We start from the raw sequence: 57,671 nt of genomic DNA on the forward strand, positions 1-57,671 counted from the left end.
GCTCCCGTTTGATGGAGGGAATTAAGCCCAGCCCTTGCGTGAATACTCTTGCCGCCGCAGGCAGTGGCGGAATTTATTCTACCCCCGCAGATATGCAACGCTGGATGCAGCAGTTTTTATCTTCCCAGAATCAGTTGAGGAAACAGACCGCCAGCCGTGAACAGGGCATTTATTTTAAACGTGCGGATCTAACTTCAATCAGAGGAATGGATGTGGCCGGTAAAGCAGATGGCATCGGGCTTGGTTGGGTGTATATGGGTGCCAAAGACAATATCCCCGGTATTTATCAAAAAACCGGTGGCGGAGGTGGGTTCAATACTTATATGGCGATGATCCCTGAACAAAATATCGGGGTGTTTGTGGTGATGACCCGCAAGGAACAAAGTAAGTTTAGCCGTGTGACAAACGGAGTAAATGAATTAGTGGCTGCATTGGCGCGCAATCATAATCAGGTTTAGCGTAATTGACGCGATAGTAAAATAACAGACTGGGTTTCGTGTAATAGGAAACTCAGCCTGATTACCATTATTTTGTTGAAAACTGGCCTTGTGCTCAATACGAAGTAGTTTCTGCAATTATACGCGTCGTACTTCAAGGTGCATGTATTATCATCCCGCGACGCAGGATGATAATACGTTGTTTCCTGAAACTTGGAGTTAATAGAGTATATTTCAATTAATGGAATAGCACTGAATGTTCAGGATAAGAAGATCCATAAATGAAATTACCGTCTAATAATATAAAGGAGGTATTTCTAAAAAGTTGGCCGGAGTTTATTGGTTCTAGCCAATTCCCCATTTCATACATAGTTTCGTTTCATGTATGGTTTGAATAATACCGAAATTATCATTTTCAGCTTACTTCCAAAAATATGTGCCCCTATACGCCGAGTAACAAATACATCAGTATGAAATCTATAATTCATGAAAAATCATATGATATTTATCACTTACTTATTATGTAATAAATTTTATTCATTGAGTTACACTTTATATTAGATTCATTTTATTTCATTGAGAAATTAATAGAAAAATAATGCACGCTCTAGTTAATTACAGGTTTAAGATAATAATAAATCAGTGATTGATAGGCCGTTTGTCGCATAAAAAACCAAAAATAAATAATAAATAAGGCTAAAATATGGTTATAAATTATATTACTATAGTATTTGTATTGCGTTTGCTTTTATATCAAAGTGCTTGCTAATTTCTCTGGCGGTGCCCGAGATGAACATTTTTACCAAAATGTGGCAGAAATATAGCTATTACAAAACGGTGGATTTCATATTATCCCATCCATTTAATTAAATGCATTATTTTTCATCAAGTTAAAATAAATAACTCGCTTAAAAAGCGAATTAAAAAATGACAGTGAATATATTACAGGCTTTTAATTTCAGCTTTATATAACTTTATTTTTAACGGCTTTAATTAACAGGAATCTAAAAAATGAAAATGCACATTAGCAATACTCACAATGCACAAATGGAAGAATATATAATTAAAAAACTCTGGGAATATAATCATAAGCATGGCAATGTAGACCTCAATCCTCTATTTATCTCTTTCACTGATGAATACGGTCGAATAATTGCTGGGCTTGTATCCAGAACCTTCTGGGAAAGTCTTGAAATTCAATATTTATGGGTAAGTGAGGAATACCGTAAAAAAGGCCTGGGAAAACAGCTTATATTACAGGCTGAAAAAGAAGCCTTAAATCGATCTTGTCATATGGCTTATGTGGATACTTATGGTTTTCAAGCGAAAGGTTTTTATGAGAAGTTAGGTTACAAGGTCTACGGTGTGCTTGAAGGATACGCACATCATCACACTCGTTTCTACCTTACCAAGCAATTTAGCAAACCTGATTCTGGCCTTGTGATACAAGATGAAGTCACTTTACAACCACAATAATGTCTGTGTGATTATTTTCCACCGTAAACAGCACAGGTATCTACACATTTTCAAATTGGCTTATACCCTATTAACTCCAAGTTTCAGGAAGCAACGTATTATCATCCCGCGTCGCGGGATGATAATACATGCACCTTGAAGTACGACACGTATATAAGGATTATTTTCTATCATGGCTATTTATCTAGAAAGTCATTGATGTTTCGACTGGATTGCCCATTACAAAAGAATAATCGGCTACTTAACATATCTTTTATAGAGACCGGATCACAGGTCTCAAATTGTGCTTCCAAACGTTGAATACCAGTCACAAAACGTGTTCTTTCATCTACGTCAATGGAGTTAGTAGGGTACATTATTTTTGCTGTATATGATGGTTCAAAATCAGCCACCAAAGTTTGCTTTATTCCCTTACCAATATATTTACCTTGATAATCTTTTTGATAGTCAATGTGATAGTTCGCATTTGGTTGTGAATGTTTAGTACTGCTAGCGTATACATTCCTAATGATCTCGGAAGTCTCTACTTCCCCTAAATACGCTTCAATTATTACTTCAGGTAGTAATCTGGAAAATCTTTCTGCAAAAGAACCTGCGAACCATCCTTCCTTATCTGCTGAATGGCAAAATAACAAACGCATATGACGATATTTAAATATATCAGCATAATCGCATAAAATAGATTTCAAGCAGTCTGGTGATATGTTACCGATCGAAGTTGCCATATAACCAGGCAAGCCATGAGCGGATATCGTCAATCGTAGGTCATGAGGTGGCTCAGCACGCTTATCTTCAAAAATGTGAAATTCATTCGGAAAAAATTCAATCTATTTCATATGAATACCTCACAAAAACTGATAAGTGGTCTACAACTTAAATTCTTATCACTATAGTCTGAATAAGATCAAATAGTAATTTAATCTATTCATAATGATATAGAATTGGTATTTATTAAATAACATTAATATTCAATGAGTTAAATACATCAACATTATTTAGTTCAATATGATGCACTGATTTTATTGCATAAAATAAAAAATCGCCCTCACGTTTAAACGCAAGAGCGATAAGAAATATTAATGATAATTCGATTGATGACTGCTATTTTCTCTTCAAAAGCAAGTAAACACTTATCCCAAAGAATAACAGACTTGGCAAAAGCGCTCCCAGTATTGGAGGCATGCTATAAACCAGGCTGAGCGGGCCAAATATCTCATTCAGTACGTAGAAAACGAAACCCATACTGATGCCCACAACAACCCGGAATCCCATCGGCACACTGCGCAATGGCCCGAAGATAAAGGACAGCGCCATCAGCATCATCACCGCTACCGATAAAGGTGCGAAGATTTTTTTCCACATATTGAGTTGATAACGCCCGGCATCCTGCTGGCTTTGTTCCAGATAGGTGATGTATTGATGTAAACCACGGATGGAGAGTGCATCGGGATCAAGGGAAACCACACCCAGTTTTTCAGGGGTTAATTTGCTGTCCCAATCTGCGGAAATACGCTGTGAACCAGTGATTCGCCCGCCTTGATTCAAATCAGACTCTTCAACTTGAGATAATTTCCATCGATGGTTGTCTTTGTCATACACTGCCGAATCTGCATATCTTATTGATAATAATTTATTTTCATCGTTAAAGTGGTAGATTCTGACACCATTTAAGGCATTGTCTTTATTCACACTCGTAATATAAATAAAGTCATTACCATCTTTTGCCCACAAGCCTTTGGTAGTGGACATCAGCGAACCGCCATACATTTTTTGGGAACGGTAATTACGGGCAAGCTGCTCTCCCTGTGGAGCCACCCACTCGCCGATCACCATCGTCAGCAAAACCAGTGGAATTGCGGTTTTCATGACAGAACCCGCCACTTGCAAGCGGGTAAAGCCAGCAGCCTGCATCACCACCAGTTCACTTCGTGTTGCCAGCGCGCCCAAGCCCAATAACGCACCAAGCAAGGCAGCCATCGGGAAGAAGATTTGGATATCTTTAGGGACACTCAGCAAGGTATAAATACCGGCAGACAGTGCGGTGTACTCCCCCTGCCCGACTTTGCGCAGCTGATCGACAAACTTGATGATGCCGGAAAGCGATACCAACATAAACAAAGTCATCAGGATGGTATGCAGAATTGTCTTGCCGATATATCTATCCAATACCCCAAACATCATGACGCTCCTTGATTCTTAAAGCGTGAACGCAATTTGCGCATGGGTACGGTATCCCACAGGTTGAGTGCCAGGGCCAAGGCAAAATAGGCCCCGTTAACCAGCCACATCCAGAACACAGGATCGAGTTTTCCTTTGCTGCCATTGGAGCGCAGGGAGCTTTGCAGCAGGAAGAAAATCAGGTAGAGCAGCATTGCCGGCAGCATGCTGAGTATGCGTCCCTGACGTGGATTCACGACACTCAACGGCACTACCATCAACGCCATCGTCAGCACAGAGACAATTAACGTCAGGCGCCAGTGGAATTCGGCACGGGAATCATTGTCTGTGTCATGCCAGAGCTGCCCAATCGATTTTTGCTCGACTTTACTGTTATCGATGTCTGCTTTCTGGTGCCCGATAACGGCCTGATAGTTGGTGAATTCGGTAATGCGGAAGTCACGCAACATCGCGGTACCTTCATAACGCGTTCCCTGATGAAGTACCGCTATCTGATTCCCACTCGGGCTTTCTTCCATATGTCCGCCATCCGCAATTACAACGGACGGACGCTGCTCATCCGACGGATGAAGCTGGGCAAGGAATACATTCTCGAAACGATTGCCCTTCACGTTGCCGATATAAAGCACCATATTGCCGTCACGGGAAGGCTTGAACTGCCCCTCCATAATCGCCGCAAGGCTTGGATTGGCTTTTGCGTCAGCCAATACTTGTGACTGATATTTAGATGACCACGGAGTGAACCAGATAACGTTGGCAGCCGCCAGCGCGGATGTGATTAAAGCCAGAATAAGGGCTGATTTCACCAAGACACTTTTGCCCAATCCACAGGCATGCATGACGGTGATTTCGCTTTCGGTGTAAAGTTTACTGAACGTCATTAACACCCCAAGAAATAAACTCAGGGGTAAAATAAGCTGCGCCATCTCCGGCACGCCTAAACCTAACAACGATAGAACCAAATTTGCGGGAATATTTCCTTCTACTGCCGCCCCCAATACTTCAACTAATTTCTGACTGAAAAAGATCAGCAACAAGATGAAAAGTATTGCGATTTGGCTTTTTAGGGTTTCCCGTACTAGATATCTAATGATGATCACGCTTATTACGCCTGTGAAAACTTGTCTTTTTGCAGGAAAGTCGCTAACTTCGTCGTATATCTACCATTTATATGCATAAGTTTGGCTTCCTCATTGCTAAAATGATACCAAAGCATCCCATATATTGGTTCCCAATTAGAACATACTTATCGTTAGCCAAGTACCAAAAAATAATGTGTTTAGCTTAACATAACAGTTACTTTTCTTTGGGATGAATTAATGCGGAACGTGATATTTTAGCGATTGTATCCCTCTTTGTCTTTAAGATTCAGGAGAACGCATGGAGTTTAGTGTAAAAAGCGGTAGTCCGGAGAAACAGCGCAGTGCCTGTATTATTGTCGGCGTATTTGAACCACGCCGCCTTTCCCCTATCGCAGAACAGCTTGACAAAATAAGTAACGGCTATATCAGTGCCTTATTACGCCGCGGGGAACTTGAAGGCAAGGTGGGTCAAACCTTGTTGCTGCATCATGTTCCTAATGTGCTGTCTGAGCGTATTTTACTGGTTGGTTGTGGAAAAGAGCGTGAACTGGATGAGCGTCAATATAAGCAAATCATTCAGAAGACGATCAGCACCCTCAACGAAACCGGTTCAATGGAAGCTGTTTGCTTCTTGACTGAACTGCACGTGAAAGGGCGCAACAACTACTGGAAAGTACGTCAGGCGGTCGAAACAGCCAAAGAATCACTGTATGTCTTTGATCAGCTCAAGAGCAGTAAAAATGAGCTGCGTCGCCCTTTGCGCAAGATGGTGTTCAATGTACCGACCCGCCGCGAATTAACCAGCGGTGAGCGCGCCATTCAGCACGGCCTTGCCATTGCATCCGGTATCAAGGCGACAAAAGATCTGGCCAACATGCCACCCAATATCTGTAATGCTGCCTATCTGGCTTCACAGGCACGCCAGCTTGCTGACAATGCCGACAATCTGGCCACCAAGGTCATTGGCGAAGAGCAGATGAAAGAACTTGGCATGAATTCCTATCTGGCAGTGGGCCAGGGTTCACAAAATGAATCCCTGATGTCAGTCATGGAATATAAAGGCAGCAAAGATCCTAATGCGAAACCCATCGTGTTGGTAGGCAAGGGGCTGACTTTCGACTCCGGCGGTATTTCCATCAAGCCAGCAGAAGGCATGGAGGAAATGAAATATGACATGTGCGGCGCCGCTTCAGTTTATGGCGTCATGCGTGTTGTTGCCGAGCTGAAACTGCCAATCAATGTCATCGGTGTGCTGGCTGGCTGTGAAAACATGCCTGGCGGGCGTGCATATCGTCCGGGAGACATTTTGACCACCATGTCCGGTCAAACTGTCGAAGTCACCAATACCGATGCAGAAGGCCGTCTGGTGCTGTGTGATGCGCTGACTTATGTTGAGCGTTTTGACCCTGAGCTGGTCATTGATGTCGCCACATTGACCGGTGCTTGTGTTGTTGCACTGGGCAGTCACTATACCGGTTTGATGTCCAACCACAATCCACTGGCACATGAACTGATGAACGCTTCAGAACAAGCGGGAGATCGTGCATGGCGTCTGCCGTTGGGTGATGAATACACCGAGCAGTTGGAATCCAATTTTGCGGATATGGTGAATTCATGTGGGCGTTCGGGTGGTGCAATTACCGCTGGTGCGTTTTTGGCTCGCTTTACTAGCAAATACAATTGGGCACATCTGGATATTGCTGGTACAGCATGGCGTTCAGGCAAGGCAAAAGGAGCTACCGGTCGTCCGGTTGCGCTCTTGTCACAATTCCTGTTAAATCGTTCAGGTTTGAATTCTGATGATTAATGCCGCCGTTGCACATTTTGCTTCATAAAAATGTGCACAACCGCATTGAAGGAATGAGTGAAATTAAGGGTATTGCAGATGCAATACCCTTTTCCGTCACTGTTTCCCGCAATCTTGTAACCAAGAAAATATGAAAAACGCCACCTTTTATTTGCTGGAAAAACTTGAGTCAAAAAAACTTGAGTCGGAAAAGCCGTTATCGGAACAATCATCATTTTCTGATGACTTGCAGCCACATGAATGGCTGGCATGTCAGCTTGCTGCTGACCAATGGCGGGCAGGGAAGCGGGTTCTGATTGCTTGTGAAAACCAGCAACAGGCCGAAAAACTGGACGAAGCATTATGGCAACGGGAACCAAGCCAATTTGTACCGCACAACCTTGCCGGAGAAGGCCCGCGTTATGGCGCGCCGGTAGAATTGTGCTGGCCGCAAAAAAGGAGCAATGCCCCTCGCGATGTCTTGGTGACACTGCTTCCTCATTTTGCAGACTTTGCCACAGCTTTCCATGAAGTGATAGACTTCGTTCCTATTGATGAAAATCTAAAACAGTTAGCTCGCGAACGATATAAATGCTATCGTAGCGTTGGCTTTAATTTGACCATGGCAACCCCGCCAACCTATTGAATATCAAGATACAATGGAAAAGACACCCGCTAATCAAACGCAATCTGAGCCATCTCTCGATAAAACGTACAACCCGACAGAGATAGAGCAACCTCTTTATAAGCACTGGGAACAGAGCGGTTATTTCAAACCAAATGGCGATACCAACCGCGAAAGTTTCTGCATCGTCATTCCGCCGCCAAACGTCACCGGCAGCCTGCACATGGGTCACGCATTCCAGCAGACTATTATGGATACGATGGTGCGTTACCAGCGCATGCAGGGTAAAAATACACTGTGGCAATCAGGTACTGACCACGCAGGTATTGCGACACAAATGGTTGTTGAGCGTAAAATCGCGGCAGAAGAAGGTAAAACCCGCCACGATTATGGCCGCGACGCTTTTATCGACAAAATTTGGCAATGGAAAGCGGAATCGGGTGGCACTATCACCAATCAAATGCGTCGCTTGGGTAACTCCGTAGATTGGGAGCGTGAACGCTTCACTATGGATGAAGGGCTGTCTAAAGCCGTTAAAGAAGCCTTCGTTCGCCTCTATCAAGATGATCTGATTTACCGTGGCAAACGCCTTGTCAACTGGGATCCGAAGCTGCGCACTGCAATTTCCGATCTGGAAGTTGAAAACCGTGAAGTCAAAGGCTCTATGTGGCATCTGCGCTATCCGCTGGCTGACGGCGCGAAAACCACTGAAGGCAAGGATTACCTGATTGTCGCCACCACGCGTCCGGAAACCATGCTGGGCGATACCGGCGTTGCCGTTAACCCAGAAGATCCGCGTTACAAGGATTTGATTGGCAAAGAAATCCTGCTGCCACTGGTTAACCGTCGCATTCCTATCGTTGGCGATGAACATGCGGACATGGAAAAAGGCACTGGCTGCGTAAAAATCACGCCAGCCCACGATTTCAATGACTATGAAGTCGGTAAGCGCCACAACCTGCCAATGATCAACATTCTGACTTTCGATGGCGACATCCGCGAAGCCGCAGAAGTGTTCGATACCAACGGCGAAGTTTCTGAAATCTACTCAAGCGACATTCCTGCCGAATACCGTGGCATGGAACGCTTCGCTGCCCGTAAAGCGATCGTGGCTGAGTTCGAAAAACAAGGTTTGCTGGTTGAGATCAAACCCCATGACTTGACGGTTCCTTACGGCGACCGTGGCGGCGTGGTTATCGAGCCAATGCTGACTGACCAATGGTACGTTCGCACTGCACCGCTGGCTAAAGCAGCCATTGAAGCCGTTGAAAACGGTGACATTCAGTTCGTGCCGAAACAGTACGAAAACATGTACTACTCTTGGATGCGTGATATTCAGGATTGGTGTATCTCCCGTCAATTATGGTGGGGTCACCGTATTCCGGCATGGTATGACGCACAAGGCAACGTCTATGTTGGTCGCGATGAAGAAGAAGTCCGCCGCGAAAACAATCTGGGCGCAGACATTGTTCTGAACCAAGACGAAGACGTTCTGGATACATGGTTTTCCTCTGGCCTGTGGACATTCTCCACCCTCGGCTGGCCTGAGCAGACCGAAGCCCTGAAAACATTCCACCCAACCAATGTGCTGGTTAGTGGCTTCGACATCATCTTCTTCTGGATTGCCCGCATGATCATGATGACCATGCACTTCATCAAAGATGAAAACGGCAAGCCACAAGTTCCTTTCAAAACGGTCTACATGACGGGTCTTATCCGTGATGATGAAGGCCAGAAAATGTCAAAATCCAAAGGCAACGTTATCGATCCGCTGGATATGATTGACGGCATTTCTCTGGAAGACCTGCTGGAAAAACGTACCGGCAACATGATGCAGCCTCAGTTGGCTGAGAAAATCAGTAAACGCACTGAAAAACAGTTCCCGGAAGGCATTGAAGCCCACGGTACTGACGCCCTGCGTTTTACACTGGCTGCACTGGCTTCAACAGGCCGTGACATCAACTGGGACATGAAACGCCTGCAAGGTTATCGCAACTTCTGTAACAAGCTGTGGAATGCCAGCCGTTTTGTGCTGATGAACACCGAAGGGCAGGATTGTGGTCAGAACGGCGGTGAAATGTCGCTTTCTCTGGCAGATCGCTGGATCCTGGCAGAATTCAACCAGACCGTGAAAGCCTACCGTGAAGCGCTGGATACTTACCGTTTCGATATTGCTGCGAACATTCTCTACGAATTTACGTGGAACCAATTCTGTGACTGGTATCTGGAACTGTCCAAGCCTGCAATCAACAAAGGCTCAGAGGCAGAAGTCCGCGCGGCTCGCCATACCCTGATTGAAGTATTGGAAGGTTTGCTGCGTCTGGCACACCCAATTATTCCATTCATTACCGAAACCATCTGGCAGCGTGTAAAAGTGGTTAAAGGCATTGATGCCGATACCATCATGCTGCAATCGTTCCCTGAATTCTCTCAGGAGAAAGTGGATGAGCTGGCGTTGAACGATTTGGAATGGATCAAGGAAGCCATCATTGCAGTACGTAACATTCGTGCAGAAATGAATATCGCGCCAAGCAAGCCACTGGAAGTTCTGCTGCGTGATACAAACGAAGATGCACAACGCCGTGTGGCTGAAAACCTCAACTTCATTCAGGCGATGGGCCGTCTTTCTACTGTTACCGTTTTGGCGGCGGGTGAAGAAGCGCCGGTTTCTGTTACCAAGCTGATCAACGGGGCAGAAATCCTGATCCCAATGGCCGGTCTGGTCGATAAAGAAGCAGAGCTGGCACGTTTGGATAAAGAAATCGAGAAGCTGGATAAAGAAATTGGCGGCATTGAAGGCAAACTGGCTAACGAAGGCTTTGTCAGCCGTGCGCCGGAAGCGGTTGTAGCCAAAGAGCGCGAACGTCTGGCAACCAACAACGCGGCAAAAGAGAAATTACTGGCACAGAAAGAGACTATCGCTGCGCTGTAATTTAGCTTAATTGACGTTTATGCCTATAAACCACTGCAATTTTATTTGCAGTGGTTTTTTTTCATCTCATATCGCTTTTAGTTTAATAACCACTGCACCACCATAAAAAAGACCAATGAAAATCCCAGACTCTTTAAAATTGAATGCGTATATTTGCTGATAAAATAGGCCAGAACTACCGTTATCAACGCAACCACATATTTAATATCAAATTGATCAATTAATTCACTCAGGGATAAATTATTCAGGGAAATATTGACAATAATGGTTCCCAAAATAAAACAGATGGCATAATCCAATGCAGTAATCAGCACACTCTTCCCTTTAAACAAACGGTGATGATTAACCAGAAAAGGAGCCGCCCTTAACACAAAACTCACTAAGCCCATGACCACAATCAACAACATCATGATGCTTTATCCTTGCTCAGGTTCCGTTCAATCAACGCGATCACAACCCCGCACAAAATTGGCATCGCCAGATCCATTAACTTCATATCCATTTCATTCAATAACGGGGCACATACTCCTCCCATTACCGTTGCCAGCACCGACATATCCTTGCCTGAACGTTTGGCCGCCAAAGAGGCGAAATGAATGGGCACCAACATCACCAAAAACAGAGAAAGGGACTCATAATTCAGATGTTCTGCTGAGATATATCCCAGCAAAGTGGCACAAAAAGTAATCACAAAACAAGGAATGGCAACCCCCAGATAAAAATGAAACTGAGATTTCCCATCCGCCATATTTCCCGCAGACGCAGAGATATATGAATGTGTCACCGCATACGTGCTGGCGCTAAATCCCAACATCGACAGTAAAATATTCCGTTTGGGCACACCTTGAAAATATTGCGTCATCACCATTGCCATCAGGAAAAAACGAAAATTGACCAGCAAAGCCAGAATGATCACGGAAAACAAAGTGCCATCAGCCAAATAGCCAACCGCAGCCACCTGCAACGGGGCGGCATAGATTACTAATGATCCAGCTAACGTTTCCAATAATGGAACGCCATGACTTTGATAAAGCGCGCCAATCGACACAAAAATAAGAAAGAAAGAGATACAGACAGGCAGAGAGTGAACCATACCCTTTCGGAATAATGGGTTTAACACTTGGCACCTATATTTACAATTGGGTTTAGTGGTGTGGAGTAATCAATACATACCCAATGGGTTTTCTGTAAAAGAACAGCCATTTCATTGCCATGCATTATGAACAGAGAGACCCAAATATATCAGGCCATTATGTCATGACAATTTTTTCAGAAATATTTGTGACATACTTCCATTTAATTAAAATAAACCATCTGATAATAACCACTGCTTACGGTGCAAATTAACCAGAAATCATATGTCACTAACCCTCTATGATATAACATTATTTTATATATAAAGGATTTTATATTCCCGTTATAGTGAAAACTGTTATTGCAAAAATAGCCAAAAATAACTGTTTCCTTTCGGAGAGATAAAATGAAATTCGTATTCAATATATTATTGGCGGGTATCGTCCAAATTGGCTTCAGCCATATCGCTTATGCTCAATCGACCTCCAAGCAAGCTACTTCCACTCAGACCTCTCCTGAATCCACTCTTGATAATATTTATTCCACAGGAATATTCAGAATTGGGACAGAAGGTGCTTATGCTCCATTCAGCTACCATGATGCCTCTGGAAAACTGACTGGATTTGATGTGGAAATCGGCCGGGAAATCGCACAGCGCATGAACGTCACGCCTGAATTTATCGAAGGAAAATGGGATGGACTGATTGGTGGCCTTGATGCCGGACGTTCCGATGCGGTGATGAACCAAATTGCCATTACACCAGAGCGTGAGAAAAAATACAGTTTCTCTCAGCCCTATGTCATTTCAGAAGCGGTATTGATCACCCGAACGAACAATAACGATATTAAGACATTTAGCGATCTAAAAGGAAAACGATCATCCCATACCCTGACCAATAACTTTGCCCAGACAGCCAGACATTATGGTGCCGACATCATCAGTGCCAACGGTTTTAGTCAGGAAGTTGAACTGGTAAGCACAGGCCGCGCTGATGCCACAATTAACGATAAGCTCTCTTATCTCGATTATAAAAAACATCGTCCGGATGCGCCGGTAAAAATTGTTGCCGCAGATACTCAAGCAGCAAAAACGGCCGTACTGCTTCGTCAAAACGATACTGAATTAAAAACCGCCGTCGATAAAGCCATTATGGAAATAAAAGCAGATGGGACTTATCAGAAGATTTGGGATAAATATTTTTCTGAGTAACAGACTAACTAATTTGAATAAGAGCCTAATAGAGTAGGCTCTTAAATTACGTGATAACAAAATATCGCTCATATAGCGCATCTAAAAAACCCCAATATATCTACTTCAACTTACTTTAGAATAAACATCAATTATACAAATAATAAATTAAAATTTAATCAGAAAAACAAATGATTTAACTATACTCCAGTTGTCATTTTATTAATCAGTATGGTAAACACCCATAAACTATGTTAATAAGATGGCCTTCCGAGTAAACCGCAGCTACCAAATATAATCATAATGACATGAAATCATTGAGGTTATTTTTATTCTAGCGATATTAAAACGAATAAAAAAGCATATTTAGTAGACAAAAAAACACTCAGAGAAAAATTTTAAAAACTCACAATCTCAACATATTGAGATAACCAAATATTGAAATTATGAATAATTGGTATATTTATAAACTAGGAACCTTCATCAATGAAATTTAATTTAGTTACTTTAGGTATTATTGGTCTGGCTGCGGCGCAAGTCGCACAAGCAGCGGAAACAACACAAGCTGAAAATACCAGTACGGCTAGTTTCAATTCAAGCAGTGTATCAGCCAGTGCTTCATTAGGCATACTTTCAGCTAAGTCAAATGAATATGTATATAGCCCAAACTCAGGGCGTAAGCTCAGTGAATTGAATTGGAGAATTAAGAATACTGCGGTTATTAAAGGTGATCTGGCCTGGGATGCCCTGCCGTATTTAACCCTGAACGCTCGTGGCTGGTATGCATCATCATCCAAAAGTGGAAAAATGGACGATTATGATTGGGAGAACGGCAATCAATCTAAATGGACTCACTGGTCTCACCACGAAAATACTAAACTGAATAGTGCCAGCGAATTTGATATCAATGTAAAAGGCTGGATACTGAAACAACCAGAATACAAGCTCGGTGGGGTTCTTGGTTATCAGCAAACTGATTTCAGTTGGGAGGCAAGTGGAGGGCATGGAACTTATGACAATACTCCAATTGCATTCGAGAACAAAACCTTAATTACTTACAAACAAAAATTCAACACTCCTTATCTGGGGCTGGCCGGACAATATCGTTATCAGGATTTTGAGTTTAATACATTGCTGAAATTCAGCCCGTGGGTTAAAGCAAAAGACACTGATGAACATATTCTGGGCAATAAAACTTTCAAAACAAAAATCAATAACTCACGCTATTACTCAATTGCCGTTGATGCAGGATATTACATTACTCCAAATGTAAAAGTATTCAGTGAACTGAGCTGGAGTAAATTTGCCAATAATAAAAAAGGAACGTTGGATTATACTGATCATGGTAAATCTAATTCTTTCAGCGTTAATAATGCCGCTGGTATGAGTAATACCAACTACACTATTTCCGCAGGTGTTCAATATCGCTTTTAATCAATCGAGTCGGTGGCGGGATTATTTCCGCCGTCCTCTCACAACACCGTCCTATGCGGGTTGCTATATACCCTGTTTCCCTGAAACAGACGCGCCTAAACCCGCACAATTGCACTTTCCCTCTTATTCATCGCCAGTTTTAAATTTCCTTAAAAACTTACTGATGTCTCTGAGAAGATATTCCCTCGGCTTATAACCGCTTATGCCTTTTTTATTTCAAGTTGCCTCTTCGCTAGTAGCGCTACTTTATTCTTTTCTTTGCCAGTACGCTCACATTCTTTGCAAGCTCATCCCTGTTGCTATTTTTATATACATACGGTTAGCTGTGCTCTTGGTTTTTCGGCTTTTTATCCAACTCACCCAACAATATATTCGGCAATAACGGCAGAGAGTAGGCCATTTTATGGCATTCTCCGACACCATTTCTCTGCTCATTACGGTTATTCATCATCGCGCCAGTCAAGGTATCAGCATGTCAGCGTAAGCGTTAGGGGATAACTACCATTGCTGACAGAAAACACAGTTTTAGATGCTATGCGCCATGCTTAGTGCAAACAAAAAAATCAGGCGCCGATCGACGCCTGATAAATGGTTATTTTATGCATATATTACCAACCAACTGCAATCCCTGCTCCCATGACTGCACCTTCGTCATTATTCCAGCTGGTAGATGCCCTGAAATTCACATTTTCAGTCAGTTTAGCCTGTGCACCAACCGCAACCGCACTGCCATCATGATATTTACCCAATCCCACACCCACACTAAAACGATCAGAATTACTGTATGGAATATTGGTCATTGCCGCAACACCCGCAATACCGGCATTAGCACGCTTTCCTACCCGATTGATTTTGTTATCTAACTTGTTAAAGCCTTGGCGCATTTCAGTTTCTAATTCAGAGAAGCGCTTATTCGAGCTAGTATGAAACTCTCTAGCATTTGCTTCTAATTCCTTGGCGTATTTATATAATTCCTCGGATTTATCCTCGATTTTCTTTTCTATCTGCACTGTCTTTTCTTCGACTTTTTGGTCCAGCTGTTCCGTTTTTTCTTCCACCTCTTTAACTTTTTCTTTGCTGGCTTGCTCGGCCGCTGCCTTGATTTTGTTATCTATTTCTGTTGCGGTTTTTTCAGCCCGGCCTGCTGCTTTTTCCGCTGTGTTTGTATAATTTTTTGCTTCTTCGACTAAATTTGAAGCTGTCGTTGCTGACTCACTCGCAGCTGTCTCTGACGCTTTCGCGGCTGTTTCCGACGCTTTCGCTTCTGTCTCTGACATTTTCGCGGCTGTCTCCGATGCTTTCGCGGCTGTCTCTGACGTTTTTGCGGCGGTCTCTGATGCTTTCGCGGCTGTCTCTGACGTTTTTGCGGCGGTCTCTGATGCTTTCGCAGCTGTCTCTGACGTTTTTGCGGCGGTCTCTGATGCTTTCGCAGCTGTCTCTGATGCTTTCGCAGCTGTCTCTGACGCTTTCGCTTCTGTCTCTGAGTTTTTCGCCGAAGCGGCTGACGCTTTCGCCGCATCTTCTGACGCTTTCGCCTCTATTGCCGCTGTTTTCGCCCCTGCTGCCGATGTATTCGCCTCCGCTGCCGATGCTTTCGCCTCTATCGCTGACGTTTTCGCCTCTGTTGCCGATGCTTTCGCCTCTGTCGCCGATGTTTTCGCCTCTGTTGCCGACGTTTTCGCCTCTGTCGCCGAAGTTGCCGCTGCTGTCGCAGAATCCGCCGCATTTTTCTCAGCTTTTTTCACTTCATCCTTTAGCCCCGTCATAGAGCCATTCAATTTTGCTTCTACCTTCGTTAACTGCCCAACAGTCGCTGCATCTTGATCATTTTTACCCTCAGCAACATTGATTAACCGCAATTGCGTCTTGCCATCACCAAGTTTTCCATCCTCAAGTATCTCATCACCAAATGACACAACATTGCTCTCATTTGATTTAAAAGAAGGGCTTCCCACATAATATGACGATGTCAACGCTGGAGTTTCTGAATCAGTATGCGAAAAAAAGAATATGTTATTTTTCAACTGCCCATAAGTCGCCGCATCATTCATCTTTTCACCATCAGCAATATTCGTCAGATACTTATTGTTTGTTTCATCTTCACTATTCCCGAATGAAACGGAGTTCTCTCTATCCGTTTTAGAGCCTTTACCGATAGCAACTGAATTAGCATAATCAACAGCCGCCCCTTCCCCCAAAGCAATGCCATTTTCTTTAAGCGAAGACGCATTTTGTCCTATTACAATGCTATTTTTTGCAGGGGTATATTCCCTCTTTTTGTCATCGACATCGTCTTTCAAAACACCCACTTTCGCCCCAGCACCAATAGCCAAAGAATATGGACTATCCCGTCCAACAATCCCGTTGTTAGCGGCGAAAGAGTGGATACTATATTTATCAACTCTTGAGTTATTCAAAGCGGTAGAGTAGTCAGACTCCTGACCAATAGTCGACTTCCCCATCGCAATACTGTGTGTAGAATAATACTGAATGGTTGAATTCCCCGATGCAAAAGAGAATTGAGAACCACTCCAAATTGACGATTGGTTCAACGCAGTTGCATAGGGACTGTATAGATGAATGTGCGAATTGAGCAACGCCAATGCGCTGTGAGTAGTCTCGGTTACCCTCTCCTTTTCCGGGTAGGGAACCAGATATCCCGACCATGGGTCAACAATCGTTGATTTGTTATCTCTTATATTCTCCCTCGTTATCTCCTTCCCATCCTTATCAAGCTGCTTCACATTCCCTTTCCACACAGGAGTAACAATGTCTATAACAATGTTTGTTTTCTCTTCCTCTTCCGCAAAAGAATATGGCATTAAAACCGCATTAATTAAAAGTACCAGGCTCGTTTTTTTAAATAAAAACTTTCGCATTATTTCACCATAATATAAATACAGATAAATTCATTAATAAAACCGGAAATACACCGCACAGGTATTCATGAGAATGATTAAACCTGCTCAACCGGCCTATCTCTTTGTCATGTCAAATTAACATTCTTCAGGTCATATTCATGACGACCCACAATGAAGGGTTACCGCATTTATTTATGCAAACTGTAATATGGAAAAATTAACCAGTTAAATGCCTTGTTAAGATTAATAAAACAGTTATTATTCCTCACATCAATAATGCAACAACAATAAATAAATATGTTTTATATAGAGAAAAGTTCAAGCAACCACTTCATGAATTCATTAAAACAGGGGCGAATTAAACACCACAGATATATATAAATCAAGTTTTGCATTCATATGATTCATATAACATAACACATTATCAGGCGGTTACCTGATTATAATATTGGTAAAATCACAGTTAATTCAACCAATTAATTAATTGATAGCAATAAGCATCCAATAATAAAAAAAGCAAATCCAAAGTTAACAATTAGACAAATGAATTATCATTGATAAAACACAATTGTTTTATCTGGAGGAGGATATAAAAAGAAAAAAGCAGGCACAATAGCGCCTACTGAATATCCCCAAAATATTATATTACCAATCAATCGCAACACTCGCTCCCAATGCCACATTTTCGGCATTGTTCCAGCCTGTAGATGCCCTGATATTTATGTTCTCGGTCACTTTGGCCTGAGCACCTATCGCAATAGCACTACCATTATTATATTGTCCCAACCCAACTCCAAGACTAAAGCGGCCAGTATTACCGTATGGAATATTGCTCATTGCCAGAACACTGGCAATACCGGCATTAGCACGTTTCTCTACCCGCTTGATTTTGTCATCTAACTTACCAAAATTTTGGCGCATTTCGGTTTCCAGGTTATTGAACCTCTTTTCAGTATGAATGTGATATTCACTCATTTTGGTATTCAGATCCTGCGCATAGGTATAGATATCACCAGCTTTCGCATCCAGCTTATTCATTCTTTCGTCAGAATCCTTTCTGGCCGCCGTGATTTTTTCATCTAACTCTTTTTTCATTGCAATTGTAACATTTGCCGTCTTTGAATCATTGACTACCTCCACATTCTGCTCGTCTGTAGCAATTTTCCCTGAATTGGCGAGTGTCTGTTGGTCATTCACCTTCTCGGCATCCGTGGCTACCTGTTTGATTGTGTCTGTCTTGTTGGCCGCTTCACTGATTTTCCCGGCATTGGTCAGTGTCTGTTGGTCATTCACCTTTTCGGCATCCGTGGCTACCTGTTTGATTGTGTCTGTCTTGTTGGCCGCTTCACTGATTTTCCCGGCGTTGGTCAGTGTCTGTTGGTCATTCACCTTCTCGGCATCAGTGGCTGCCTGCTTGAGTTTAGGAGTATTGTCAACCGCATTATTGATTTCTTTGGTTATATCCCCTGCGTCCTTGAGCGCTCCCATATCCTTTTTCAGTTCATTGAGAATAGTATTTTTGACATTATCAAGTTGCCTTTTATTAACTGCATCGTGATCCTTTTCACCATCTGCAATATTCGTCAGAAGTTTATTTTTTGCTATATCTTCACTATTCCCGAATGAAACGGAGTTCTCTCTATCCGTTTTAGCGCCTTGACCTATAGCAACTGAATTAGCATAATCAACAATCGCCCCTTCCCCCAAAGCAATGCCATTTTCTTTAAGCGAAGACGCTTGTTGTCCTATTACAATACTATTTTTTGCAGGGAAACGTTCCTTCACCTTGCCTTTCTTATCCAGAATAGCACCAACTGTTGCCCTCCAACCAATAGCTAAAGAATATGGATTATCATTTGCAATAACCGAACCGTTAATAGCCAAAGAATATGGGCTTTTATTTTCAATAATCGAACCGTTAGCAGAAAAAGATTTTTCATTATCATTATGAATATCCCCATAGCCTAAAGAGACAGACATGCTAGATTTCATACCAATAGCCGAATTAGATAAGGCGACAGAGTCAAAAGAACTATCACCAATTTTACCGGCTACAATTGCTACAGAATGATATGAATTTTTTCCTATGGAACTTTCCAATAATGCTATGGTATTAAACGAAACTAGTTCTTCATCGGTTGTTGGTTCTGTCATATCTATCTTACTATCACTTGATTTAATAATATTAAACTTTGTTTCGTCTTTATTCTTGTTTATATAGAGACTAGTACGATAAGATTTTAAATAGTCTGTTAAAGTTATCAAATCCTTTTCATTGGACTGTTCCTTCAGTGATTCATTTGGGGATTTATTCGGGGATTCACTCGGTGTTTCACTAGGGGATTTATTCGGTGATTCATTCAGTGTTTCACTAGGGGATTTATTCGGTGATTCATTCAGTGTTTCACTCGGTGATTCACTGAGTGAATCATTATTTAGTTCGCTCGCTCGTCACTTCCGCATAAGCATACGACATGAAAACAGCCTTGATTAAAAACGCCAAGCATGTTTTTTTAAGAAAATTCCTTCGCATTATTTCACCATAATATAAAAAAGACAAACTCATTCACATGAGAAATGAAATATAAAGAACACTCTCACAATGGTGTTCAATTCTATTTCGTTTATTTACATTTTATCTATTGAAACTAATGCTTCCTGGCCATAACCATTATGACTCTACGATAAAAGGCTATTACATTTACTATGAAAGTAAAAGATACGGAAGCGTTAGCCATTGCAATTCTTATGAAGAGTAATCATTATTATTCATAAGAGTAATTCCTTACACTAAGCTAATTAGTTCCATAAAAATATAAATTCATATAACCACTTCATGCTTCATTTAAATAAGGAGGGGATTAAATGCTATAGAAATATAAAAATCAAGTTTTTACTCAAAAAATAATATCCAAGCGTTCAACGTCAAGTTAATAACCCACTTATCAAACTAAAAAACAAGCCATAAATTCACACAGAAAATAGTTTAATTTTAACTAATATTTATTAATGATGATTTAGACATCTAAAAAATCACTTAATACGCTATCTTCACTGCACATTAAAATAATAACATTATTATTTATAACTTATCCTGAAATTTACCATGGTTATCAATATATGCCTGTTACATTTCAAGTTGCTTCTTTGCTGGCCGTGCTTATCTCAAAGTTCTAAGCTATAACTTTATTGTATATAGCGTTACCCTTTTCTTGCCATATCATCATTAAAACAACTCTATAAAAAATAAACATATATTTGATATCAATCGATTAGGAAGGTTCTATGACCCCATCATGGCTCAGTTTAGCGCTGGATTCCCTATGGCCGATGCTTTACGCCGGCCTGACATTTACTATTCCCCTCACGCTGATTACATTCGCACTTGGGATATCGTTAGGGTTTATCGTTGCATTGATCAGGCTGTACGGGCCTAAACCGCTGGTTGCTGTCGTTCGGTTTTATGTCTGGCTGATCCGCGGTACGCCGCTGCTGGTACAGCTATTTTTGATTTTTTACGCCCTGCCCAGCGTGGGCATTACATTGGAAGCATTCACCTCCGCCGTTATCGGCTTTACACTGAATGTGGGCGCCTATACCTCAGAAGTGATCCGTGCCGCCTTGATTTCAGTCCCCAAAGGGCAATGGGAAGCCTCTCACTCCATCGGCATGAGCTGGTGGCAATCACTGCGCCGGATAGTACTACCACAAGCGGCGCGGGTTTCGATTCCGCCTTTGTCCAATACGTTTATTTCGTTGGTAAAAGACACGTCACTGGCTTCCGTCATTACTGTGCCAGAAATGTTTCTGGCGGCGCAGCGCATTGCAGCAGTCACTTATCAGCCGCTAATTCTGTATACCGAAGCCGCTATTCTCTATCTCCTCTTGAGTTCAGTATTGTCAGCCCTGCAAGTCCGGTTGGAGAAGAAATTCGCCCAACAAAGCAGTCATCAACAAAATAGCAATAAGGAAGCCAAAGATGATTCAGCTCACCAACATTGAAAAAAGTTTCGACGGGCAGAAGGTGCTGAAAAATATTAGCCTGACAATTAAGGAAGGCAGCCTGACGGCACTTATTGGCCCCTCCGGTAGCGGGAAAAGTACCTTGCTGCGTTGCATTAATCTGTTGGAAATTCCACAGGCCGGCAAGCTGGAGATAAGCAAAGAACAAATTACCTTTAATGGTAAGGAGCGGCTGCCACATCGGGAAATTCAGCGTTTCAGCCTGCAAACGGGCATGGTATTCCAGAACTTCCAGCTTTTCCCGCATCTGACAGTGATTGAAAACATTATGGAAGGGCTGATTTGGGTACAGAAGTGGTCACGCGAACGGGCCAGAAAACGTGCGCTTGAGCTGCTGGAAAAAGTCGGCATGTCCCATAAGGCCGATGCTTGGCCAGCCACGCTGTCCGGCGGGCAGCAGCAACGTGTCGCCATCGCCAGAGCAATGGCGCCGTCTCCCAAGGTATTGTTGTGCGATGAACCAACTTCAGCGCTCGATCCCGAATTATCCAAAGAAGTCGTTTCAGTTTTGAAACACTTGGCAGGAGAAGGCACCACCATGTTAATGGCGACACACGATTTACGATTGGCCGCCAATCTTGCCCATGATGTCGTTTTTTTGGAGTCTGGTGAAATTGTCGAGTCAGGCCCGGCAAAGACCCTTTTTACCCGCCCCGATAAAGAACGTACCGTTAAATTTATTTCAACCCTGACAGAAACTCTGCCGGATTGGGAGATATAGCAAGCAGTCACATTTATACCCCTATTGATGTCAGCAACTTTATTTATCTGGAGAAAAGCAATGAAAAAATTTTTGAGTCTGTTACTGGCGGGTGCGACTGCCCTTGCTATTTCTGCCCCAAGTTATGCGGGCAAAGATTTGGATGCCATCAAAGCCTCCGGTGTCTTTAAGGTTGGCACAGAAGGCACATATCCTCCTTTTACTTATCATGATACCAACAACAAACTGACGGGCTTTGATGTGGATATCGCACGGGAAATCGCACGCCGTTTGAACGTTAAGCCTGAATTTATGGAAGTAAAATGGGATGGCTTAATTGCCGGATTGGACGCAAAACGTTTTGATGCGGTTATCAACCAAGTGGGCGTGACCCCTGAGCGGGCAGCAAAATTCAGTTTTTCCATTCCTTACACAACATCTCAGGTGGTGTTGATCACCCGCGACAATAACAACACGATAAAAACGTTCGCGGATATGAAAGGAAAACGGGCAGCCCAATCTCTGACCAGCAATTACGGGCAATTGGCAACCTCTTACGGTGCGAACTTAGTCAGCACCGACGGATTTAACCAAGCCATTGATTTGGTCGCTACAGGGCGCGCAGATGCAACGTTGAATGATCGCCTGTCTTTCCTTGATTTCAAAAAACAACGCCCTAATGCACCGGTGAAAATTGTTGCCCAACAAGCAGATGCCAGTAAATCAGCCGTATTACTGCGTAAAGGCGATCCGGAATTGGCAGGCGCAATTAATAAGGCGCTGCAAGAAATAAAAGATGACGGTACTTATGCCCGCATTTCAGAGAAATATTTTGGCGTGGATATTTCTAAGTAAAGGCTCTTTACTATCGTCTATAGACAGTAGCATATGATCCTAAAATGAATCTTTGATTTAAATAATATGGGGGCTACGGCCCCATTATTATTTAAATCCATGTTCCTTCATACCATTAATTAATTCATCACTCGGGTTATAAATAAAAAATTCACCTTTCATCAGAATTTGCGCAGTTCGTTGAACACTTGCATATGCGATATGTTCTCCATTATGTGTAACGCTAAATTCAGATATTCCGGATAAATGTTCGATACGCACAACTGAGTTACCATTAACGGCACTGGCATAATATAAATGGCTGGCAACTGTGCCCATAAAGCAACAAGCAGCCGCTAAGCAACAACCTCCTGATACCGCGATAGAAGCGTGAATCGTTTTTGGGGTGAAGTACCTGACATTAATATTACCTCCCTGTCGAGGTGGAGCAATAATAGCAATTTTGGGCTGTGTGATAGACTCCCTTAGCTCCCTCTTATTCATAACCCCGCCACTTTTCTTACCAATTCCCATTGCAATCCCCATGCGCACCCTGATTTCCATCATTTTTTCTTGTAGTGCTTTATTATCTTTAATTTGATCAGCGCTTTCATAACCTGACAAACCTAGATCAACGGCATTGATAATAATCATTGGTACAGCAACATCGATGCAAGTCACCTGAATTCCATTAACCTTATCCACTAAATTACCGGTAGGAAAAAGAGCGCTCGTTTTTGAGCAAGCAGGCTCTTCGAGTGAAATTTGAACTTCCGGAAACACCCCCATGACACCGGGAATATGCACCAGTTGATATTCAGGGTATATATCAGACATAGTACACAAGATATTTTTCTTGGTATTAATATTATAAATCTTCAATTTTCCATCAGGCATAAGTAATTTTCTCTCTGGAAAATCACTTACCACCAAAGGTATTGATGATGTCATATTTCCGCAGTTAATATCCCATGATATTTTATTACTTTCATTTTCAAGCTGGGCAAAATGGCTGATGATTCTTTTAGCTTCATAATCCACATCAATGATAAGTACCTTATTGCTCGTTGTCGATTCCCTCCCCAATCCATGAGTTTGTTTATTATTCCCATTCCTCCCCTCTAAAGGAACCCCCATAATATGCCGAAGAATCTCCTCCTTTAGACTTTGTTTTTCTGGCAGATGTTTTTTTAATAAAACAATACCTGTTGAAGTGCCACCTCGAACATAATACAGAGGTATAGTAAAGGATAAACGTTTCATATCGTTGTTCTCATTAAGTCATTTCTTTTTTAATGATTCTGCTGTTTTTAATGGCACTAGTATGGATGTAAATATATTTACATTCCGGTGCTACCCTAAACAGGGACGATTCAGGAATAATTAATATTATTTATCATGATGTGGTTCATGAAATTTTGGCGTGGTTATAAAATCAAATGTTATTTGAAATAATTTATCGAACTGGCAATCAATGAAGTGTAAACAGGAATTAAATATCCCATCCAAGTGGAATATTTAACACAACTGCTCCAATCTGATGGCTTGCGATAGAAGCGGCAAGCCATCAGATTCAGGATAAAACTGTACTGCTTTCTGCAAACTTATACTGGCTTATCAAGCCCACCAGCTACCGCGTTTCTTTCGTCACAAATCCAGCACCAATCGGTTCCCTTTAGCCCGAGAACAACAAATCAGCATGGATGCCTGACCCTGCTTTTCTTCATCACTAAGATATTGATCACGGTGATCCGCTTCTCCTTCCAAGATAGTGGTTTCACAAGTCCCGCATACACCTTCACGACACAAACTTTCTACACAAGCGGCGTTATTTCTTTCGATAACTTGAAGAATTGTCGATTCACTGTCAACGTCCAGTTCAACGCCGGATTTCGCCAAAACAACCGTAAACGCATCACCAGTTTTATCTTCAACAGCAAATTGTTCGAAATGCAACTGATGAGCAGGAAATCCGGCATTTTGTGCCGCTTGTTTTACGCCATTATTCAATGAGCTTGAACCGCAGGTGTAAACGTGGCTTCCTTCCTGCAATCGGGAAATCAGCGTATCAAGTTCAAGGCGCGTCCCTTCAGATGAAATATAACAATAGATTTTACCCTTAAGCTCCGCAGCCATTAATTCATGCACAAATGCATTTTCATCGGAATAACGGTAGCAATAATGCAATTCATATTCACAATTTTGCTGTTCCAATTCATGCAAATGGGACATAAAAGGAGTTATTCCTATTCCACCCGCGATTAAGATATGTTTTTTAGCTTCAGGCACTAATGCAAATAAGTTATTTGGCTCAGAAATAATGAGATTGCTGCCAATAACCACTTTATCGTGCATAAATGCAGAACCACCACGGGAATTTTCTTCCCGCTTGACTGCTATTTGGTAGCTGTTTTTATCAAATGGCGAATTTAATAAAGAATACGCATTACTATAACGCTTATCTCCATCCTGCATTTGTACAAAAATATGGCTTCCACCGGTAAACACGGGCAATTGCGTATTTTCAGCCGGTATTAATGTAAATCGTTTAATCTTCGGTGTAATTGACTCAATATTACTGACAATCACATCCATTTTTTGATAATTAGACATACGCCATTCCTGATGATTATATTTTCATCTTTCAATTTGCTCTTTGTTGGCTGTATCTTGAAATCCATTGGATATATAACTAAATCCCCTGACAGAGATATTTAAGTTCTAAATAATCCTCAATACCGTGGGTAGAGCCTTCACGCCCCAGCCCCGACTGTTTTATTCCGCCAAACGGGGCGACTTCATTAGAAATGAGTCCCGTATTAATGCCCACCATGCCATAGTCTAATTTTTCTGAAACACGCCAAATACGTTGTGGATTTTCCGTGTAAAAATAAGCCGCAAGCCCATAAATGGTATTGTTGGCAGATTCAATGACGCTCTCTTCATCATCAAAAATAACTAGCGGAGCCACTGGCCCGAATATCTCTTCCTCTAATATCAGGCTATTTTTCGCGACATTACCGAGTACCGTAGGCATGAAGAAATTATCACCCAAAACATGACGCTTACCACCATGTAACAAGTCAGCGCCTTTATTGAGTGCATCATCTAAAAGGAGCTGAACTTTATCTGCGGATTTAATATTAATCAGCGGGCCTATTTGTACGCCTTGTTCAAAACCGTTACCAACTTGCAGTTTTTGAACTTCTTCAACCAAACGTTGGCTGAATGCCTGATAAATGTCTCTGTGGATATACAAACGATTTGCGCAAACGCAAGTCTGCCCAGCATTACGGAATTTCGCGGCAATCGCCCCTTCCACCGCTTTTTCAATGTCCGCATCTGCAAAAACAATAAAAGGCGCATTTCCTCCTAATTCTAAAGAGACTTTTTTTATGTTGTCCGAACATTGCCGCATTAATAAACGCCCAACCTCAGTGGAACCCGTAAAACTCAGTTTGCGTACACGTTCATCGCTCGTCAGTATTTCACCAATAATACGGGAATGGCCTGTAATGATATTGATCACCCCCACAGGGATCCCTGCCTGAATGGCTAATTCCACCAGTGCCAAGGCCGTAAAGGGTGTTTCATTCGCGGGTTTTATTATCATGGTACAGCCTGCCGCAAGTGCCGGTGCGGCTTTGCGGGTAATCATCGCCGCCGGAAAATTCCAGGGCGTAATGGCCGCACAAACTCCGACGCCCTGTTTAATCACCATCAACCGTTTATCTGCCGCTGGAGACGGGATAATTTCTCCGTTTGTCCGCTTTCCTTGCTCTGCAAACCACTCAACAAAAGAAGCGGCATAGGTGATTTCACCCTCTGCTTCCCTGAGCGGTTTACCCTGCTCCAGCGTCATGATTTCTGCCAGTCGCCCTTTATTTTCACTGATGAGGCGAAACCAGTTTTGTAATAGCTGGGCACGTTGATGGCCTGTCAGCGCTTGCCATTCCGGCAATGCATCGTGTGCGGCTTGAATGGCTTTTTTCGCTTCGGTGGCTGCCATATTGGGTACCTGCCCGATGGCTTTGCCGGTTGCCGGATCAGAGACGATTAATGTCTCTTTACTATCTGCATCACACCACTGGCCATTGATGTAAGCCTGCTGGCGAAAGAAAGGGTTTCCTGAAATATTCACCTGATAACCTCTTTGGCTAAACCTGTAATGTCGTTTTCTTACCCGATTCCGTCTTATTCTTCGTGGTACGTCTGGGCAATGATATTGTGAAAATGCGCAATGCCGTGTTCGCTAATGCCGCTGCCTGTGCTATCCGCCATGATGCGCCCCTGCCCACGATAACCACGCGATTTCAGCCCCTTCTGAACACTTTCAACCAAGCGCAGATCTTCCGGACGAAAAACGTCACGATACCATTCGATCAACTCTTTCTGCTCTTCTGTAATATCTTCATTCGTAAAGTAAATGTCATAGTTTTGCAGTGTTGTTTCTGCATCGACGGGGAATTCATAGATAACCGTCATCATGCCTTTGATCGGCGTTACGTTATACATAGTGCAAGGCCATAACCAAAAACCATGAAATGATGATTCTCCTTCAAATTTGAAAGATTGATCAGAGGGAATGGCATAGCCAAATTGCAACGACCATTTCTCATGCATGGTATGCCAATAGCGATCAACCTGAACGGATGTTGAGAAACCCGGGTGCGCAGGGCCGCAGTGGTAGCACTCCAGATAGTTATCAACGATGCTTTTCCAGTTGGCAGGAGTGGCTGTCGTGAAACGCGCCGCCAGTTTTAAGTCATAAACGTCCGGACAGGCTTCCAATACCTTGGCACCTAGCCCCGGTAATTGCTCTTCAACCGTTCCGGCATTCATGTCCATGTTGATAAAGATAAAACCCGCATATTCTTCTACTTTTACGGGCGTTAATTGTGCCAATCCTTTGTCGAAATTAGTGACATTCTCGCAGTTACGGGCATGTGCCAAAGAACCATCCAGCTTGAATGTCCACGCATGGTAAGGGCAAGTGATGACGTTTTTCGCTTTTCCTTCTCCCGCTAATAATTGGTGGCCGCGATGAGGGCAAACGTTAAAGAATGCACGCAGTACTTTGTCGCGCCCACGAACAATGACGATACTCTCACCAATAATTTCACGCGTGACATAATCATTGGGGCTGGCAAGCTCACTGCTGTGTGCAGCACAGATCCAGCTTTTGGCAAAAACCGCCTCCTTTTCATAATTAAAGACGTCCTGAGAAGTATAGAAACGTGCAGGCATGGTGTACGCTTCTGCCGGGTTTGCACAAAAATTTTGGGGAAGTGTGAAGTAAGGGTCTTGGATGCTCATATCAATTCCTTAATCGTTTAACGAAATGGGTGCCACTGATGAAGCCACGGAAGTTTTTTTCTCTGCCATTGCCTGCGCAGTGATGTGCTCTTGTTGATTTAAACCCTCAATCAGATGCGCAGGAATTGGTGCATAGTCTTGTTTTATCCAACGGATAAAGCCGTATGTTTTAATCAATAAGATCACTAGAAAGGGCAAGGCAGTCAGTACTACTGTCGTTTTCATCGTTTCTAGCGATGCTTGCGTAAAGAGAATGGAAAGTGGGATCAGCGTAATCACGACACACCAGAAAAGACGTAATTTCCGGCATGGGTCTTGGCCTTCCCGCAGGTTATGCGTGCTGGTTGCCGCCATGGTATAAGCCACCGCATCCATATGCGAAGCCAGGAAAATAACCATGATGAAGAGATAAGCAGCAAGGAATAATTGGCCTAATGGCAATGCACTCAATAATTGATGAACGGCGGTTTCTCCACCCAATGTGTTCAATATTTCAGGCACATTGAGGGCGCCGGTAATGAATTGGTGCATGGCGTAGCTCTCCAATACACCAAAGAAGAACCAGCAACCAAACGTACTCCCGAGTAACAATGCCCAAATCACTTCCTTAATTTTACGCCCGTGGGAAACCCGAGTGACGAACATGGCGACACCGGGTGTATAGGAAACCCACCATAACCAGTAGAATACCGTCCAGCTACGTGTGAATTGGCCGTCTCCCATCGGATCGGTAAATAAGCTCATTTGCAGGAAATTCTGTGTCGTCAGGCCAACCGCATTAATCATATTGTTAATGGTAAATTCCGTCGGCCCGACTATCAGTACCAGCAATGCAAACCCCAAGGCGCCCCATCCCACCATTTGGCTCAGGCGCTGCATTCCTTTATCTATGCCGATATAAGAACTCAGGGAAAAGATCAGGGCAGCCAACAAGATAATTCCCGCCTGAATGGCAAAATTATTGGGAGTGCCGATAAGTGAAGAAAGACCGCCGCTTAATGTGGCCGCAGTCACCACCAAAGAGATGGTTAATGCGCCCACCGTTGCGATTAAATATGTCATATCAATCAAACGCCCCCAAAAACCGTGAGGGTTGATTTTGATAATGGCGGAAATAATGCCTGATAAGCTCAGTCCTTTATTCTTCCTGACATGGAAATGGTAAGCCATGATCAATGAAGCGAGCGCATAAGTAGCCCAAGCACTCAAGCCCCAATGAAAGAAAGAGTAACTGATACTGTATTCCAATGCCTTGGGCGTGTGAGGAGAAATATTCAGCCCCGGCGTTTGGTAATAATATGCCCACTCCATGACACCCCAATATAAAGTTGAGGAGCCTAATCCTGCACAAATAAACATAAACAGCCAAGGAATTGTGGCATATTGGGGTTTTCCTTCACCCAACCGAATATTGCCATATTTGCTTATTGCCAAATAAATGACAAACATCAAAGCGACCAGAATCAATATTTGAATTGTCGATCCCAGTAAGCGTGTCAGCCCATTAAAAATTGAATTAGCAATAATGCTTGTTTCTTTAGGAAATAAACTAAGTGTTATTGCTATTACAACGATACACACCAGACTTATTGTAATTAAAGGAACATCTTTCTTTGTGCTGCTCAACATGAACCCTCCGTTTTATCACTTTGCCTATACGCGTCGTACTTCAAGGTGCATGTATTATCATCCCGCGACGCGGGATGATAATACGTTGCTTCCTGAAACTTGGAGTTAATAGGGTATATACCCGTTTTGTGTTTAGTCGATAAAAACAAAGTGCTTGTTATTTTTGTTATAGATACGGCCAAAGGAAAAAATCAATAAGTAGAAACGGTACTTGTCGCGTTTTTTATTAACCATTAAAATATAATGTTGATACATAATTTAAACAATTGGCCGAATGATAAATAGATAAAACACATATCGTAATGAATGTTTTGTGATGTGGATTGTAATTAGGCCGGTGTAAATTAAGGGGGATATTAAATAGTCCCATTAATTCATTCAGACTTTATTAATTGAAATCACAATAAAAATAAGAATAAAAACAAAAAGGGCATAATTCTATTAATTACGCCCTTTATTTGAATCATTAATTTCTGATAAATAGGGAATCAGCCGTTAATCTGGCATTTTGCATCCAGTGACTCATAAATGACGAATAATGGCATCCCCGACCTGCTGTGTTGATGCTTCGCCTTTCATATCAGGCGTCACTGTGCCTTCAGCTATCACCGCTTCAATGGCAGATAAAATATCATCATGGGCATGTTGGTAACGTTCATCATTTTCACCCAAGAACTGGAGCATCATGGCACCAGACCAAATCATCGCAATTGGGTTGGCGATATTTCTGCCATAAATATCGGGCGCTGACCCATGAACAGGTTCAAATAAGGAAGGAAAATCTCTTTCCGGATTCAGATTGGCAGAAGGCGAAAGCCCGATGGTGCCTGTACATGCCGGGCCAAGATCAGAAAGGATATCGCCGAATAAGTTAGAAGCGACAACAACATCAAACCGTTCCGGATTCAACACAAACCGCGCACAAAGAATATCAATATGCTGCTTGTCCCATTTGATTGCCGGATACTGTTTTGCCATCTCCTCAACCCGCTCATCCCAGTAAGGCATACTGATCGCAATACCGTTTGATTTAGTGGCAGATGTCAGCAGCTTGCGGGGACGGCTTTGTGCTAATTCAAACGCATATTTCAGTATGCGATCAACACCACGGCGGGTAAAAACCGACTCTTGGATCACCACTTCATGTTCCGTACCTTCGTGCAAACGCCCACCAATCGCTGAATATTCCCCCTCGGTGTTCTCCCTGACAACATAAAAATCGATATCTTCCGGTTTTTTATTGGCCAATGGGCACGGTACGCCCGGCAAGAGACGGACAGGACGTAAATTGACATATTGCTGGAATTCACGGCGGAATTTCAGTAATGATCCCCAAAGAGAAATATGGTCAGGCACTTTGTCAGGCCAACCCACCGCACCAAAATAGATCGCATCAAATGCCGTTAGCTGTTGAAACCAATCCTCTGGCATCATTGTGCCGTGCTTAAGATAATAATCGCAGCTGGCCCATTCAAAATATTCAAACGATAAATGGAGATCCCATTTTTCAGCTACCGCCTGTAATACCCGGATTCCTTCCGGCAAAACTTCATGACCAATCCCATCTCCCGGAATTGCAGCAATCTTGAACAGTTTTTTCATCAGACATCTCTCAATTATCAGAATGCAAAATTGACTTTTGAACTATCTTATAATTGACTGATTTGTATTCAATCCAAAAAATGTAGAAACATAATTTACGATATATGAATAATTTGCCTATTTTGCAGGATCTGCGTGTTTTCCTTTTAGTTGCCAAGCGGGCAAGTTTTGCCGCAGCGGCGGAAGAAATGGGCGCATCTCCGGCTTTTATCAGTAAACGCATTGCAATATTGGAAAACGTATTGAATGTCACCCTGTTGCACCGAACGACGCGCAGGGTTTCAATTACTGAAGATGGAGAGCGAATATACGAATGGGCGCACCGTATTCTCAATGACGTGAACCAGATGCTTGATGAACTTTCTGAACTTCGGCAAGAGCCGCAAGGAACAATCCGGATTGTCAGTAGCTTTGGTTTTGGGCGGCAGTTCGTGGCTCCCGCCCTATCAGCCCTTATCCAGGCTTATCCGCAATTGGAGATCCGGTTTGATGTGGAAGATCGCCTGGTTGATTTAGTCACGGAAGGCATTGATTTGGACATTCGTGTTGGTGATGATATCGATAATAATCTTATTGCACGCAAGCTCGCATCCAACCGCCGAATTCTCTGTGCCGCGCCCTCTTATCTCGCCCGCCATCCGATGCCAAAATCACTTAATGATCTCCCTTCCCACTCCTGTCTGGTCATCAAAGAGCGGGATCATCCTTTCGGCATTTGGCAATTACAAAGCAATGCAGGCGCCCAGTCAGTGAAAATCACCGGGCCGTTGTCCTCCAATCACGGTGAGATTATTCACCAATGGTGTCTGGATGGGCATGGCATTACGCTTCGCTCTTATTGGGATGTCAGGGAAAATATCAAGTCAGGGGCATTAGTCCATATTTTGCCGGAATATTATCAACCGGCGAATATCTGGGCGGTATATGTTACCCGTTTGGCAATGTCTGCTCGCATCCGGGTTACCGTTGAGTTTTTGGAACGCTATTTTCAACTCCATTATTCAGATCAAATTGAAATGAAATCCGTTTAATTTCAACATAATTTTATCTGAACACCGTTTCACCTCAGCACCATTTCACCCTAATAGAATATGATATATCCTGCTTTGTATTATTACGTCCCTATCAATCAACAAAAACGATAAAGAGAAAATAATGACAACTCAAACAACACACAATTACCTTATTCGCCCCATTACCCAGCAAGACAATACAGGCATTGCCGCTGTTATCCGTGAAGTTTCCGCCGAGCACGGTTTAACCGCTGATAAGGGCTTTGCGGTTGCTGATCCGATTTTGGACACCCTGTATGAAGTTTACAGCCAGCCACGCAGCGCTTATTGGGTCGTCGAAATGGATGGCGAAATTGTTGGTGGTGGCGGTGTTGCTCCGCTGGCAGGTGGCGATGATGATACCTGTGAATTGCAAAAAATGTATCTTTCTTCGGTATTGCGGGGAAAAGGAGTTGCCAAGCAAATTGTGAAGCAATCTATCGAATTTGGCACAGAGCAAGGCTTTAAACGCTGCTATCTGGAAACGACGGAAAACTTGAAAGCGGCCATTGCCCTGTATGAAAAATTGGGCTTCGGCTACCTTGATGAACCACTCGGCAATACAGGCCACAGTGATTGTGAAGTCAGGATGGTAAAAGCACTATAACGTTGTCAGGCAAAATCAGCCCCACAGTCACAGTGGGGCAGTTTCTTTTGTCAAAAGAGTTAATGAAGTCGTGGTTCATCTTCTTCTGGCGGGAAAAGATCACCGTCATCATCTTCATCTTCTGATGCGTTAGGATCTTCAAAGTACGTTCCCCAACCGTCGTAATTCACTCCGATCTTTTCAGCCAAATCCATTAGCTGCACAACTTGGGCGTTGATCAAGTCAGCCTCTAAACGGCTTTCACTAATCACATCACAGCACATTAAAACGACACGATCTTCCGTTTCCAGCTCTTCCGCATCCGTGATTTCATAGCCTAGCTTAAATGCTTCAACGGCTGCTTTTTCCAGTTGATCAAAGTCTTCCGCCGAAAAGTGATGTTCAATGATATATGTTGCATCAGGATCGCTGCCATCTTCTAATAACTCTTCGATGATCAAGCGAGTTTCTTCATACTGTTCTTCTAAAGCATGTGGGTCTGCCATGCCAATCCCCTCCGTCAGTTGGCTGTCCTGCTTTGCATTCTCCCATCTTTTCCAAACAAAGGATATATCTATCCCATTTTGCCCAGAGAGAAATACAAACCATAATCGACTGATTCATCAACATTCATATATTTCGCCTCTCACCGGAGGCCAGCCTTTGGCTGTTCAAATTCGTTCCTGACGAATTTGTCATTCCCTTGCAAACACCGAACCAGCGCTTGCAATTGAATTTTTAATCGATATATAGTGAATATAAATTCAATTTAACATTCATGGAGCCATGAAAAATGAACCCATTTTTTCAACGTTCACTCCTCAGACTGCTTGATATTACGCCAATGGAGCTTAATTCTCTATTAACACTTTCCCATAAATTAAAAACGAATAAAAAATCAGGTAATGAGTCGCCCTTGCTCAAAGGAAGAAATATCGCGCTGATTTTTGAAAAAGACTCAACCCGCACACGCTGTGCATTTGAAGTTGCCGCTCACGATCAAGGCGCGAATGTCACTTACTTAGGCCCAAGTGGCAGCCAGATTGGGCACAAGGAATCCATCAAAGATACAGCGCGGGTTCTTGGCCGCTTCTATGATGGCATCCAATACCGTGGCTATGGTCAGCACGTCGTTGAAACATTGGCGCAATATTCAGGGGTTCCGGTGTGGAATGGTTTGACTGACGCATTCCATCCAACCCAATTACTGGCGGATTTAATGACAATACAAGAACACAGCCAAAAACCGCTGTCTGAAATCAAATTCGCCTATCTGGGGGATGCCCGCAACAATATGGGCAATACCATGTTGGAAGCTGCCGCATTAACAGGCATGGAACTGCGTTTAGTTGCGCCAAAAGCCTGTTGGCCAGATGCCATTTTGGTTGCAGAATGCCAAAAACTGGCAGAGAAAACTGGCGGCCAGATCACTCTGACGGAAGATATTGCGCAAGGTGTGAAGGACGCTGATTTTCTGTATACCGATGTTTGGGTTTCTATGGGTGAACCCAAGTCAGTTTGGCAAGAGCGTATTTCCTTGCTGAAACCCTATCAGGTGAATATGGATGTGATAAAACTGACGGGTAATTCAGACGTCAAATTCCTGCATTGCCTGCCCGCCTTTCACAATGAGGAAACAATTCTCGGCAAGCAACTTGCAGAGGAGTTCAATTTATATGGCGGATTAGAAGTGACCAATGACGTGTTTGAATCAAAACACAGTATTGTGTTTGATCAGGCCGAAAACCGCATGCACACCATCAAGGCTGTGATGGTCGCGACGATGGTGGAAAAGTTGGATGAATGCTGAATAACTGTGGCTGATTTTTCTATTGGCCTATGGAACCGTTGGAGTACAGCACTTTTGGTTAACCAGTTGAATACGCTGATTCAGCGTTCCATCTCGTCTTTCACCGTATTAAAGCACAACGAACACTGTCAGATTGAAATCAGGCTCTGACAGTGTCAGTAAGAAGTCTATTTGGCGGGAGAGTTTCATCAAACTAATAAGAATCAGGTTGAGATAACGCGAAAATAATCAAAACGACATAAAGCACCAACATGAAAGCAGTCACTATCCAATTAGCAATTGCATAATTTTTTTTATTTAAATTGGTGCTTTTTGAAAAACTCCAATAGACTAAAAACACCAAATTAACAACCGGGATCATGACGAGAATTATTGTCCAAACCCATTCTCTTGTAGAAATAACCTGTGTTCTATCATTCGGTTCCATAAATCATCCTGAAAAAATAAATTGATATTCACCCCCATTGAAGTACATAAATATTATTTATGCAACTCCATTGGAGAAGTCCTTATTTTCCCCGCTGAAAGATTCTTTTGTCTTCGACCCTCTGATTTTTGTGTCACAGGCTGTTTCATTAAAAACAGGCTTGGCAGGAAGCGGCATCGCGTTCCTTAATTGAATTGCCACCGGTTACAAAAGAACAGCACGAAACTCTTTATCCCTGATGAAATTAGGCCGTATTCGTCTTTGTAACAGGCGATTAAAATAATGAAGGAATACAGCCTAGGTAATCGGCAAGATACCTGAACATACACATTATGTTCAGGTTCTATTTACCAAACTAATTACCGGTTACTGACCGCCAACTTGAACGCAAAAAGCAGGAACACCCCGCCGGTCACGCGATTCATCCACTTAATGACATTCTCACGACGTAAAATATGGGAGATAGGCCGTGTGGCAGAAATCAATGACAATGACCATAATGTGCCCAGCAATACATGGATAGACACTAAACCAAATGTCCACAAAATGGGGGAATGCCCAAGAGGTATAAACTGCGGCAGGAATGAGACATAGAACACTCCGACTTTCGGATTAAGCACATTACCCAGCATGCCTCTGACAAACCAATTCTGGCTTTTCGTCGAGGAAGATGTTTCATCTCTTTCCAGATTACTTTGGGGATGCCAAATCATTTGAATGCCCAACCAGCATAAATACAAAGCACCACACCATTTCAGTATGTTGAATGCCAGTTCTGATACCGCAATCAATGTACCAAGCCCAAATGCGACCATTGCTCCCCAAATAAAACAGCCGGCATTAATGCCGAGGGCAGCTTGAAACGCTTTTTTACCCCCTTCCGCTGCGGCTGTTCTTAACACTAATGCGGTATCTAAACCGGGCGTTAATGTGAGCAATGTAGCTGCCGCAGTAAATGCAAGCAGGGAATCCGTTACTGTCATATTTTTCTCTCTGAAGCTAACCGTAAGATAATAAATGGATTATCGATAATCCTAACTGACACTCATATATTCAACAGGTATGCTTTTCGTCAGCCAGACTCCGTTATCTGCCTGATGGAATTTGAAGCCCAGTTCATGCATCCGCTGGGCTGCTATTTTTAGGATAATCACTTTTCCATGACGCTGCCCTACTTTTATGGCTGTTGGTATATCTGCCGATAAGTGCACGTAATGCCGTGTTCCTGCCACAATTCCTTGTTTAAAAATAGAGTCTAAAAAGCGGGTCGCTGTGCCGTGGTATAAAATGGCTGGAGGGATTTTCTCTTGGTAACGAATATCTACTTTCTGGGTTGAATGCCCCTGCACTGCCCTGATACGTTTCTGATCCGCAGAAATAGCAAATCGCTTTTTATCATTGGTATCGACAATTTCTTCAATGAGCGCGTAGTTCAACTTCTTACCGTGTTTAGCGGCGCATTTGATTAATGCGCCAATATCTGCCCATCCTTCATTATCTAAAACCAAGCCAATAGACTCTGGTTGATGACGCAATATGTAACTTAAGAACTTACTGGTTTTAGTATCAGCTTGAGCACTGTTTTTATCCATTAATTTTCCTTCTTTCTATTTGATTCAACGTGTTATTCAATCCTTATTTTATAAAAGCAATAACATTTTTTATGCTCAATATATTCTGCCTTATTAATTGTTCGTTTAATATACATAGTTCATAAGCCAATATTTTTAATTAAATATCCTCTATGTTTTGACATACTCCAATCAGTTTAATTTATAAGTTAATAAAGGAAAGAATCAATACCCATGATTCAAGGCATCTGGAGTGTTGAGCAGGTCTGGATTATCGGGTAATTTTTTCTTAAACAGCGTCATTAATGAATTGCATTTATTGGTTTTTTATAGCGATAATTGTCGTTGGTTTCATACATTGATTTCGTTATTCGTTTCGCGATAAATATCAAATCACAAATGGAGCTTTTTTTCTCTCTGAATTAACGAGTTACCGCTTAAGATCCTGTATATGATAGTGGAATAATAATCTTGACCACTTCACGAGATATTGGACATGCCTTTTAGCTCTTAGACGTTTAACTTGGTGCTGCTGCCGGCAATTCTGGCTGTAATTATCATTATCATTCAGAGAATTCAATTACTTGTGATAGTAACTATTATAAGTTAAATTATTTTACAACAATAAGTTAACAATCATTATGATATACCGTTTACCATCTAAATATATTTGGGCATTGGTTTTTATTACCTTTGCCCTCTTCGCTGGGGTAGGAAATATCATTACCCCGTCTATGGTTAGCCTGCTGGTGGCCGGACATGTTTGGAGTGCCGCTGCTGTTTGCCTGCTTATGGCTGTTTTTTTGCTAAGGGCTGTCTCTCTGCCAAGAGCAATTAAACGGATTACACATGCTAACAATGCATCGATTCGGGGGTTAGCATGAGTCAACAATGGACGTCCCGTCTGGGGCATGTATTGGCAGCAACCGGCTCTGCCGTTGGCATTGGCGCCATCTGGAAATTCTCGTATGTTTCGGCAACAAATGGTGGCGGTGCATTTCTAATTGTATTTTTATTGTTTAGCTTTGTGATTGGTTTGGCAATCCTGCTGGCTGAAAACATCCTGGGAAGCAGTACGAGTGAAGTAGCCGTTAACGCATTCAAAAAATTACTCGGTAAGCACTGGGGATGGGTTGGCTTTATAGGCATATTCAGCTCATGGTGTATCTATAGCTTCTACAGTGTGGTCGGAGGCTGGACTATCGGTTACACGGTGATGGCGGGTACAGGGCAACTGAATATTACAGACAACTCTCAACTGACCTCTATTTTCACCAATTTCATCAGCAATCCATTCTGGCCGATAATCGCCCATCTGGCATTTTCAGGATTAACCTGTTTCGTGGTGTTGTCTGGCGTGCAAAAAGGATTGGAAAAATCAGTTAAGATCATGATGCCAATGTTATTTTTCATCATGATAATGCTGATTATTGTCGGCATCCGTTTACCCGGTTCATCAGAAGGTCTGAAATTATTCTTATATCCAGATTTCAATAGCTTAACCGGAAAAGGGGTTTTAGATGCTCTGGGATTGGCATTTTTCTCACTGTCCATCGGCTTAGGGATCCACATTACATACAGCTCCTATTTGCCGGACAACCGAGGTATTGGTAAATCGAGTGTCTGGGTTGTTATCCTCTCCTGTTTGGTTTGTGTATTGGCTGGCTTGATGATTTTCCCGGCTTTGGCAGCGGCTGGCTTACAGCCCAATGCAGGCCCCGGATTAACATTTATGACAATGCCTATTTATTTCGCCAGCATTCCAGGCGGATCAATATTAGCGGTCACATTTTTTTTATTGCTGCTCATGGCGGCACTGACTTCCGCGATTTCATTGCTTGAGCACATTGTTGCTTATGTTCAGACTCGCTTTAAGTGGCAGCGCCGTAAAGCCAGCTTACTTGTCACCGCCTCTATTATGCTAATGGGAATCCCTGTTTCCTTGTCTTTTGGCCCTCTCAGCCACATTACTTTGGCAGGTAAGACCATCTTTGATCTGCTGGACTTCATTACTTCCAATGTCCTGATGCCATTATTCGGGATTATTATCTGCCTCGTCTTTGGCTGGTCACGTAAAGTCAATGAACTCATGCCAGATAATATGCCGTCATGGAGCCGCCATTGCTTGCGGTTTGTGTGGAGATATGTCGGGCCTTTGTGTATCGGTGTGATTCTGGTACACGGACTTATTTGATTGTTCAAATAGGTAAAAACGCCTAAGCAGGCGTTCCAACAGATTGAGAAAGCAAATTGATAAAGTGCTGGTTCATATCCAGCACTTTTTTTAATCCAGTTACGTTTATCAAACGGTACATTTTGGCCGTCATTAGCCGTTCATGACCCACCGCTTTAAATAACTGTCCAATAGCTCAGAACTGCGTTCACGCTGATCGTGCAGTTCACAACGCGCCAGTGTTTCATCCAATTCCGATTCAATAAAAGCATGAACCTTCAATTTACGCGAACCATATTCTGACTCATTCGCCGCCCGCTTAACCCGCAGCAGCTCCTCAATCTCCATTTTTAGTTGCGGATCATCCACGGTTCCGGCGACCAACGTTTCAAAATCTATCGGTGGTGCCCCCTTGCCCATTTCAATCCAGCGAACAGCAAGCAAGGGGCGCAACACGTAAAAATATTTTTTTAACCGGATGTCATCACCTTGCAAGTAGCCCTGAAAGTTCTTTTTCGCCATTGAAAGATAGTGATAGCGTGCTTTTATATCCGAAAAGAAGTGCGGCACCATCGTTTTCAGCCCGTTGGTTGCAGCCGGATCAGCATGATAAATGATGGGGGAATCCAGCCATTCCATTAAGGTCGGGTTTGCCTGCTTCATCAGTTTTAACGCCTTGCGCAGTTCCCAGCCACTGATATCCAATTCATCGCTGATCGGCAGTTCGATGACATCCCGTCCCTCTTCTACCTGCAAATACCAATCCACGGGGTGAACGTAAATAAACCGGACATCATAGTCACTGTCCGGTGAGGCAAAGCCCCACCCACGGCTGCCGGATTCACAGGCATACAGTATCCGCACGCCATACTTTTTTTCTATATCAATCAATTCTTGGCTGATGCGAGCCCGCATGGCCGAGCTGACAGCACCGTCTTCTGGATCCAATTCCATTTCTGCGTCTAATTTCATTTTCTTCCATCCATTTCTAATTTTTTGGAAAAACTAACCTTTTACACACACCACTTGACGCAAGGTATGCACGATTTCCACCAGCGAAGACTGCGCTTGCATCACAGCGTCGATATCTTTATAAGCCATCGGGATTTCATCGATGACATCACTGTCTTTACGACATTCCACATGCGCCGTCGCACGTTTTTGGTCACTGATTGTGAAACGTTTTTTCGCTTCAGTACGGCTCATCACACGGCCTGCGCCATGACTGCACGAACAGAAACTTTCTTCGTTACCCAGCCCACGGACGATATAACTTTTCGCCCCCATTGACCCCGGGATAATTCCCATTTGGCCTTTGCGGGCCGATACCGCGCCTTTGCGTGTTACCAAAACGTCTTCACCATAATGCTGTTCACGCTGCACATAGTTATGATGACAATTCACGGCTTCCTGCTGTGTTGTGAAAGGTTTTGGGATCTCGCGTGACAACGCTTCAAGCACGCGATGCATCATCACCTCTCGGTTCTGGCGAGCATAATCCTGTGCCCAGCCGACCGCTTCCATATAATCATCAAAATAACGGCTTCCTTCCTCGAAATACGCCAAATCGCGATCAGGCAAGTTAGCCATATGCTGCTGCATATCTTTCTGTGCCAATGTGATAAACAAATTACCAATCGCATTCCCCACTCCACGGGAACCGCTATGCAACATCACCCAGACGCGATCGGCCTCATCAAGACATAACTCGATAAAATGGTTTCCCGTTCCCAGCGTCCCCAGATGATTATGGTTATTGGTATTTAACAGCTTAGGATATTTATCGCTTATACGTTTAAAACCATCTGCCAATGTTCCCCAGTGTTGATCCACAATCTCCGGCGCTTTATTCCAAGAACCTTTATCACGGCCGCCACGATTTACGGTACGCCCGTGCGGTACTGCGGCTTCAATGGCATGGCGAATATTCAGCAGGCTATCCGGTAAATCAGATGCCACCAGCGAAGTACGCACGGCAATCATTCCGCAACCAATATCGACGCCAACTGCCGCCGGAATAATGGCGCCGCGTGTTGGGATCACACTCCCGATGGTAGAACCTTTACCGACATGGACATCCGGCATGACGGCAAGATGCTTAAAAACAAACGGCATTTTGGCCGTATTCTGCAATTGAATAATCGCTTTGGGATCAACGGGAACGCCGTTTGTCCACATTTTTACCGGCGTACCATTCTCTTGCTGCAATAAGTGATAAGCGTTGGTTTTCATCTCTGTCGTTGTCATTTTTGTTCTCCTTTAATGTGTACCAATCCGTTTAGAACCTGATCTAAACCGCCATATACCGAAATTTGATTAATACGCTCCGCAATACTTTCCAATGTTTCCAATTCCTTTAACCGTAAGGCGATGGGATTGTTTTCCATCACTTTCGCGGTATTCAGCAGAGAGCGTGTCGCCGCTGTTTCTTCCCGACGCCGGATCACATTCGCCTGCGCGGATTTTTCCGCTTCAACAACCTGCGATAAAATGGCTTTCATATCGCCGGGCAAAATAATGTCTTTTATCCCCAGAGAGGCCACTTCCAGCCCAAAATTTTGGGTGACTGCCTGGATTTGCTGGCTGACCAATTCATCAATGACTTGTTTGTTTTCCAACAACTCATCCAACGAACGGGTTCCGACCACTTCACGCAACACGAATTGCAGCTCCCGATACAGATAAGCCACAGGCTCACTCAGTTGCCCGTAAGCCATCAAGACGTCGTGATAACGCCAGTTAGCAGATAAATTGATCCGCAGGTTAACTTTGTCACGGGTCAGAATTTCTTGCCCGCTCACTTCCAGTGACTGTAAACGGGTATCGATAATTTCAACCGCAACGTCATATCCAACCCGCCAATAACCTTTTATCCCAGGTTGCAATAATTCCTGCACCCTGCCATCCACTTTTAAAATACCAACATGCCAAGCAGGGATTTGGGCGATCAAAACACTGTCCCACCCTTTCACGCTGTGTTTGCGTGACATGGAAGCCGTCAATAAGGAGACCAGCTCGGGTGATACTTCCAGCTCTGACGTTTTAAACTTCGCAATACGGCGCGGGTTACCATTTTTCCAATATAAGCAACGCGTCGCAGGGGATAAAATTTCCATCAGAACATCATGTTCATACAACAATCCCATCTCGTTATCGGCAATCTGGATAACGTCACAATACTGCTCTACCCAATCACGGTGGTGCTCGCGCAAGTATTCTGCCAAATCTTCTTCCAATTGCTCATGCTCGCGGGTATCAATCACTTTAATCTCAACATCATGCCCAAACCGCCAATAACCTTGCAGGCCCGGTTGCAATAACTGCTTTACGACACCGTTGATCAACAAAACACCGATATGCCATGCCGGAATTTGAACGAACAGTACGTTTTCCTGCCCTTTCACATTGCGTTGATCCCGGGCTTTGGAAGGTTGAAATAAAGCCAGCAATTCAGGGGATACTGCCTGCTCTGCTGTATTGAGTACTTCAATCCGGCGCTGCCCACCATTTTTCCAATACAAACGGCGTGTTGCAGGTGGCAGGATCTCCACCAGTAAATCGTGTTCATACAGCAATCCCATCTCATCTTCGGCAAGCTGTATATCTTCGCAATACCGTTCCACCCAAGAGGAATAGTACTGACGCAAGTGTTCTGCCAGTTTTGTTTCAATTTCATATCCATCCAGATAAAACACCGCCACTTCCAGTTTGTTAAACCAATCATAGAAACGGTATTCACCGGCCACCAAAACCTTTTGAAATTCAGACTCTTTTGCCAATAAGCCAATTTGCCCCTGCAATATTTTTATTTTTTTTATCATTATTATTTTCCTTCTTATCCACTTTATCTTCCTTTGCATCCTGAAAACTGGGCATCAGGGCGAGGCCAAGGGGGGAATGCACAGGTACCCAACTGCGGTAGCTCAATCTTCTGCCCTTGACTCAGCAACATCTGCCGAGCTTTCAAGATGGTGGTTCTCAACAGGCAACCACAGGATTGTATTTCTTTGTTTTACAGCGTTTTTTACCGGGAATGTAAAAGACATTTCATGTTTCGAACTTGGGATTCGAACCCAACTCGACCATTGTGTTTACACTGACGGAATACATGCGGCGTAATGGCTCATGCCATCACCCATGCACCGGCTGGATTTTGAATCCATGCTATTTCAGCGTCTTACTCCCTTGTTATTGCCAATTACGTGCCAACTTTGGAAAAAAACAGGAATATTTTTTATCGCATTGAAATATAACAATTTTTACTTAAAGATATTTTTAGTGATTGTTTTTACAGCGCAATTTTTTTATCTTCCTATATCATTGTTTATAAATTTAGATAAACGAAACACAAGAAAGACAATGAAACGCAGAGTTGCTATTGGAATTTTAGGCACCAAATTAGACAGGCGTGGCAAGAAAGCCAATCGATGGACAAAATGGCGGCCAACCGTCGGAATGTGCCAACAGCCCGAATTGCCGATTGATAGGCTGGAATTGCTTTACCAATCCAATGATTCTGTTCTTGCCGGGAGGGTTAAAGAGGATATAGAACAGGTTTCACCGCAGACAAAAGTGGTGCTGAATGAAATCCAACTCGAAGATCCGTGGGATTTTGAAGAGGTTTATACGGCATTGCTGGATTTTGCCGTTCGCTATCCTTTCGATATTGAAAACGAAGAATATCTGGTGCATATCACAACCGGTACCCATGTCGCGCAAATTTGCTGGTTTTTGCTGACCGAAGCCCGTTACCTGCCCGCCCAGTTGCTCCAAACTTCTCCCAACAATGAAGGTGAAGAAAGCCATCCTGAAGGCGTTTGCACCATTATTGATTTAGATCTCAGCCGCTACACAACCCTGACCAGCCGCTTTTTGCATGAGCAGCAGGAACAAGTGGCATTTTTGAAATCAGGTATCGCTACCCGCAACGCCAACTTTAACCGCCTGATAGATCAAGTTGAACGTGTCGCCTTGCGCTCCTCTGCCCCTATGTTGCTGACTGGGCCAACTGGCGCGGGGAAATCCTTTCTTGCCCGCCGAATCTATCAGCTACGGCAATCACGCCATTTAATCAAAGGGCGATTTGTTGAAGTCAACTGCGCAACGCTGCGTGGTGACAATGCAATGTCTACGCTGTTTGGTCACATTAAGGGCGCATTTACAGGAGCGATCCAGCCACGCAATGGTTTGTTGCGTGAAGCCAATGGCGGCATTTTATTTCTCGACGAAGTGGCAGAGCTGGGATTGGATGAACAAGCCATGCTGCTGAAAGCCATCGAGGAAAAAAGCTTTCTGCCTTATGGTTCAGATAAAGAAGTCCACAGTGATTTCCAATTGATTGCCGGCACACACCGTGACCTGAACGACTGGGTGGCTCAGGGAAAATTCCGCGAAGACTTATACGCACGCATCAATATGTGGACATATCAATTGCCCGGCCTGGCACAACGCCGTGAAGATATTGAGCCAAACATTGATTATGAACTCGCCCGCTATGCCCAAGTGCAACAAACACAAGTTCGCTTTGATAAAGAAGCACGGCAACTTTATCTGCATTTTGCCTGTTCAGAGCAAGCCCAATGGCGGGGAAATTTTCGTGAACTCAGTGCATCCGTGACTCGGATGGCGACGTTTGCCGAAAATGGACGTATCAACCAGCAAGTAGTCACAGAAGAGATCACACGGCTCAAGCAAAATTGGGGCAAAGAAGAGCCTTTCTCTCTCTTGTCAAACTCCCTCTTGCCAAACCATTTGCCGGAAATCGATCTGTTTGACCGCCAGCAATTAGAAACTGTGATTAAAGTTTGCCGTAGCGCCAACAGCTTATCAGAGGCGGGCCGCAAACTATTTTCCGTTTCTCGCCAACATAAAAAACAGCCCAATGATGCCGATAGATTACGCAAGTATCTGGCCCGATTCGGCCTGGATTGGGAAAGCATCCAATGTCATTAGGAGAGCAATAGCATGGAACTGAAATTTTTGGGCACCAGCGCGGGGATTCCCACCAAAGAGCGCAATGTCACCAGCCTGATCCTCGATTTACAAGGTGTCCGCAATGCACTGTGGATGTTTGATTGCGGTGAGGGGACGCAGCATCAGATCCTCCATTCCCCTGTCAAGATATCCAAACTGGAGAAGATTTTTATCACTCACCTGCATGGGGATCATATCTTTGGTTTACCCGGCTTATTGTGCAGCCGCTCGATGGGGGGTTCGACCGATCCGCTCACATTGTATGGCCCAACCGGCATACGCCAATTTGTAGAAACTTCGCTGCAATTGAGCAGCTCTTTTCTGACCTATCCGCTGGACATTATCGAAGTTCAGCCAGGGCAGTTATTTGATGATGGTGAGTTGAAAATCACGGCCTACGCTTTAAACCATCGCGTGGAATGTTATGGCTACCGCATTGAAGAGCACGATAAACCCGGTGCGCTGGATGCCCAAAAACTGAACCAGGATGCGATCCCCCGTGGCCCGTGGATGCAGGCATTAAAACAAGGCGATACCGTCACCTTGGAAGATGGCCGCACCATTTGTGGTAAAGATTATTTAGGAACGCCGATCCGCGGCAAGTCACTGGCTATTTTCGGAGATACTGAACCGACACCGGAAGCCCTGAAAATGGCCGCCGGAGTTGATGTCATGGTGCACGAAATTACGCTGGAAGATGCGTTTGCGGCGAAAGCCAATGAACGCGGGCACTCCACCACAAAGCAAGCCGCGACACTCGCGCGTGATGCCAAGGTAAAACATTTTATCGCTACCCATATCAGCGGGCGCTACGGCGTTGAAGATTGCCCGCGATTATTGGCTGAATGTCGGGAAATCTTCCCCAATACCGATCTGGCCGCAGATTTTGCCGTGTTTGCAGTGAAATAATTATTGCTCGGAAAATGCATGTTTTCTTATCAATGACGGGCTAATCTTGTTTCACCTTATTTGGATTTTGGCTTGATTATTTTTTGAAAAATAGGGGATGACTGAATGAAAACAGGTTTTACTATTTATTCGGCTTGTTAAGTATGACGATGCATTAAAACAAAAATTTCTTCCGGCAAACCTTGCGGTGAATGCTATCGTGAGTATAATGCGCGACGATTTGCTGGGAGAAAACATGAAAAATTGCGCGGTCAAAGCCGTTAAAAAACATCAAGCTAACGAAAAACTGTCTGCTGGCAGCGTGGGCGTATTGTTTTTCCCATTGCATAACCAAACATTTAAAAAGCCCCTCAATTGAGGGGCTTTTTTTTGTCTGCCCAGCCCAAGGCTAGCGTCATAAAGTCATAAAAGAGGAACGTACACATGGCTAATCCGTTATATCGCAAACATATCATTTCAATTAATGATCTGGATCGTGCAGATCTCGAATTGGTATTGCAGACGGCAGCTGCATTGAAAGCCAATCCACAGACTGAATTACTGAAACACAAGGTGATCGCAAGCTGCTTCTTTGAAGCCTCAACGCGTACCCGTCTCTCTTTTGAAACTGCCATTCAACGGCTCGGCGCTTCTGTGGTGGGTTTTGCTGACAGCAGCAATACCTCATTGGGCAAAAAAGGAGAAACGCTGGCAGATACTATTTCTATCATCAGCCAATATGCCGATGCGATAGTCATGCGCCATCCACAAGAAGGAGCCGCTCGTCTGGCATCTGAATTTTCCGGCCATATTCCCATCATTAATGCCGGCGATGGTGCAAACCAGCATCCAACCCAGACTCTGCTCGATCTTTTCACCATTCAGGAAACTCAGGGTAAACTGGAAAACCTGAAAATTGCTATGGTCGGTGATTTGAAATATGGCCGTACCGTTCACTCATTGACTCAGGCTCTGGCTAAATTCAACGGCAACCATTTCTGCTTTATCGCGCCGGATGCGCTGGCAATGCCCAGTTATATCCTGCATATGCTGGAAGAAAAACAGGTCAGCTATAGCTTGCACAACAATTTTGAAGACGTCCTGCCAGAGCTGGATATTCTGTACATGACCCGCGTACAGAAAGAGCGCCTTGACCCATCAGAATATGCCAACATTAAGGCACAATTCGTCCTGCGCGCAGCAGATCTGGTGAATGTGAAAGAAAACCTGAAAGTTCTGCATCCCCTGCCACGTATTGACGAAATCACAGTTGATGTTGATAAAACGCCATATGCTTACTATTTCCAACAGGCAGGAAATGGCATTTTTGCCCGTCAGGCATTGCTGTCTCTGGTTTTAAATGAAGAAGTTGTTATCAATCGTTAAGAAAAACAGACAGTGGTTAATATTATGATTGAGGAAATTTCCTTGATCATAATATTGTTTCTTCAGCCAGTGTTTTTATTTTTTCTCTTCGCCTGAAAAGGGGTTATGGCGGAATTTTCCATAAAATCTACCATAGCAAGTCGTCACGGGTTGCCAATTGCCGTCCAGCGTTTTCAAAAGTTTCTTTAACTTCTTGAAATGCTGCCCGTGTATCTTCATGATCATAATAATAGGTCACTTTAAAACCATATATAACTCCATCCAATTTAACATCGTTGACCAATTGCTTAATCAAATCCAATCTTCCATGCGCATATGTCCATGAGAATATTTTGTAAAATTTATTTGATTCGACACCTTTCTGTAATTCTTTTGTAGTTATAGAGAATCCACATCTTAAGCAAAAATAGCCATAATTCATCACCCTCTTTTCTCTCGGGATTTTATTTTCACTTTTCGAAAATACAGATAAAACTTTTTCATATCTCCCCCGAACAGACATAGCCTCTTTATCATTCAAATCCTTAGTAAGGACATTCCAAGCCCGTTTATATTGATTTAATTCAAAAAGAACTCTAATCCCATTAACTTCAAGAATATTGCGAGCTAAACTCCTTAATTTTTCTATCGCTGCGATATTATTTGGATCAGAGGAATAATCAGAATTTTTTACATCTAACCAGATAAAACAAATTTGCTTAATTGTATCATGCTTAATAATAGACTTAAATATATCTTCTGCTGTATCACCGTATGACGTTAATAAGCCATCATGATCTGCCCACCACCCTTGTTTCCACGCCGTACAGTCTATCTCAAGTGCATTTGCACCATGGGTTATAGCCGCAATTACACTTTTCTCTGTTAAAACGCGATGGGCAATTGCATAGAATGGTTTGTTAATTTCCATAACCGCCCCTTTTATTATTGGCCATTTTTAATTATTATTTCTTTGAATAATTCAACACTATCTATATTATAAAACCCATTCCAATTCCAACCACTTTATTTTAATTTTGTTGATGTTTAATTTAATCAAATATAGGAATCACATGAACATTAATATATTTAATATTCTTCATTGTCATTTTATAAAAATAGAATTAGGCGCTTATTATCAATAGGAAAAAAGATAATAATCAAGAATAATATAATATTAATTAGGGTGGTGTATTGACCAGCCCGGTTTTTAATGAAGAACATATTTCATCTTCAAAAACCGAGCCAGAGACGACGTGTTTATAACTAACGAAGTTTAGTCACAGAGATCTTATATCAGCCGCTGAAGTCCAGATTTAGGCTGTTCAGTGAGAGATAATCTGACCGGTACTGATTTTGAGGTAGGTGTGCCCGTCCCACTCCCAATACTTTCCATAGGAACCAGCGGGTTGGTTTCAGGATAGTAAGCAGCAAGGTTTCCACGTGGAATGTTGTAAGGAACCAACTTGAAACCAGAAATTTTACGCGTAATGCCATCATTCCATACGGTTTCTATATCAACCAAATCACCGGCCTGATAGCCCGATTGCGCTATGTCTTCCTGGTTCATGAACAAAATTTCCCGCTGACCATAAACCCCACGGTAACGATCATCCAACCCATATATTGTCGTGTTGTATTGGTCATGGGAGCGCAGCGTCTGCAATGTGAAAGGAACTTCAGCACCTTCAATTTGCGGGAACAGGGTTTTTGGCAATGGGGCATGACTGAATTCGGCCTTTTTGCTCGGTGTCGCAAAACGCAATTCAGCCGCGGCATTGCCCAAATAGAAGCCACCCGGGTTTTCGCATTTTTTATTAAAATCATTAAAGCCCGGAATGGTCGCCGCAATGTGGTCGCGGATTTTATTGTAGTCTCCCGCCAATTCCAGCCAATTGATGGTCTCAGTGTTGCCCACTGCCGCATTGGCGATACCCGCAACAATCGCAGTTTCGGAACGTTGAGTATCAAATAATGGTTTATTCACCCCTTCTGAGGCATGAACCATGCTGAAAGAGTCTTCCACTGTCACGAATTGTGAACCCGTTAGCTGAATATCACGCTCAGTACGCCCCAGAGTCGGCAAAATAAGGGCCTCTTTTTTACCGGTAACAAGATGGCTCCGATTTAATTTTGTACTGATGTGTACAGTCAAATCACAATGCTGTAAGGCTTCTTCTGTGCGCGGACTATCCGGCGCTGCTGCCGCAAGGTTTCCCCCTAATGTGATCAAGACCCTGACTTCATCACGTAGCATCGCTTTCAGTGCTTCCACAACATTATGCCCGTGGGCACGAGGGGGTTCGAATCCAAAATGCGCTGCCATGCTATCCAAAAAGGGTTTGCTCGGCTGCTCATTAATGCCCATCGTCCGATTGCCCTGCACATTACTGTGACCACGCACCGGGCAAAGGCCTGCGCCGGGTTTTCCTAATTGCCCGAACAGCAATTGAAGGTTTGCGATTTCACGTACAGTCACTAAAGAGTGTTTATGCTGGGTTATTCCCATTGCCCAAGTACAAATGACACGTTCCGCGTTCTGATAAATCTCCGCAGCTTCGCGCAGTTGTGCTTCGGTCAATCCTGATTGTTCTTCAATAAATGACCATGTGGTTACCGCAACTTCTTGCAAATAGGCATCCATACCCTCTGTGTGGCCGGCAATAAATTCCAGATCAAAAAGACCTGGCTTGCCTTCAGCCAACAGTGAGTTATGAGTCTCCAAAAGTGCCTTGACCATACCACGCACGGCCGCCATATCGCCGCCCAGTTTTGGCTGATAGTAGCGATGGCTGATTTCCCCGGCCATGGGCGTGATCACTTCGAGTGGTTTTTGTGGATCAGCGAAACGTTCCAACCCACGCTCACGCAATGTATTAAAAGTGACAATGCGGGCGCCATGTTCAGCCGCATGCCGTAAACTATGCAGCATTCTCGGATGGTTTGTACCGGGATTTTGGCCGAAGACAAAAATGGCATCCGCGTGATCAAAATCTTGCAGCCGAATGGTGCCTTTCCCGACTCCAAGGCTTTCCAGCAAGCCGTAGCCGCTCGCTTCATGGCACATATTGGAGCAATCCGGGAAGTTGTTTGTACCCAATACACGGCCAAACAGTTGGTAGAGCCACGACGCTTCATTGCTGGCCCGACCGGATGTATACAGCTCAAGCTGGTTTGGGTTATCCATCGCCTTGATGTGGCTGGCGATAAGGGCAAAAGCATTATCCCAGCTAATCGGTTCATAATGATCGGTCTGCGGGTTATAGCGCATTGGCTCAACAACCCGACCTTGGTATTCAAGGAAATAATCACTTTGCTGATAGAGGTTACTCACACTGTGAGTCGCGAAAAATTTTCGGTCAACATATCGACGGGTCGCTTCCCAAGTAACTGCCTTGGCTCCATTTTCACAGAAACTAAACAAGCTCTTATTGTCATCTCCCCATGCACATCCCGGACAATCAAACCCTTTGGGCTTGTTCATGCGCATCAGATTAACCATGTTTTTCAATGCTTGTTTGCTGTCAAAGACAAAGCGGGTAGTTGCCTCCAATGATCCCCAACCACCAGCAGCCGAGTGATAAGGTTTTATTTTTGATTTGAATTTCATGAAAATCTCTATTCTTTATGTCGTTATGCTGTGGCCAACACAAATGGCCACAAAATATACAGGTGAACCAATAACGCCGATCTCATTCATTCGCGGATGACCACCAATGAATCACAGGGGCGGACCGGGTAGCCTTCTTTCGTGATATAACCAAAACCGGAGCAACGGCTACCTGTTTATAATCATACTCCTATCCGCCCATAGTTGTAGTTATTCCGTGGATACACCATGAAAAAACCGACCCATTAGCGCCTGTATACCCAAATATTGCTGCTGAATTAATTCAAAAAAGCCTCTTTTGTTCATCCGATTTTTGGGATTACTTTATGATATTCTTTAAATTTTATGAAATATAAGCTAGTGATAAAAAAAGATGTAATAACAGAGGTAATAAAAAATGAAAGTTATTCACTTAACAGACATACATTTGACCCGAACAAAAGATCAAAAAATGTTTAATGTGAATCCTTATGATAATTTTGATTTTGTCTGCCAAGAAATATCCAGAATAAAAGAAATTTCTGAAATAGAGTTAATTATCGTTTCCGGTGATATTACACATGATGGTGATATCGAGGCTTATCGATATTTTTTAGATAAAATGGAGTCACTGAAAAAACCTTATTTTGCCATACTCGGCAATCATGATCTCAAAGAGAATTTTGATATCGTGCTGGCAGAGGAAAAAAGAGAATATATTGTCAATTCGAAAGAATATAACCATAGCAACTGGCATCTTATGTCTGTTGATACTGTTGTTGCGGGAGAAGATTATGGGGCGATATCTAAAAATAATCTGGCCGAGTTAGAAAGAAAACTCATTGAAAAAAGCCATCTTGATCTCGCTATATTCATGCACCACCATGCAATGCCGGTCGGCACGCCGCTGGTGGATAGCAGCAAATTAAATAACGGCGAAGCGCTGCTGGCCCTTTGTGAAAAATACAAGGTTAAATTTATCGGCAGCGGACACGCACACAATGCCCGCATTTGGCATCACAATAATATGACAGTCAGTGTTGCCCCTGCTGTGGTATTCCAATGGTTGCCGGGTATCGAGACGGTCGAGATATCACAAGGTTTCGGTTTCAATATTATTGATTTTTCATCCGATGTATCCATAACATCCTGCATTTATTAATGCCAGTTTCCTTTGTCCATCAAGTTGCAGCGTTATTGGCTGCACTTGTTTCTCTCACGGAAGTTTATCCCACGACAAAATAAACAAACGTCCCGACGTAATTTCCAATCACGTAACCAACGGTTCCGATGACCATAATCGGCCCAACCAGATCAACCCATCCCCGGCTGATTGCCATTGCGGCTGCGGTAGTTGGGCCGCCAATATTGGCATTGCAGGCAAGTATGTTTTCTTCAAGACTGAATTTAAATACTTTGCCTGCGGCAAAAGTCAGTATCAGGTTGATCATCGCAATGACAAAGACGAAAGCAAATAACAATGGCGCTTGGCTGATGATGACGCGTATGGATGTCGGAATGCCTATCACAACAAAGAACATGTAAATGGCATAAGTGCCCAGTTCTTGAGTGCCGTTCAGTTTGCTGAAGGTCTCTTTAGAAATTGAAACAATAATAAAAGTGATGGAGGTCAGGAGCAGGTATTTATCCGTGATCAGGCTGAAAAGCAGTTCCTGATAAATATTATTTGGTTGTCCAAGCAGCGCTTTTAACCCGGCGGCAAGATGAAATGACAAAGTGACAATGAAAATAGACCATGCCAATGATAAGGCTATATCTTTCAGGGCAATGTTTTTCGGCTGCCAATAAGCCTCTGCCAGAGTGTGGAACTTGTCCAGGTTGGGATTTTTTTCTACTTTATCCGCATATGGACTCCCCCAGAATTTCCTCGCTGCGGCCCAGCCGGATAAAGTGATCAGAATGATAAAGTAACCCGCCATCATGAAATTATCGGCGATAATGGCAGAAGCAACCATATCCTGAGAAGTCCCCAGTTTGGCTGACATTGCGACAAAGTTAACGCCGCCTCCTGTATAAGAGGCCGCCATCATGCCACTGATTTTATCCAGCTCTGGAATGTATGATTTAAAGAGATGGAAAGAAACTATCGCCCCGATCATCGTTGCCATAGAAGAAATCAGAAACAGTATCAGTAATCTTCCACTTTCCCTTATGATGCGTTGGAAATTAGTTTTGAATAACAGCAAGGGAATCGATAAGGGCAGGACATAACCCCAAACAGCGTCATAAACAGGCGCTTCCGTGGGAATAATATGCAGATTGGACGCAGAAACCGCAATGAGCAATGCGAGCACCGATCCCGGTATTTTCGAAGCCCATTTGAAACGCTGTTCTGCCATTATGGCAACAGCCACGGCAATCATAATAAAAGCCCAGAGAGTTAATGAATTATCAGCAGCAATCAGTGTATTTTCCATTAGTTCTCCCGGCATTTTGATATTCACAAAGCGGGTATCAACCCGCTTGATCATGGGTAAAATAACTTATTCTTGATTGGTTATTCCATCTATCGCGCCATAAATAGCTGTTTCATTTTTATAGAATGCCCACAGGGAATTACCATAATCATAGTGCCACCATTCAGTGGGTAAACTACTAAATCCAACCTGTGTCATAACACTATATAACAATCGACGATATTGCGTAGCCGGCATATACCTTTCAGGATCGGCTTCTAATGCCGCAGTATAAGAAAGCTCGCTCACTTCATCGAATTCAGTTCCCAAAAACAGAGCTTGCCCAGATTCCATATCAAAAAGGGTCACATCCACAGCGCCCCCCGTTAGATGAGGGCTGACTTGAACAACATCCGCTGAAGCCGGAGCCACGAATTTCTGCAACATTCGCTGCTGCTCTTCGGGAGGCAGGTGAGCATATTCAAGTGCAATCTCGGCCTGCATTTGATCTTGCAATGCTTGCTGGGCTTCCCGTGAACGCCAGCCATCCAATACCAAAATCCCTAGATGTGCGGGTAATAGCTGTGATGCCATGATGAGTTTTTCTGCCACACTCTTTCTCACCTTACAAGACTCAACAGCCCCTTTGACTCCCGACTGAAAATAAGCCGCTTTCTGTTTTAGTTTATCTTTATCAATAATTGTTTCTAAAGGTTCATGGCATTCTTCAATGGGAATTTTGTTAATGGTTGGCCAATCGACACCTTTTACTGCCCCTGTCATGATTTTTTCCACAGAATCTTCCTTTACAGCGATATTTTCAAAAATAAGCGGCAATAGATTTAACCTTACGCAGAATCTTAAATTACATTTTAAGCTGTATCTTAAACCGCATATTGTTATTAACTATTAAATAGACACCCTTCATCTTTTAAGTTGCAGCGTTATTGCCACATTGTTAGGCCTAACTATTTAAACCTAGCATTTAGATTTATTGGATATAAGCCACTCAAACAACAACACCATTACATATTGACAACACTGGTGTAAAACAACGGATTTTACGCATGTTTTTTCAATAAGTTAAATCATCTTTTGAGTTAAAGAGTTAATCAGATGAAATGCCAAATAGTCTGTGACAAAATAAGTCAGATTTTCTGATCCCCTAATATTTGGAGGAGGAATACCGAGAAGGTATTCGTAACACAACATGACCCAAGACCATCAATTACAAGTAGAAGCCATTAAATGTGGCACCGTTATCGATCATATTCCTGCACATGTCGGCTTTAAATTATTATCTTTATTCAAACTCACAGAAACAGATCAACGTATTACCATCGGTTTGAATTTGCCTTCCAACCATTTGGGCAGAAAGGATCTCATCAAGATTGAAAACACTTTCCTGACCGAGCAGCAAGCAAATCAACTCGCGATGTACGCTCCGCATGCCACTATTAATAACATTGAAAATTATGTGGTCGTTAAAAAAATGCCCATCAACCTGCCAGAGCAAATCGACAGTATTCTTGTCTGCCCGAACAGCAATTGCATCAGTCACAATGAGCCGGTCGAAAGCAGTTTTCATGTCGTATCTGCCAAAGATGATGTGGTGCTACGCTGTAAATATTGCGAAAAAGAGTTCGACCGTCAGGCTGTCATTAAAAACGATTAAAAAAACGTTTCAAGCCATTTAATGCATGTCCAGTATCATTTGATGCAAAACTTGGGATCACTATAATAACTGGCTATCTCACAAGATTTTCAATCCAGACGTTAAACAGGAGTTTCTAATGTCACGTTCTATTCATACCGAAAATGCACCAGCAGCAATCGGCCCTTATGTTCAGGGTGTTGATCTGGGCAGTATGGTTATCACTTCCGGCCAGATCCCTGTTGATCCAAAAACCGGGGCGATCCCAGAAGAAGTTACGGCTCAGGCGCGTCAATCTTTGGAAAATGTTAAAGCTATCATCGAGCAATCTGGCCTGAAAGTGGCTGATATCGTCAAAACGACAGTATTTGTCAAAGATTTAAATGACTTTACGGCCGTGAATGGTGTTTATGAAGCCTTCTTCAATGAACATAATGCGCCATTCCCTGCCCGCTCTTGTGTTGAAGTGGCCCGTCTGCCAAAAGATGTGAAAATCGAGATCGAAGCTATCGCCGTCCGCAGCTAGTTTGCAACAAGGCTTTTAATTACGGTTAAGATTAGTCTTGATAATTTTTTATCATGATAATGCCCAGCCCTGATAGTTTCTCTGTCAGGGTTATTATTTCCAGCCTGCCTTTACCTCCCTGTCAGACAACCATCATTTTCTTTGTCTTAGATCAACTTTGTCATTTGTATATTCGCTCAAATAATCTATATATTGTGTTTAAATACACAAAACACACCATATATGGTATTTATACACAAGATTATCCACACCCCACAAAAAGCGATCACTCATGTCATTTGCGCCTGTGGATATCATATTGAGGAGCCTATTGTGAATTCCGATAAATGGCATGATCGGTTAGATCAGGAAATTCGTGGTTTGATCGAGCAAAATAATGTCTCCCTGCTCAATGAAAATGCGAATAAAGACAGCAAAGTGATCCCAACACAACGCGATTTATTGGCGGGGATCGTCGCCAGGCAGTATGCCAAGCAACACATGCTGCCACACGATGTGGTTCTGGCGCATGAAAAAGGCGAAATTCACTATCATGATCTGGATTACGCCCCTTTTTTCCCCATGTTCAATTGCATGTTGATCGATTTGCAAGGCATGCTGACCAACGGCTTTAAAATGGGCAATGCAGAGATTGAACCACCTAAATCCATTTCTACAGCAACCGCAGTGACCGCCCAGATTATCGCGCAAGTTGCCAGCCATATTTATGGTGGTACAACGATTAACCGCATTGATGAAGTTCTCGCGCCCTTTGTCAAAGCCAGTTATGACAAGCATCTCGCCATTGCCGAAGAATGGAAAATTGCAGATCCGGCTGCCTATGCAGATGCCCGCACCGAAAAAGAGTGTTATGACGCGTTTCAATCTCTGGAGTATGAGGTGAATACACTCCATACCGCCAATGGGCAAACCCCATTTGTTACTTTTGGGCTTGGGTTGGGGACGTCAAAAGAATCCCGCCTGATTCAAGTTTCTATCCTGCGCAACCGGATTGCCGGATTGGGGAAAAACCGCAAGACGGCCGTTTTTCCTAAACTGGTTTTTGCCATTCGGGATGGGTTGAATCATCGATTTGGCGATCCTCACTATGACATTAAATTATTGGCATTGGAGTGTGCCAGTAAACGCATGTATCCCGATATTCTTAATTATGATCAAGTCGTCCAAGTCACAGGTTCGTTTAAAACCCCGATGGGATGTCGCAGTTTTCTCAGCGCTTATGAAGAAAATGGTCAGCAAATTCACGAAGGTCGCAATAATTTAGGCGTTATCAGCCTGAATTTGCCCCGCATTGCACTCGAAGCCAAAGGCCAGGAAGCGGAATTTTGGTCAATTTTGGATCAACGGCTGTCTATCGCCAAAAAAGCGCTGATGACCCGCATTGATCGCCTCGAAAATACAAAAGCCCGTGTTGCTCCGATCCTTTATATGGAAGGTGCCTGCGGTGTACGCCTGAAGGCCGATGACAATATTGCCGGGATTTTCAAACATGGCCGGGCTTCTATTTCGTTAGGTTATATCGGCCTGCACGAAACGATAAACGCGTTATATGGTAATCATATCCATCTTTTTGATGATGAACGCCGTCAGCAGAAAGCTATCGCTATCATTAAATATTTGCGTAAGGCCGTTGAGCAATGGAAACAGGAAACCGGTTATGGATTCAGTCTGTACAGCACGCCAAGCGAGAATTTATGCGACCGTTTCTGCCGTCTGGACATGGCTGAATTTGGGGTGATTCAGGGCGTTACCGATAAAGGCTACTACACCAACAGCTTCCATCTGGATGTAGAAAAGCGGGTCAATCCTTACGATAAACTGGATTTTGAAGCGCCTTACCCTCCATTGGCAAACGGGGGCTTTATTTGCTACGGCGAGTATCCCAACCTGCAACATAACCTGAAAGCATTGGAAGATGTCTGGGACTACAGCTATTCGCGCGTGCCTTACTATGGTACTAACACGCCAATTGATGAGTGTTATCTGTGCGGATTTACCGGAGAATTTGCCTGTACCAGCAAAGGATTCACCTGTCCCCAATGCGGTAATCATGACTCAGCCCAGGTTTCAGTGATTCGCCGGGTTTGCGGCTATCTCGGCAGCCCCGATGCCCGCCCATTCAACGCCGGCAAGCAAGAAGAAGTGAAACGCCGCGTGAAGCATCTCGGCAATGGGGAAATAGGATGATGCCATGAATTATCACCAATATTATCCGGTTGATGTCGTCAATGGCCCCGGAACCCGTTGCACGCTGTTTGTATCAGGTTGTGAGCATCAATGCCGTGGCTGTTACAACCAAAGCACGTGGCGGCTTGATTCAGGCCAGCCTTTCACCCAGACAATGGAAGATCAGATAATCACTGACTTGCAAGACAGCCGCATTAAGCGGCAAGGTTTATCATTATCTGGCGGAGATCCCCTGCACCCTCGCAATGTGCCTTGCATACTGAAATTGGTTAAAC

48 protein-coding genes and 1 pseudogene (2 of these 49 running past the window's edge) are annotated in these 57,671 nt (G+C 43.4%); 24 read left to right on the forward strand and 25 right to left on the reverse strand.

The window, feature by feature from the left end:
* Both ampH and BM100_RS03885 read left to right on the forward strand, forming a co-directional pair.
* On the forward strand, positions 1 to 458 hold the 3' portion of the coding sequence (gene ampH, locus BM100_RS03880; protein ID WP_092508130.1) for a D-alanyl-D-alanine-carboxypeptidase/endopeptidase AmpH. It extends 760 nt beyond the left edge of the window; 458 of the gene's 1,218 nt are visible here — the last part of the coding sequence; its start codon lies off the left edge, out of view; the stop codon is at positions 456 to 458.
* A gap of 990 nt (positions 459 to 1,448) precedes the next feature.
* The gene (locus tag BM100_RS03885) at positions 1,449 to 1,913 is read left to right on the forward strand and encodes a GNAT family N-acetyltransferase (protein WP_092508132.1); all 465 of its coding nucleotides are present in this window, start codon (positions 1,449 to 1,451) and stop codon (positions 1,911 to 1,913) included.
* 176 nt (positions 1,914 to 2,089) lie between these two features.
* Here BM100_RS03885 and BM100_RS03890 read toward each other — a convergent pair whose 3' ends face one another.
* From BM100_RS03890 to lptF, 3 genes are all read right to left on the reverse strand, one after another.
* Positions 2,090 to 2,638 (reverse strand): hypothetical protein, encoded by a 549-nt coding sequence (locus BM100_RS03890; RefSeq protein WP_092508134.1) that lies wholly within the window; start codon positions 2,636 to 2,638, stop codon positions 2,090 to 2,092.
* 376 nt (positions 2,639 to 3,014) lie between these two features.
* A complete protein-coding gene (gene lptG, locus BM100_RS03895; RefSeq protein WP_092508136.1) occupies positions 3,015 to 4,091 on the reverse strand; it encodes an LPS export ABC transporter permease LptG in 1,077 nt (358 codons plus the stop codon).
* A complete protein-coding gene (gene lptF / locus BM100_RS03900; protein WP_092508138.1) occupies positions 4,091 to 5,191 on the reverse strand; it encodes an LPS export ABC transporter permease LptF in 1,101 nt (366 codons plus the stop codon). The genes lptG and lptF overlap by 1 nt, the downstream gene beginning before the upstream one ends.
* A 280-nt stretch (positions 5,192 to 5,471) precedes the next feature.
* Between lptF and pepA the strand changes: the two genes are divergently transcribed.
* From pepA to BM100_RS03915, 3 genes are all read left to right on the forward strand, one after another.
* The gene (pepA, locus tag BM100_RS03905) at positions 5,472 to 6,980 is read left to right on the forward strand and encodes a leucyl aminopeptidase (protein WP_092508140.1); all 1,509 of its coding nucleotides are present in this window, start codon (positions 5,472 to 5,474) and stop codon (positions 6,978 to 6,980) included.
* Between the two features lie 130 nt (positions 6,981 to 7,110).
* Complete coding sequence (locus tag BM100_RS03910) at positions 7,111 to 7,605, forward strand: DNA polymerase III subunit chi (RefSeq protein ID WP_092508142.1); 495 nt, start codon at positions 7,111 to 7,113, stop codon at positions 7,603 to 7,605.
* A 13-nt stretch (positions 7,606 to 7,618) separates the two neighbouring features.
* The gene (locus BM100_RS03915; protein WP_092508144.1) at positions 7,619 to 10,516 is read left to right on the forward strand and encodes a valine--tRNA ligase; all 2,898 of its coding nucleotides are present in this window, start codon (positions 7,619 to 7,621) and stop codon (positions 10,514 to 10,516) included.
* 77 nt (positions 10,517 to 10,593) lie between these two features.
* Here the strand turns inward: BM100_RS03915 and BM100_RS03920 are convergent, their stop codons facing one another.
* Positions 10,594 to 10,926, reverse strand: coding sequence for an AzlD domain-containing protein (locus BM100_RS03920; RefSeq protein WP_092508146.1), 333 nt, complete (start codon positions 10,924 to 10,926; stop codon positions 10,594 to 10,596).
* Positions 10,923 to 11,636: an AzlC family ABC transporter permease gene (locus tag BM100_RS03925; RefSeq protein WP_139216928.1), complete on the reverse strand. Its 714-nt coding sequence runs from the start codon at positions 11,634 to 11,636 to the stop codon at positions 10,923 to 10,925. Before BM100_RS03925 ends, BM100_RS03920 begins: the two co-directional genes overlap by 4 nt.
* A gap of 360 nt (positions 11,637 to 11,996) precedes the next feature.
* Here BM100_RS03925 and BM100_RS03930 point away from each other — a divergent pair, with 360 nt between their 5' ends.
* Both BM100_RS03930 and BM100_RS03935 read left to right on the forward strand, forming a co-directional pair.
* Positions 11,997 to 12,800 (forward strand): amino acid ABC transporter substrate-binding protein, encoded by an 804-nt coding sequence (locus tag BM100_RS03930; RefSeq protein ID WP_092508150.1) that lies wholly within the window; start codon positions 11,997 to 11,999, stop codon positions 12,798 to 12,800.
* A 465-nt stretch (positions 12,801 to 13,265) separates the two neighbouring features.
* Positions 13,266 to 14,213 (forward strand): omptin family outer membrane protease, encoded by a 948-nt coding sequence (locus tag BM100_RS03935; RefSeq protein WP_092508152.1) that lies wholly within the window; start codon positions 13,266 to 13,268, stop codon positions 14,211 to 14,213.
* A gap of 319 nt (positions 14,214 to 14,532) precedes the next feature.
* Here the strand turns inward: BM100_RS03935 and BM100_RS23795 are convergent, their stop codons facing one another.
* From BM100_RS23795 to BM100_RS03945, 3 genes are all read right to left on the reverse strand, one after another.
* Positions 14,533 to 14,661, reverse strand: coding sequence for a hypothetical protein (locus BM100_RS23795; RefSeq protein WP_274539934.1), 129 nt, complete (start codon positions 14,659 to 14,661; stop codon positions 14,533 to 14,535).
* A 160-nt stretch (positions 14,662 to 14,821) separates the two neighbouring features.
* Positions 14,822 to 17,035: a YadA-like family protein gene (locus BM100_RS03940; RefSeq protein ID WP_169924672.1), complete on the reverse strand. Its 2,214-nt coding sequence runs from the start codon at positions 17,033 to 17,035 to the stop codon at positions 14,822 to 14,824.
* A gap of 684 nt (positions 17,036 to 17,719) precedes the next feature.
* Complete coding sequence (locus BM100_RS03945) at positions 17,720 to 19,339, reverse strand: YadA C-terminal domain-containing protein (protein ID WP_139216929.1); 1,620 nt, start codon at positions 19,337 to 19,339, stop codon at positions 17,720 to 17,722.
* Between the two features lie 1,020 nt (positions 19,340 to 20,359).
* On the opposite strand from BM100_RS03945, the gene BM100_RS03950 reads away from it, so the two are divergent.
* From BM100_RS03950 to BM100_RS03960, 3 genes are read left to right on the forward strand one after another with little or no spacing between them, the layout of a single operon-like run.
* Positions 20,360 to 21,076, forward strand: a complete 717-nt coding sequence (locus BM100_RS03950; RefSeq protein WP_092508157.1) for an amino acid ABC transporter permease — start codon at positions 20,360 to 20,362, stop codon at positions 21,074 to 21,076.
* Positions 21,054 to 21,818 (forward strand): amino acid ABC transporter ATP-binding protein, encoded by a 765-nt coding sequence (locus BM100_RS03955; protein WP_092508159.1) that lies wholly within the window; start codon positions 21,054 to 21,056, stop codon positions 21,816 to 21,818. The genes BM100_RS03950 and BM100_RS03955 overlap by 23 nt, the downstream gene beginning before the upstream one ends.
* 60 nt (positions 21,819 to 21,878) lie before the next feature.
* Positions 21,879 to 22,652 carry an amino acid ABC transporter substrate-binding protein gene (locus BM100_RS03960; RefSeq protein WP_092508161.1) on the forward strand — a complete coding sequence of 258 codons (774 nt, stop codon included), beginning with the start codon at positions 21,879 to 21,881 and terminating at the stop codon, positions 22,650 to 22,652.
* Between the two features lie 87 nt (positions 22,653 to 22,739).
* Here the strand turns inward: BM100_RS03960 and BM100_RS03965 are convergent, their stop codons facing one another.
* From BM100_RS03965 to BM100_RS03990, 6 genes are all read right to left on the reverse strand, one after another.
* Positions 22,740 to 23,894, reverse strand: a complete 1,155-nt coding sequence (locus BM100_RS03965) for a PrpF domain-containing protein (protein ID WP_092508163.1) — start codon at positions 23,892 to 23,894, stop codon at positions 22,740 to 22,742.
* A 384-nt stretch (positions 23,895 to 24,278) separates the two neighbouring features.
* On the reverse strand, positions 24,279 to 25,244 hold the full coding sequence (locus BM100_RS03970) for a PDR/VanB family oxidoreductase (RefSeq protein ID WP_092508165.1): 966 nt from the start codon (positions 25,242 to 25,244) through the stop codon (positions 24,279 to 24,281).
* 79 nt (positions 25,245 to 25,323) lie between these two features.
* Positions 25,324 to 26,772 carry an NAD-dependent succinate-semialdehyde dehydrogenase gene (locus tag BM100_RS03975; protein ID WP_092508167.1) on the reverse strand — a complete coding sequence of 483 codons (1,449 nt, stop codon included), beginning with the start codon at positions 26,770 to 26,772 and terminating at the stop codon, positions 25,324 to 25,326.
* 53 nt (positions 26,773 to 26,825) lie between these two features.
* On the reverse strand, positions 26,826 to 27,947 hold the full coding sequence (locus tag BM100_RS03980) for an aromatic ring-hydroxylating oxygenase subunit alpha (protein ID WP_092508169.1): 1,122 nt from the start codon (positions 27,945 to 27,947) through the stop codon (positions 26,826 to 26,828).
* 9 nt (positions 27,948 to 27,956) lie between these two features.
* Positions 27,957 to 29,576, reverse strand: coding sequence for a BCCT family transporter (locus tag BM100_RS03985; RefSeq protein ID WP_175494908.1), 1,620 nt, complete (start codon positions 29,574 to 29,576; stop codon positions 27,957 to 27,959).
* A gap of 522 nt (positions 29,577 to 30,098) precedes the next feature.
* Complete coding sequence (locus BM100_RS03990) at positions 30,099 to 31,178, reverse strand: tartrate dehydrogenase (RefSeq protein ID WP_092508171.1); 1,080 nt, start codon at positions 31,176 to 31,178, stop codon at positions 30,099 to 30,101.
* 104 nt (positions 31,179 to 31,282) lie between these two features.
* On the opposite strand from BM100_RS03990, the gene BM100_RS03995 reads away from it, so the two are divergent.
* Both BM100_RS03995 and BM100_RS04000 read left to right on the forward strand, forming a co-directional pair.
* Positions 31,283 to 32,209 (forward strand): LysR substrate-binding domain-containing protein, encoded by a 927-nt coding sequence (locus BM100_RS03995; RefSeq protein WP_092508173.1) that lies wholly within the window; start codon positions 31,283 to 31,285, stop codon positions 32,207 to 32,209.
* 124 nt (positions 32,210 to 32,333) lie between these two features.
* Positions 32,334 to 32,837, forward strand: coding sequence for a GNAT family N-acetyltransferase (locus BM100_RS04000; protein WP_092508175.1), 504 nt, complete (start codon positions 32,334 to 32,336; stop codon positions 32,835 to 32,837).
* 59 nt (positions 32,838 to 32,896) lie between these two features.
* Here the strand turns inward: BM100_RS04000 and rraB are convergent, their stop codons facing one another.
* Positions 32,897 to 33,322, reverse strand: coding sequence for a ribonuclease E inhibitor RraB (rraB, locus tag BM100_RS04005; protein ID WP_092508177.1), 426 nt, complete (start codon positions 33,320 to 33,322; stop codon positions 32,897 to 32,899).
* 287 nt (positions 33,323 to 33,609) lie between these two features.
* Here rraB and argF point away from each other — a divergent pair, with 287 nt between their 5' ends.
* Positions 33,610 to 34,626 (forward strand): ornithine carbamoyltransferase, encoded by a 1,017-nt coding sequence (gene argF, locus BM100_RS04010; protein WP_092508179.1) that lies wholly within the window; start codon positions 33,610 to 33,612, stop codon positions 34,624 to 34,626.
* 193 nt (positions 34,627 to 34,819) lie between these two features.
* Here the strand turns inward: argF and BM100_RS04015 are convergent, their stop codons facing one another.
* The 3 genes from BM100_RS04015 to BM100_RS04025 all read right to left on the reverse strand — a co-directional run bounded on the left by BM100_RS04015 (position 34,820) and on the right by BM100_RS04025 (position 36,645).
* Positions 34,820 to 35,053, reverse strand: a complete 234-nt coding sequence (locus BM100_RS04015) for a hypothetical protein (RefSeq protein ID WP_092508181.1) — start codon at positions 35,051 to 35,053, stop codon at positions 34,820 to 34,822.
* A 359-nt stretch (positions 35,054 to 35,412) separates the two neighbouring features.
* The gene (locus BM100_RS04020; protein ID WP_092508183.1) at positions 35,413 to 36,036 is read right to left on the reverse strand and encodes a LysE family translocator; all 624 of its coding nucleotides are present in this window, start codon (positions 36,034 to 36,036) and stop codon (positions 35,413 to 35,415) included.
* 51 nt (positions 36,037 to 36,087) lie between these two features.
* On the reverse strand, positions 36,088 to 36,645 hold the full coding sequence (locus tag BM100_RS04025) for an RNA 2'-phosphotransferase (RefSeq protein WP_092508185.1): 558 nt from the start codon (positions 36,643 to 36,645) through the stop codon (positions 36,088 to 36,090).
* A 620-nt stretch (positions 36,646 to 37,265) separates the two neighbouring features.
* On the opposite strand from BM100_RS04025, the gene BM100_RS23800 reads away from it, so the two are divergent.
* Entirely contained in the window at positions 37,266 to 37,508 is a 243-nt protein-coding gene (locus BM100_RS23800) for a branched-chain amino acid transport system II carrier protein (protein WP_139216930.1), read from the forward strand.
* On the forward strand, positions 37,505 to 38,818 hold the full coding sequence (locus tag BM100_RS04035; RefSeq protein WP_092508189.1) for a sodium-dependent transporter: 1,314 nt from the start codon (positions 37,505 to 37,507) through the stop codon (positions 38,816 to 38,818). The genes BM100_RS23800 and BM100_RS04035 overlap by 4 nt, the downstream gene beginning before the upstream one ends.
* A 132-nt stretch (positions 38,819 to 38,950) precedes the next feature.
* Here BM100_RS04035 and BM100_RS04040 read toward each other — a convergent pair whose 3' ends face one another.
* From BM100_RS04040 to BM100_RS04050, 3 genes are read right to left on the reverse strand one after another with little or no spacing between them, the layout of a single operon-like run.
* On the reverse strand, positions 38,951 to 39,769 hold the full coding sequence (locus BM100_RS04040) for a nucleotidyltransferase domain-containing protein (protein ID WP_420855304.1): 819 nt from the start codon (positions 39,767 to 39,769) through the stop codon (positions 38,951 to 38,953).
* 33 nt (positions 39,770 to 39,802) lie between these two features.
* Complete coding sequence (locus BM100_RS04045) at positions 39,803 to 41,029, reverse strand: RtcB family protein (RefSeq protein ID WP_092508491.1); 1,227 nt, start codon at positions 41,027 to 41,029, stop codon at positions 39,803 to 39,805.
* A gap of 11 nt (positions 41,030 to 41,040) precedes the next feature.
* Entirely contained in the window at positions 41,041 to 42,114 is a 1,074-nt protein-coding gene (locus BM100_RS04050; protein WP_479688364.1) for a slipin family protein, read from the reverse strand.
* A 1,042-nt stretch (positions 42,115 to 43,156) separates the two neighbouring features.
* Here BM100_RS04050 and rtcR point away from each other — a divergent pair.
* The 4 genes from rtcR to pyrB all read left to right on the forward strand — a co-directional run bounded on the left by rtcR (position 43,157) and on the right by pyrB (position 47,044).
* Positions 43,157 to 44,749 (forward strand): RNA repair transcriptional activator RtcR, encoded by a 1,593-nt coding sequence (rtcR, locus tag BM100_RS04055; RefSeq protein ID WP_092508495.1) that lies wholly within the window; start codon positions 43,157 to 43,159, stop codon positions 44,747 to 44,749.
* 12 nt (positions 44,750 to 44,761) lie between these two features.
* Positions 44,762 to 45,679 (forward strand): ribonuclease Z, encoded by a 918-nt coding sequence (rnz, locus tag BM100_RS04060; protein WP_092508191.1) that lies wholly within the window; start codon positions 44,762 to 44,764, stop codon positions 45,677 to 45,679.
* A 199-nt stretch (positions 45,680 to 45,878) separates the two neighbouring features.
* Positions 45,879 to 46,037: a hypothetical protein gene (locus BM100_RS22935; protein WP_169924670.1), complete on the forward strand. Its 159-nt coding sequence runs from the start codon at positions 45,879 to 45,881 to the stop codon at positions 46,035 to 46,037.
* Between the two features lie 65 nt (positions 46,038 to 46,102).
* The gene (pyrB, locus tag BM100_RS04065) at positions 46,103 to 47,044 is read left to right on the forward strand and encodes an aspartate carbamoyltransferase (protein WP_092508193.1); all 942 of its coding nucleotides are present in this window, start codon (positions 46,103 to 46,105) and stop codon (positions 47,042 to 47,044) included.
* Between the two features lie 127 nt (positions 47,045 to 47,171).
* Here the strand turns inward: pyrB and BM100_RS04070 are convergent, their stop codons facing one another.
* Entirely contained in the window at positions 47,172 to 47,954 is a 783-nt protein-coding gene (locus BM100_RS04070; protein WP_092508195.1) for a PI-PLC domain-containing protein, read from the reverse strand.
* A 360-nt stretch (positions 47,955 to 48,314) separates the two neighbouring features.
* The gene (locus tag BM100_RS04075; protein ID WP_092508197.1) at positions 48,315 to 50,633 is read right to left on the reverse strand and encodes an FdhF/YdeP family oxidoreductase; all 2,319 of its coding nucleotides are present in this window, start codon (positions 50,631 to 50,633) and stop codon (positions 48,315 to 48,317) included.
* Between the two features lie 397 nt (positions 50,634 to 51,030).
* On the opposite strand from BM100_RS04075, the gene BM100_RS04080 reads away from it, so the two are divergent.
* Positions 51,031 to 51,774, forward strand: a complete 744-nt coding sequence (locus BM100_RS04080; RefSeq protein ID WP_092508199.1) for a metallophosphoesterase family protein — start codon at positions 51,031 to 51,033, stop codon at positions 51,772 to 51,774.
* Between the two features lie 64 nt (positions 51,775 to 51,838).
* Here BM100_RS04080 and BM100_RS04085 read toward each other — a convergent pair whose 3' ends face one another.
* Positions 51,839 to 53,050 carry a DUF819 family protein gene (locus BM100_RS04085; RefSeq protein ID WP_092508497.1) on the reverse strand — a complete coding sequence of 404 codons (1,212 nt, stop codon included), beginning with the start codon at positions 53,048 to 53,050 and terminating at the stop codon, positions 51,839 to 51,841.
* A gap of 66 nt (positions 53,051 to 53,116) precedes the next feature.
* Positions 53,117 to 53,824 carry a M15 family metallopeptidase gene (locus BM100_RS04090; RefSeq protein ID WP_139216931.1) on the reverse strand — a complete coding sequence of 236 codons (708 nt, stop codon included), beginning with the start codon at positions 53,822 to 53,824 and terminating at the stop codon, positions 53,117 to 53,119.
* Positions 53,825 to 54,239: 415 nt separating this feature from the next.
* Here BM100_RS04090 and pyrI point away from each other — a divergent pair, with 415 nt between their 5' ends.
* The 4 genes and pseudogenes from pyrI to nrdG all read left to right on the forward strand — a co-directional run.
* Positions 54,240 to 54,704 (forward strand): aspartate carbamoyltransferase regulatory subunit, encoded by a 465-nt coding sequence (gene pyrI / locus BM100_RS04095; protein ID WP_092508203.1) that lies wholly within the window; start codon positions 54,240 to 54,242, stop codon positions 54,702 to 54,704.
* 118 nt (positions 54,705 to 54,822) lie between these two features.
* On the forward strand, positions 54,823 to 55,209 hold the full coding sequence (gene ridA / locus BM100_RS04100) for a 2-iminobutanoate/2-iminopropanoate deaminase (RefSeq protein WP_092508205.1): 387 nt from the start codon (positions 54,823 to 54,825) through the stop codon (positions 55,207 to 55,209).
* A 336-nt stretch (positions 55,210 to 55,545) separates the two neighbouring features.
* Positions 55,546 to 57,396, forward strand: a pseudogene (gene nrdD, locus BM100_RS04105) (anaerobic ribonucleoside-triphosphate reductase); the annotation flags it as partial.
* A gap of 4 nt (positions 57,397 to 57,400) precedes the next feature.
* Positions 57,401 to 57,671: the 5' portion of an anaerobic ribonucleoside-triphosphate reductase-activating protein gene (nrdG, locus tag BM100_RS04110; RefSeq protein WP_092508209.1), read on the forward strand. Its footprint extends 194 nt past the window's final position; the window shows 271 of its 465 coding nt (coding positions 1-271); its start codon is at positions 57,401 to 57,403; the stop codon falls past the right edge of the window.

The sequence above is a fragment of the Xenorhabdus mauleonii genome, from assembly GCF_900113945.1.
Taxonomy (GTDB): Bacteria; Pseudomonadota; Gammaproteobacteria; order Enterobacterales; family Enterobacteriaceae; genus Xenorhabdus; species Xenorhabdus mauleonii.

Excerpts from the sequence above, each read along its gene's own strand:
- BM100_RS03885 (WP_092508132.1), top strand. The coding sequence starts at position 1,449 with ATGAAAATGCACATTAGCAATACTCACAATGCACAAATGGAAGAATAT.
- BM100_RS03890 (WP_092508134.1), bottom strand. The coding sequence starts at position 2,638 with ATGGCAACTTCGATCGGTAACATATCACCAGACTGCTTGAAATCTATT.
- lptG (WP_092508136.1), bottom strand. The coding sequence starts at position 4,091 with ATGTTTGGGGTATTGGATAGATATATCGGCAAGACAATTCTGCATACC.
- pepA (WP_092508140.1), top strand. The coding sequence starts at position 5,472 with ATGGAGTTTAGTGTAAAAAGCGGTAGTCCGGAGAAACAGCGCAGTGCC.
- BM100_RS03910 (WP_092508142.1), top strand. The coding sequence starts at position 7,111 with ATGAAAAACGCCACCTTTTATTTGCTGGAAAAACTTGAGTCAAAAAAA.
- BM100_RS03915 (WP_092508144.1), top strand. The coding sequence starts at position 7,619 with ATGGAAAAGACACCCGCTAATCAAACGCAATCTGAGCCATCTCTCGAT.
- BM100_RS03920 (WP_092508146.1), bottom strand. The coding sequence starts at position 10,926 with ATGATGTTGTTGATTGTGGTCATGGGCTTAGTGAGTTTTGTGTTAAGG.
- BM100_RS03930 (WP_092508150.1), top strand. The coding sequence starts at position 11,997 with ATGAAATTCGTATTCAATATATTATTGGCGGGTATCGTCCAAATTGGC.
- BM100_RS03935 (WP_092508152.1), top strand. The coding sequence starts at position 13,266 with ATGAAATTTAATTTAGTTACTTTAGGTATTATTGGTCTGGCTGCGGCG.
- BM100_RS23795 (WP_274539934.1), bottom strand. The coding sequence starts at position 14,661 with ATGAATAACCGTAATGAGCAGAGAAATGGTGTCGGAGAATGCCATAAA.
- BM100_RS03940 (WP_169924672.1), bottom strand. The coding sequence starts at position 17,035 with ATGCCATATTCTTTTGCGGAAGAGGAAGAGAAAACAAACATTGTTATA.
- BM100_RS03950 (WP_092508157.1), top strand. The coding sequence starts at position 20,360 with ATGACCCCATCATGGCTCAGTTTAGCGCTGGATTCCCTATGGCCGATG.
- BM100_RS03955 (WP_092508159.1), top strand. The coding sequence starts at position 21,054 with ATGATTCAGCTCACCAACATTGAAAAAAGTTTCGACGGGCAGAAGGTG.
- BM100_RS03960 (WP_092508161.1), top strand. The coding sequence starts at position 21,879 with ATGAAAAAATTTTTGAGTCTGTTACTGGCGGGTGCGACTGCCCTTGCT.
- BM100_RS03965 (WP_092508163.1), bottom strand. The coding sequence starts at position 23,894 with ATGAAACGTTTATCCTTTACTATACCTCTGTATTATGTTCGAGGTGGC.
- BM100_RS03970 (WP_092508165.1), bottom strand. The coding sequence starts at position 25,244 with ATGTCTAATTATCAAAAAATGGATGTGATTGTCAGTAATATTGAGTCA.
- BM100_RS03980 (WP_092508169.1), bottom strand. The coding sequence starts at position 27,947 with ATGAGCATCCAAGACCCTTACTTCACACTTCCCCAAAATTTTTGTGCA.
- BM100_RS03985 (WP_175494908.1), bottom strand. The coding sequence starts at position 29,576 with ATGTTGAGCAGCACAAAGAAAGATGTTCCTTTAATTACAATAAGTCTG.
- BM100_RS03990 (WP_092508171.1), bottom strand. The coding sequence starts at position 31,178 with ATGAAAAAACTGTTCAAGATTGCTGCAATTCCGGGAGATGGGATTGGT.
- BM100_RS03995 (WP_092508173.1), top strand. The coding sequence starts at position 31,283 with ATGAATAATTTGCCTATTTTGCAGGATCTGCGTGTTTTCCTTTTAGTT.
- BM100_RS04000 (WP_092508175.1), top strand. The coding sequence starts at position 32,334 with ATGACAACTCAAACAACACACAATTACCTTATTCGCCCCATTACCCAG.
- rraB (WP_092508177.1), bottom strand. The coding sequence starts at position 33,322 with ATGGCAGACCCACATGCTTTAGAAGAACAGTATGAAGAAACTCGCTTG.
- argF (WP_092508179.1), top strand. The coding sequence starts at position 33,610 with ATGAACCCATTTTTTCAACGTTCACTCCTCAGACTGCTTGATATTACG.
- BM100_RS04015 (WP_092508181.1), bottom strand. The coding sequence starts at position 35,053 with ATGGAACCGAATGATAGAACACAGGTTATTTCTACAAGAGAATGGGTT.
- BM100_RS04020 (WP_092508183.1), bottom strand. The coding sequence starts at position 36,036 with ATGACAGTAACGGATTCCCTGCTTGCATTTACTGCGGCAGCTACATTG.
- BM100_RS04025 (WP_092508185.1), bottom strand. The coding sequence starts at position 36,645 with ATGGATAAAAACAGTGCTCAAGCTGATACTAAAACCAGTAAGTTCTTA.
- BM100_RS23800 (WP_139216930.1), top strand. The coding sequence starts at position 37,266 with ATGATATACCGTTTACCATCTAAATATATTTGGGCATTGGTTTTTATT.
- BM100_RS04035 (WP_092508189.1), top strand. The coding sequence starts at position 37,505 with ATGAGTCAACAATGGACGTCCCGTCTGGGGCATGTATTGGCAGCAACC.
- BM100_RS04040 (WP_420855304.1), bottom strand. The coding sequence starts at position 39,769 with ATGAAATTAGACGCAGAAATGGAATTGGATCCAGAAGACGGTGCTGTC.
- BM100_RS04045 (WP_092508491.1), bottom strand. The coding sequence starts at position 41,029 with ATGAAAACCAACGCTTATCACTTATTGCAGCAAGAGAATGGTACGCCG.
- rtcR (WP_092508495.1), top strand. The coding sequence starts at position 43,157 with ATGAAACGCAGAGTTGCTATTGGAATTTTAGGCACCAAATTAGACAGG.
- rnz (WP_092508191.1), top strand. The coding sequence starts at position 44,762 with ATGGAACTGAAATTTTTGGGCACCAGCGCGGGGATTCCCACCAAAGAG.
- pyrB (WP_092508193.1), top strand. The coding sequence starts at position 46,103 with ATGGCTAATCCGTTATATCGCAAACATATCATTTCAATTAATGATCTG.
- BM100_RS04070 (WP_092508195.1), bottom strand. The coding sequence starts at position 47,954 with ATGGAAATTAACAAACCATTCTATGCAATTGCCCATCGCGTTTTAACA.
- BM100_RS04075 (WP_092508197.1), bottom strand. The coding sequence starts at position 50,633 with ATGAAATTCAAATCAAAAATAAAACCTTATCACTCGGCTGCTGGTGGT.
- BM100_RS04080 (WP_092508199.1), top strand. The coding sequence starts at position 51,031 with ATGAAAGTTATTCACTTAACAGACATACATTTGACCCGAACAAAAGAT.
- BM100_RS04085 (WP_092508497.1), bottom strand. The coding sequence starts at position 53,050 with ATGGAAAATACACTGATTGCTGCTGATAATTCATTAACTCTCTGGGCT.
- pyrI (WP_092508203.1), top strand. The coding sequence starts at position 54,240 with ATGACCCAAGACCATCAATTACAAGTAGAAGCCATTAAATGTGGCACC.
- ridA (WP_092508205.1), top strand. The coding sequence starts at position 54,823 with ATGTCACGTTCTATTCATACCGAAAATGCACCAGCAGCAATCGGCCCT.